Annotated in this window: 60 protein-coding genes and 1 tRNA gene (2 of these 61 only partly in view); 51 read left to right on the top strand and 10 right to left on the bottom strand. The window is 52.1% G+C overall.

The window, feature by feature from the left end; genetic code table 11:
• From NF683_RS20530 to NF683_RS20440, 19 genes are all read left to right on the top strand, one after another.
• Positions 1-654, top strand: partial view of an AEC family transporter gene (locus tag NF683_RS20530; protein ID WP_089037501.1) — the 3' portion only. Its footprint begins 294 nt before the window's first position; the window shows 654 of its 948 coding nt (coding positions 295-948); the start codon falls outside the window, past its left edge; it ends in the stop codon at positions 652-654.
• A 50-nt stretch (positions 655-704) separates the two neighbouring features.
• A tRNA-Arg gene (locus NF683_RS20525) sits at positions 705-781 on the top strand.
• 174 nt (positions 782-955) lie between these two features.
• On the top strand, positions 956-2,191 hold the full coding sequence (locus NF683_RS20520) for a tyrosine-type recombinase/integrase (protein WP_253920844.1): 1,236 nt from the start codon (positions 956-958) through the stop codon (positions 2,189-2,191).
• Positions 2,192-2,454: 263 nt separating this feature from the next.
• Positions 2,455-3,522, top strand: a complete 1,068-nt coding sequence (locus tag NF683_RS20515) for a hypothetical protein (RefSeq protein ID WP_253920843.1) — start codon at positions 2,455-2,457, stop codon at positions 3,520-3,522.
• A gap of 145 nt (positions 3,523-3,667) precedes the next feature.
• A complete protein-coding gene (locus NF683_RS20510) occupies positions 3,668-3,937 on the top strand; it encodes a hypothetical protein (protein WP_253920842.1) in 270 nt (89 codons plus the stop codon).
• Complete coding sequence (locus NF683_RS20505; RefSeq protein ID WP_253920841.1) at positions 3,938-4,597, top strand: KilA-N domain-containing protein; 660 nt, start codon at positions 3,938-3,940, stop codon at positions 4,595-4,597.
• Complete coding sequence (locus NF683_RS20500) at positions 4,594-4,854, top strand: helix-turn-helix domain-containing protein (protein ID WP_253920840.1); 261 nt, start codon at positions 4,594-4,596, stop codon at positions 4,852-4,854. The genes NF683_RS20505 and NF683_RS20500 overlap by 4 nt, the downstream gene beginning before the upstream one ends.
• Before the next feature lie 281 nt (positions 4,855-5,135).
• Positions 5,136-5,372, top strand: a complete 237-nt coding sequence (locus tag NF683_RS20495) for a hypothetical protein (protein WP_253920839.1) — start codon at positions 5,136-5,138, stop codon at positions 5,370-5,372.
• Positions 5,369-5,602: a hypothetical protein gene (locus NF683_RS20490; RefSeq protein ID WP_253920838.1), complete on the top strand. Its 234-nt coding sequence runs from the start codon at positions 5,369-5,371 to the stop codon at positions 5,600-5,602. Before NF683_RS20495 ends, NF683_RS20490 begins: the two co-directional genes overlap by 4 nt.
• Positions 5,599-5,847, top strand: coding sequence for a hypothetical protein (locus NF683_RS20485; RefSeq protein ID WP_253920837.1), 249 nt, complete (start codon positions 5,599-5,601; stop codon positions 5,845-5,847). The genes NF683_RS20490 and NF683_RS20485 overlap by 4 nt, the downstream gene beginning before the upstream one ends.
• On the top strand, positions 5,844-6,020 hold the full coding sequence (locus NF683_RS20480; RefSeq protein ID WP_193053234.1) for a hypothetical protein: 177 nt from the start codon (positions 5,844-5,846) through the stop codon (positions 6,018-6,020). Before NF683_RS20485 ends, NF683_RS20480 begins: the two co-directional genes overlap by 4 nt.
• Positions 6,017-6,247 carry a hypothetical protein gene (locus tag NF683_RS20475; RefSeq protein WP_253920836.1) on the top strand — a complete coding sequence of 77 codons (231 nt, stop codon included), beginning with the start codon at positions 6,017-6,019 and terminating at the stop codon, positions 6,245-6,247. The genes NF683_RS20480 and NF683_RS20475 overlap by 4 nt, the downstream gene beginning before the upstream one ends.
• A complete protein-coding gene (locus NF683_RS20470) occupies positions 6,232-7,170 on the top strand; it encodes a toprim domain-containing protein (RefSeq protein WP_253920835.1) in 939 nt (312 codons plus the stop codon). Before NF683_RS20475 ends, NF683_RS20470 begins: the two co-directional genes overlap by 16 nt.
• Positions 7,167-9,194, top strand: coding sequence for a DUF927 domain-containing protein (locus NF683_RS20465; RefSeq protein ID WP_253920834.1), 2,028 nt, complete (start codon positions 7,167-7,169; stop codon positions 9,192-9,194). Before NF683_RS20470 ends, NF683_RS20465 begins: the two co-directional genes overlap by 4 nt.
• On the top strand, positions 9,191-9,913 hold the full coding sequence (locus tag NF683_RS20460) for a hypothetical protein (protein ID WP_253920833.1): 723 nt from the start codon (positions 9,191-9,193) through the stop codon (positions 9,911-9,913). Before NF683_RS20465 ends, NF683_RS20460 begins: the two co-directional genes overlap by 4 nt.
• Entirely contained in the window at positions 9,903-10,175 is a 273-nt protein-coding gene (locus tag NF683_RS20455) for a hypothetical protein (protein ID WP_253920832.1), read from the top strand. The genes NF683_RS20460 and NF683_RS20455 overlap by 11 nt, the downstream gene beginning before the upstream one ends.
• A 9-nt stretch (positions 10,176-10,184) precedes the next feature.
• Positions 10,185-10,655, top strand: a complete 471-nt coding sequence (locus NF683_RS20450; protein ID WP_253920831.1) for a hypothetical protein — start codon at positions 10,185-10,187, stop codon at positions 10,653-10,655.
• Between the two features lie 12 nt (positions 10,656-10,667).
• Positions 10,668-13,586, top strand: a complete 2,919-nt coding sequence (locus NF683_RS20445) for a tape measure protein (RefSeq protein ID WP_253920830.1) — start codon at positions 10,668-10,670, stop codon at positions 13,584-13,586.
• A complete protein-coding gene (locus NF683_RS20440) occupies positions 13,574-14,275 on the top strand; it encodes a hypothetical protein (protein WP_253920829.1) in 702 nt (233 codons plus the stop codon). The genes NF683_RS20445 and NF683_RS20440 overlap by 13 nt, the downstream gene beginning before the upstream one ends.
• Positions 14,276-15,143: 868 nt before the next feature.
• On the opposite strand, the gene NF683_RS20435 is transcribed toward NF683_RS20440, so the two are convergent.
• Both NF683_RS20435 and NF683_RS20430 read right to left on the bottom strand, forming a co-directional pair.
• The gene (locus tag NF683_RS20435; protein ID WP_253920828.1) at positions 15,144-15,689 is read right to left on the bottom strand and encodes an HNH endonuclease; all 546 of its coding nucleotides are present in this window, start codon (positions 15,687-15,689) and stop codon (positions 15,144-15,146) included.
• An 83-nt stretch (positions 15,690-15,772) separates the two neighbouring features.
• Positions 15,773-15,970, bottom strand: a complete 198-nt coding sequence (locus NF683_RS20430; RefSeq protein ID WP_253920827.1) for a hypothetical protein — start codon at positions 15,968-15,970, stop codon at positions 15,773-15,775.
• A 507-nt stretch (positions 15,971-16,477) separates the two neighbouring features.
• Here NF683_RS20430 and NF683_RS20425 point away from each other — a divergent pair.
• From NF683_RS20425 to NF683_RS20410, 4 genes are all read left to right on the top strand, one after another.
• Positions 16,478-17,614 (top strand): S1 family peptidase, encoded by a 1,137-nt coding sequence (locus NF683_RS20425; protein ID WP_253920826.1) that lies wholly within the window; start codon positions 16,478-16,480, stop codon positions 17,612-17,614.
• 290 nt (positions 17,615-17,904) lie between these two features.
• On the top strand, positions 17,905-18,240 hold the full coding sequence (locus tag NF683_RS20420) for a helix-turn-helix domain-containing protein (protein WP_253920825.1): 336 nt from the start codon (positions 17,905-17,907) through the stop codon (positions 18,238-18,240).
• A gap of 1,243 nt (positions 18,241-19,483) precedes the next feature.
• Positions 19,484-20,101 carry a hypothetical protein gene (locus tag NF683_RS20415; protein WP_253920824.1) on the top strand — a complete coding sequence of 206 codons (618 nt, stop codon included), beginning with the start codon at positions 19,484-19,486 and terminating at the stop codon, positions 20,099-20,101.
• Between the two features lie 370 nt (positions 20,102-20,471).
• A complete protein-coding gene (locus tag NF683_RS20410) occupies positions 20,472-20,756 on the top strand; it encodes a hypothetical protein (RefSeq protein ID WP_253920823.1) in 285 nt (94 codons plus the stop codon).
• A gap of 105 nt (positions 20,757-20,861) precedes the next feature.
• Here NF683_RS20410 and NF683_RS20405 read toward each other — a convergent pair whose 3' ends face one another.
• Positions 20,862-21,047, bottom strand: a complete 186-nt coding sequence (locus tag NF683_RS20405; protein WP_253920822.1) for a hypothetical protein — start codon at positions 21,045-21,047, stop codon at positions 20,862-20,864.
• Positions 21,048-21,080: 33 nt separating this feature from the next.
• Positions 21,081-21,344, bottom strand: coding sequence for a helix-turn-helix domain-containing protein (locus NF683_RS20400; RefSeq protein WP_253920821.1), 264 nt, complete (start codon positions 21,342-21,344; stop codon positions 21,081-21,083).
• A 952-nt stretch (positions 21,345-22,296) separates the two neighbouring features.
• On the opposite strand from NF683_RS20400, the gene NF683_RS20395 reads away from it, so the two are divergent.
• A complete protein-coding gene (locus NF683_RS20395) occupies positions 22,297-22,986 on the top strand; it encodes a VIT1/CCC1 transporter family protein (protein WP_253920820.1) in 690 nt (229 codons plus the stop codon).
• Positions 22,987-23,308: 322 nt separating this feature from the next.
• On the opposite strand, the gene NF683_RS20390 is transcribed toward NF683_RS20395, so the two are convergent.
• Positions 23,309-24,637, bottom strand: a complete 1,329-nt coding sequence (locus NF683_RS20390; protein WP_253920819.1) for a sensor histidine kinase — start codon at positions 24,635-24,637, stop codon at positions 23,309-23,311.
• On the bottom strand, positions 24,627-25,292 hold the full coding sequence (locus NF683_RS20385) for a response regulator (RefSeq protein WP_089037517.1): 666 nt from the start codon (positions 25,290-25,292) through the stop codon (positions 24,627-24,629). The genes NF683_RS20390 and NF683_RS20385 overlap by 11 nt, the downstream gene beginning before the upstream one ends.
• A gap of 212 nt (positions 25,293-25,504) precedes the next feature.
• Here NF683_RS20385 and NF683_RS20380 point away from each other — a divergent pair, with 212 nt between their 5' ends.
• From NF683_RS20380 to NF683_RS20270, 23 genes are all read left to right on the top strand, one after another.
• Positions 25,505-25,903, top strand: coding sequence for a PepSY domain-containing protein (locus NF683_RS20380; RefSeq protein WP_198349199.1), 399 nt, complete (start codon positions 25,505-25,507; stop codon positions 25,901-25,903).
• Between the two features lie 44 nt (positions 25,904-25,947).
• Complete coding sequence (locus NF683_RS20375) at positions 25,948-26,430, top strand: DUF2271 domain-containing protein (RefSeq protein ID WP_089037519.1); 483 nt, start codon at positions 25,948-25,950, stop codon at positions 26,428-26,430.
• 24 nt (positions 26,431-26,454) lie between these two features.
• Complete coding sequence (locus NF683_RS20370; protein WP_253920818.1) at positions 26,455-28,677, top strand: PepSY domain-containing protein; 2,223 nt, start codon at positions 26,455-26,457, stop codon at positions 28,675-28,677.
• A gap of 195 nt (positions 28,678-28,872) precedes the next feature.
• A complete protein-coding gene (locus NF683_RS20365; protein ID WP_253920817.1) occupies positions 28,873-30,321 on the top strand; it encodes a YfcC family protein in 1,449 nt (482 codons plus the stop codon).
• Positions 30,322-30,369: 48 nt separating this feature from the next.
• Entirely contained in the window at positions 30,370-31,599 is a 1,230-nt protein-coding gene (locus NF683_RS20360; protein WP_253920816.1) for an arginine deiminase, read from the top strand.
• 18 nt (positions 31,600-31,617) lie between these two features.
• Positions 31,618-32,619 (top strand): ornithine carbamoyltransferase, encoded by a 1,002-nt coding sequence (locus tag NF683_RS20355; protein WP_198349193.1) that lies wholly within the window; start codon positions 31,618-31,620, stop codon positions 32,617-32,619.
• A gap of 1 nt (position 32,620) precedes the next feature.
• On the top strand, positions 32,621-33,538 hold the full coding sequence (gene arcC, locus NF683_RS20350; RefSeq protein WP_253920815.1) for a carbamate kinase: 918 nt from the start codon (positions 32,621-32,623) through the stop codon (positions 33,536-33,538).
• A gap of 2 nt (positions 33,539-33,540) precedes the next feature.
• Entirely contained in the window at positions 33,541-34,941 is a 1,401-nt protein-coding gene (atpD, locus tag NF683_RS20345; RefSeq protein ID WP_253921911.1) for a F0F1 ATP synthase subunit beta, read from the top strand.
• Positions 34,938-35,351, top strand: a complete 414-nt coding sequence (locus NF683_RS20340; RefSeq protein WP_089037525.1) for a F0F1 ATP synthase subunit epsilon — start codon at positions 34,938-34,940, stop codon at positions 35,349-35,351. The genes atpD and NF683_RS20340 overlap by 4 nt, the downstream gene beginning before the upstream one ends.
• A complete protein-coding gene (locus tag NF683_RS20335; RefSeq protein WP_089037526.1) occupies positions 35,348-35,647 on the top strand; it encodes an AtpZ/AtpI family protein in 300 nt (99 codons plus the stop codon). The genes NF683_RS20340 and NF683_RS20335 overlap by 4 nt, the downstream gene beginning before the upstream one ends.
• The gene (locus NF683_RS20330) at positions 35,628-35,939 is read left to right on the top strand and encodes a hypothetical protein (protein ID WP_198361444.1); all 312 of its coding nucleotides are present in this window, start codon (positions 35,628-35,630) and stop codon (positions 35,937-35,939) included. The genes NF683_RS20335 and NF683_RS20330 overlap by 20 nt, the downstream gene beginning before the upstream one ends.
• Positions 35,930-36,625 (top strand): F0F1 ATP synthase subunit A, encoded by a 696-nt coding sequence (locus NF683_RS20325; RefSeq protein ID WP_125749485.1) that lies wholly within the window; start codon positions 35,930-35,932, stop codon positions 36,623-36,625. The genes NF683_RS20330 and NF683_RS20325 overlap by 10 nt, the downstream gene beginning before the upstream one ends.
• A complete protein-coding gene (locus NF683_RS20320) occupies positions 36,622-36,909 on the top strand; it encodes a F0F1 ATP synthase subunit C (protein ID WP_089037529.1) in 288 nt (95 codons plus the stop codon). Before NF683_RS20325 ends, NF683_RS20320 begins: the two co-directional genes overlap by 4 nt.
• 3 nt (positions 36,910-36,912) lie before the next feature.
• Positions 36,913-37,686, top strand: coding sequence for a F0F1 ATP synthase subunit delta (locus NF683_RS20315; protein ID WP_089037530.1), 774 nt, complete (start codon positions 36,913-36,915; stop codon positions 37,684-37,686).
• Complete coding sequence (locus NF683_RS20310) at positions 37,676-39,208, top strand: F0F1 ATP synthase subunit alpha (RefSeq protein WP_253920814.1); 1,533 nt, start codon at positions 37,676-37,678, stop codon at positions 39,206-39,208. Before NF683_RS20315 ends, NF683_RS20310 begins: the two co-directional genes overlap by 11 nt.
• Complete coding sequence (locus NF683_RS20305; RefSeq protein ID WP_253920813.1) at positions 39,192-40,082, top strand: F0F1 ATP synthase subunit gamma; 891 nt, start codon at positions 39,192-39,194, stop codon at positions 40,080-40,082. Before NF683_RS20310 ends, NF683_RS20305 begins: the two co-directional genes overlap by 17 nt.
• A 103-nt stretch (positions 40,083-40,185) precedes the next feature.
• Entirely contained in the window at positions 40,186-41,085 is a 900-nt protein-coding gene (locus NF683_RS20300; RefSeq protein WP_253920812.1) for a cation diffusion facilitator family transporter, read from the top strand.
• A 303-nt stretch (positions 41,086-41,388) separates the two neighbouring features.
• A complete protein-coding gene (locus tag NF683_RS20295; protein ID WP_253920811.1) occupies positions 41,389-41,823 on the top strand; it encodes a GNAT family N-acetyltransferase in 435 nt (144 codons plus the stop codon).
• Between the two features lie 161 nt (positions 41,824-41,984).
• Positions 41,985-42,185 carry a hypothetical protein gene (locus NF683_RS20290; RefSeq protein ID WP_253920810.1) on the top strand — a complete coding sequence of 67 codons (201 nt, stop codon included), beginning with the start codon at positions 41,985-41,987 and terminating at the stop codon, positions 42,183-42,185.
• A 516-nt stretch (positions 42,186-42,701) separates the two neighbouring features.
• On the top strand, positions 42,702-43,358 hold the full coding sequence (locus NF683_RS20285) for a DCL family protein (protein WP_253920809.1): 657 nt from the start codon (positions 42,702-42,704) through the stop codon (positions 43,356-43,358).
• A 42-nt stretch (positions 43,359-43,400) separates the two neighbouring features.
• Positions 43,401-44,315, top strand: a complete 915-nt coding sequence (locus NF683_RS20280) for a HamA C-terminal domain-containing protein (RefSeq protein ID WP_253920808.1) — start codon at positions 43,401-43,403, stop codon at positions 44,313-44,315.
• Positions 44,316-44,318: 3 nt separating this feature from the next.
• Complete coding sequence (locus tag NF683_RS20275; RefSeq protein ID WP_253920807.1) at positions 44,319-46,397, top strand: DEAD/DEAH box helicase; 2,079 nt, start codon at positions 44,319-44,321, stop codon at positions 46,395-46,397.
• A gap of 447 nt (positions 46,398-46,844) precedes the next feature.
• Positions 46,845-47,324, top strand: coding sequence for a CreA family protein (locus NF683_RS20270; protein ID WP_253920806.1), 480 nt, complete (start codon positions 46,845-46,847; stop codon positions 47,322-47,324).
• A gap of 6 nt (positions 47,325-47,330) precedes the next feature.
• Here the strand turns inward: NF683_RS20270 and NF683_RS20265 are convergent, their stop codons facing one another.
• A complete protein-coding gene (locus NF683_RS20265; RefSeq protein ID WP_253920805.1) occupies positions 47,331-47,894 on the bottom strand; it encodes a CAP domain-containing protein in 564 nt (187 codons plus the stop codon).
• 387 nt (positions 47,895-48,281) lie between these two features.
• Here NF683_RS20265 and NF683_RS20260 point away from each other — a divergent pair, with 387 nt between their 5' ends.
• From NF683_RS20260 to csiR, 3 genes are all read left to right on the top strand, one after another.
• Positions 48,282-49,727, top strand: a complete 1,446-nt coding sequence (locus NF683_RS20260; RefSeq protein WP_253920804.1) for an NAD-dependent succinate-semialdehyde dehydrogenase — start codon at positions 48,282-48,284, stop codon at positions 49,725-49,727.
• A gap of 40 nt (positions 49,728-49,767) precedes the next feature.
• Complete coding sequence (gene gabT, locus NF683_RS20255; protein WP_253921910.1) at positions 49,768-51,039, top strand: 4-aminobutyrate--2-oxoglutarate transaminase; 1,272 nt, start codon at positions 49,768-49,770, stop codon at positions 51,037-51,039.
• A 225-nt stretch (positions 51,040-51,264) separates the two neighbouring features.
• Positions 51,265-51,975: a DNA-binding transcriptional regulator CsiR gene (gene csiR / locus NF683_RS20250; protein WP_089037543.1), complete on the top strand. Its 711-nt coding sequence runs from the start codon at positions 51,265-51,267 to the stop codon at positions 51,973-51,975.
• 97 nt (positions 51,976-52,072) lie between these two features.
• Here the strand turns inward: csiR and NF683_RS20245 are convergent, their stop codons facing one another.
• From NF683_RS20245 to dctP, 3 genes are all read right to left on the bottom strand, one after another.
• Positions 52,073-53,344, bottom strand: a complete 1,272-nt coding sequence (locus NF683_RS20245; RefSeq protein ID WP_253926877.1) for a TRAP transporter large permease — start codon at positions 53,342-53,344, stop codon at positions 52,073-52,075.
• Between the two features lie 176 nt (positions 53,345-53,520).
• Entirely contained in the window at positions 53,521-54,063 is a 543-nt protein-coding gene (locus tag NF683_RS20240) for a TRAP transporter small permease subunit (RefSeq protein ID WP_038485821.1), read from the bottom strand.
• Positions 54,056-55,075, bottom strand: a complete 1,020-nt coding sequence (gene dctP, locus NF683_RS20235; RefSeq protein ID WP_089037545.1) for a TRAP transporter substrate-binding protein DctP — start codon at positions 55,073-55,075, stop codon at positions 54,056-54,058. The genes NF683_RS20240 and dctP overlap by 8 nt, the downstream gene beginning before the upstream one ends.
• Positions 55,076-55,706: 631 nt before the next feature.
• Here dctP and alr point away from each other — a divergent pair.
• A protein-coding gene (alr, locus tag NF683_RS20230; RefSeq protein WP_253920803.1) for an alanine racemase crosses the window boundary here: on the top strand, positions 55,707-56,674 show its 5' portion. The gene runs 292 nt beyond the window's last position; the window shows 968 of its 1,260 coding nt (coding positions 1-968); it begins with the start codon at positions 55,707-55,709; its stop codon lies beyond the right edge, outside the window.

The raw sequence follows: 56,674 nt of genomic DNA, 5'->3' as shown, positions 1-56,674 counted from the left end.
CGCGGTATTTATGTTCAGGGCGCGTTCCGGGGTAACTGCGGCATCGTAGGGTTAGCACTGGCGGCGGGAATGTACGGTAACTACGGGCTTTCTGCCGGTAGCCTGCTACTTGGCGTGGTGATTGTGATGTATAACGCGCTTTCGGTGGTGGCTCTGGCAGCTTACCAACCTGGGCAATCGACAAATTGGCGCAGCCTGTTAAAGCATATCGTCACTAATCCACTGATTATTTCTGTGATCGCCGCGCTGCCCTTCACAGCGTTCTCAATTCCACTGCCCAGTTGGCTGATTACCTCAGGCGATTACTTCGCCTCGTTAACGTTACCGCTAGCATTGATCTGTGTCGGCGCCACGCTCTCGGTCGCCACCATGCGCAGCGGCAGCCAAATCGCATTAAGCGCCAGTAGCATGAAAATGATTGTGCTACCGCTGCTTTCCACGCTAGCCGCATGGGCGGTGGGGTTCTCTGGAGAGCAGCTAGGATTGTTATTTCTGTTCTTCGCCAGCCCAACCGCCGCCGCCAGCTTTGTAATGGTAAAAGCAATTAACGGCAATGTAGCGCTGGCCGCCAATATCATCGCCATAACCACCTTAATGGCCAGCGTCACCGTCACCAGCGGTATCTTTGTGCTGCGCCTGCTAGGATGGATTTAACTGCGCGGTTGGCTGACACTCTCCAACACGCTATACTATGCGCCCCATAAGTCCCTGTAGCTCAGTAGGATAGAGCAGCCGCCTCCTAAGCGGCAGGTCGCAGGTTCGACTCCTGCCAGGGACGCCATATGACTCCCCCTAGTCGCTCCTAGTTACACCATAAACCTGACAACCATGCGACTCTTTCTCTGATAGCCTGCCTCTAGTCGCCCCACGTTAACCCCTCTCAAACCATGCTTTTATGTATGCGAGAGTGTATGCTGATAGGTAATAACTTTCTTCGCATACATAGAGGCGGGGTATGAAGCGTTCTGAAGTGCGTAGCAAGCCACTCGCTGAAAGAGTTGTGGCTGCCCTTGAGCCGGAAGATAAGGCTTACCGTATTAGCGATGGTGCTGGGCTGTATTTGTACGTTAGAACTGATGCTACCAAGAGCTGGGAGCTTCGATACCGCAAGCCTGACGGTAAGTACAGTTGGCTGGGGCTGGGTAGTTATCCCGACGTTAAACCTAAAGAAGCCCGGCAGCGTGCCACCGAGGCTAAAGAGCTAATAGCCAAGGGAACAACGCCGCGCCAGCATAAGAAAGCTCAGGAGCAGCAAGCTCAAACTGCCAGTCGTGAAACGGTGTCCGCCTTGATGGATGAGTGGCACGTCATGAAGGCCAAGAGCGTTGATGCAAACTCTTTGCGTAAGGTGTGGCTCTCTATTCAACGCCACCTGATTCCCGCCATGGGACATGAACCCATTTCTCGCATACAGCCCGCATACATTCTTGAGTTCTTCCGCCAGTTGGAAGCGCTGGGTATTCACGCCACTAGTGCCAAAATCAGGCGTGCTCTTGCCGAGGCATTTGATATGGCAGCGTTCGCTGGCCGGGTAACCTCTAACCCTGTGCGTGGTGTAGAGAGGTTCATCGAGTCAGGGAAGGGGAGCAATTATGCTCACGTCACACAGCAAGAAGTGCCTGGTCTTTTACGCGCCATTGATCAGTACCCCCGTAGCCCACAAGTAAGGGTTGCCATGCTACTGCTGGCGCTGAACGGATGTCGGCCTGGCGAGTTGAGACAAGCGGCATGGTCTGAGTTTGATCTTGATAATGGTCTGTGGGACTTACCCGCAGAGCGTACCAAGAAGCGCCGAGCTATCTTAATGCCCCTTTCCACGCAAAGTGTGGTACTGCTCAAAGAGCAGCACCAGCGGAGTGGTTCGTTCAATTTGGTTTTCCCCAATCGTAACGATCCGCGTAAGCCAATGAGCAATATGGCAGTTAATAAGGCCATCGAGCATATTGGCTACGCAGGCCGGCAGACCGGGCATGGCTTCCGCCACATCCTATCCACTGCATTGAATGAGCGTGGCTATAACGCTGATCACATAGAAGCGCAGTTAGCTCACGTGACAGGCAATATTCGTAGCACCTATAACAAGGCTCTCTACTTGGAACCGCGGCGCACCATGATGCAGGCATGGGCAGATGAGGTATACGGAATGATAGACGACACCAGCAAGGTAGTGGCATTTAAAGCGCGTGGCTGATGTCAAATGGTTGAACGTGGATAGGCTATGGGGTGGCAGCGAAGCGAGCAAAGTGCTAAATATATGTCATGGATATATAGCCAGTGTTGTTCTGGCTGGTGCTACATTGCACGCCGCACACGTTGTTTTGAAGCGGTGACACTGGTGACAACGGCATATCGGTAATGTGCCTCTTGTTTGGCTGGCTAGGGCGACGGCCTGAAAGCGCGGAGAACTCCACCGCGTGAGCCAGCCACCTATTTTTGGAGTGCGTAGGAGTACGCATGGCAAATAGCAGATGGACGCCTGATGCTTGGAAAAGCAAATATTCAAAAAAGGCTTGGTTTACTTTTCATGAAGCTTGCCGGGTTTTAATGGACGTTGATCCAGAGTCGATCATAGAGGAGGAGTTTGATTGGACTGGGCACCCTTCATATCAGCGTGATCAGGCAGAGAATTTTATTAGGTCTGGAGCATATAACGGGGAAATTGGCATACGTGACGCCCAAGTGGAATACAAGCCAAATGTAGATATAACAATCAATCCTACCTCCATTAACGATACTCAGTGGCTAGTTGAGCACTCAAGCCTTCGAGAAGCTGCTAAAGAAGAAGGGTTTCTATGGGACCTAGATTCAGATGTCGACTTTTCTTATGAGGAAAAGAGCACTGAAAATAGCGAAGAGTATCCGAAGTGGATGAAACTGTATGCTGCTAAAAGTGCTTTACGCATATATGAAGTGGCTTGGATTATGGAGGGCATAGAGCCGCCTTCTACATATCTAAAAAACATCCCTAGAACGTCCAGCCAAGTGCAAAAAAATGAAGGTCATCTTGTAGATCTTGTAATGAATGGTGACATCAAGACAAAAAACACTAGCCATCACATCGATGATCAGCCAAATACTTGGTTGCTTCTTCACGATTCAGTAAGAGGCTGGTGTAAACGCCACAGCCTTGATTGGCTGCTTGATTCTCTCATGCCTCCGCTGGATGGCCAGGCTGGTGAGCCACATTCTCAGCTAGCCAGTGATGAACGCCAAGTTCAGCAGCTTGAAGAACAAATCAAAAGAATGTCTACAGAGCTAGAGCTTCTGAAAGAGAAAAATAAGGCACTTCAAAAGTCATGCGAAGATGAGGAGCCAGCTCCAAGGCGTCGCAGCACTTATCTCAAAGTTATTGACGCCTTGATTATGGAAACAAAAGCGGTGAAAGATTGGGAAGCTGCGTTCAGTCAGAGAAATAATCTGGATGCCATCTTGTCAAAACAAGGCATTGAAATGAATGCTAAGACCGTAGCAGGGGTGATCGAAGAGTTACGTGATATTCGGCAGCAGTGGAGAAAGGCTTAACAAGCAATTCCAAGTGGAATCTTCTTAAAGTACATTGTGTTCCAAATGGAATTGAAATTGACTCCATTTGGAACAAATTCAGCAGCTTATCGACCAGCATTAAAACCGTCCACATGCCACATGGCGTAACTAGGAGACGGCTGCAATGCAAACCAATCGTGATAAAGCTGCTGGTAAAATCCCGCTCGATAACTTCGATCCCAAGTTTGTCCAGATTGATAAGCGACAGGCGTGCGCAATATTGGGCATGCCATCCACATCCTTTGATCGTGCCCGTAAAGAAGACCCTCGCTTCCCTAAGCCCATTCAGCAGGGAACCAGTAAAAACGCCCCGCTAAGATTTGTTCTAGCTGAAATTTACGAGTATTCCGCTCGCCTTATTGCTGATTACCGCAATGATGGGGAGGTGGCTTAAATGTCTGCTTCCAACGTCATCCCTCTGCAGTACGAAGGCCAAGCTTATAGCTTTAACTCTGCTGGCTGGATCAACGCTACTGAGGCAGCAAAGAGCTTTGGTAAGGAGCCAGCTCAGTGGTTGCGGCTACCCGAAACTAAGGCTTACTTGCTTGGGCTTGAGCGTAGATATGGGAAAATCACATATGTAAAAACAAGTCGTGCGCGAATGGATCGTGGCGGTGGTACTTGGCTGCATCCGAAGCTAGCCGTACCGTTCGCCCGCTGGCTGTCAGTTGACTTTGAAATTTGGTGTGACGAGCAGATTGATCGCTTAATTCATGGTGGTGCTGAAGACTGGCAACAGCTACGCGACTCGGCCGCTATTGGTTATCGGGGCATGTGTGATGCTCTCCAGCTCACCCGCGAAGCCCAAGGTAAAGCGTCCGCTCGTCACCACTTCATCAATGAAGCCCGGTTGATCAACATCGCCGTCTTTGGCCAAGCCAAGGGCGTAGATCGTGACAGCCTGACCCTTGCCGAGCTTCGCCTGCTGGCGCTTATCGAACAGCGCGACACCTTCCTACTGGGCCGTGGCCTGGACTATCAGCAACGCAAGCAAGAGCTAACACGGTACGCACAGGAGCAGCTTCTTCCCAAGCTGCAAGGCGGTGCTGCGTGACTATAAACGCTACTGACTCCGCCAGCCAGCGCATACGCATTCTAGCCCGCTTGAAGAATGGGCCAGTAACAACCCTCGAACTGCTACAGGAAGAGAACATCCTGCGTCCTGGCGCTCGTGTCTGTGAGCTTCGAGAAAAAGGCCACGACATACGAACCCACCTGCAAGATGTGATCGACCCATGGGGGCGCAAGCATAGTCGTGTAGCGCTCTACTATCTGCCGACTGGTGCCAATGGCACTAAGGCTGGTGTTTGATGTTGACCACTCTGATGACTAACCGCTATGCTGATCTTGCTGGCGCAAAATCGTCAGCCAGGTTTGGCGACCTGAACTATACGCGGCGCACAGGCGCCCTCCGATACCGAATAGGCGCTTTTTTTGCGTCCATACGGTATGTTATGGACGGGCTGTGTGGGGAGACCTTTGTGTCTGCCGGTTTCCGTGTATGCCGGTTCGCCAACCCTGCTCAGTCCGTCCTCCAATCTGTTTGGCGACAGTGGTTGACGGCTCCATCTTCAATACGCGGAGTCACACCCATGGCATCATTACGCCTATTCCTTACCCCCAATCCCTCTAAACGAGCTGCTGCTCATCGAGCAATGGCTAAAGCTGCCTTGCTTGCTGATGCCAGCGCTAGTACCCGCCTTAAGCGCTACAACCATCATATCGAAAAAGCACGCGCCCTAGAGGCCGAAGAAGCCCACGCTTGCCGCCAACGCTTTATGCGAGCTTTTGATGAAGCACGCCTGAAGTTCTCGGGGGTGCGCAAATGAGCAACGCAAATCGCCACATTGACACCCTTGAAAGCCGTATCGGCCTAATGGCCAGCCTCGCCAACATTATCAACATTGACAGAATTCGTGATGGCAACGAAGGCGAAGCGCCCATTCTCAACGACCACTACTACAGCTCGCTAATAGAGGCCATCAATATAGTGGCTGAGAGCTGCTATGGAGAGCTTGGCCTGCTTGAAGAGAAGATTGAAGGGGAGGCTAAACCATGAGCCTGATCAAGATCACCTTCGCCCGTACTGGTCAAGAAACCTTCATTGAAGCCACCGATTGGCGTGATGCTGTGCGCCAGACTGGCCGTAATGACGCTTGCCATATCACCCACCACGAAAAGGCCATCGTCCCAATAGCTGCTTGGTTTGATGCCGACATGCCGCACGGTATCGGTGCCCACACCGTAGAGAGCGCGCTGGCTGGTGCTGTTGCCTACCTGGATTCTCAGGAGGTGGCCCAATGATGCCCATAGCCATTAACTGCGACCTACGCACCCGAACTATTCGCTTTCAGTTCACTAACCCGGATCGCTTCTTAACAGCCGAGCAGGCGCTTGCTAGCGGTTTAGTCAATCACCTTGAGTTCAAGGAGATGCAGCGCGAAGCCCAGGCGTTTAGCAAGGAGACTGGTCTATGAATCCTCAAAATCAAACCTACCTGCTGAAAGCCGCCCTTACTGGTAACGCTCGCCAAATGGAGCAGGCGTCAAAAATCCTCGCAGGCGTGGCGATGCTACTTAACGACCATGACCTTGATGGGCTGAAACGTGAGGCGCTTATAGAAACGCTGTGGCTGCTGTCTAGCACCTTCGAGGAGCGCCGCGACTGGCTGCAAGAGGAGGGCTATGTATGCGAGGAGCAATAAAAACGCCCGACCGAAGCCAGGCGGAGTACAACAGCATTGTTGAGATGCCCAGCCATTATAGCATTGAGCAGGCTGCTGAACAGGTGGCGACGGACATCTATGGCGCCGTACGCTTCACCGGCAAGGGTAAGTGGCGTCGGTTTATTCCTGATGGTGCCAATAGTCAAAGTGGCTATATCGGCCTTTTAGGAGACGCAACAGCAGTGGTAGGCGACTGGCGCGATGCACAGCAGCTAGTCGTACTGGTAGACGATGATGATGACGATGTAACGCGCACCGAGAAGCGCCAGCAAGCCCGCATGGAAGCACAGCGCCAGCGTGACCAGTGGGAAGCCGAGCGTATCGCTAAACAGGCAGAAACAGCCAAGCAGGCCCGCCAATGGTGGGCGTCTGCTAAACCGGCGGATATCCACCACCCTTATTTAGCTAAAAAGCAGCTTTGCCCATACGGTTTGCGCCAGCGGGGTAATGCTCTGCTGGTACCACTGTATGTCGAAGGCAAGCTAATCAATCTGGAGCGCATCTTTCCCGATGGTGCTAAACGTCCGCTGCCCGGTGGCCGGGTTAAAGGTGCCGCTAGCTTGCTTGGCCGTATTGCTGGCGCTCAAAGGGTAATGGTAACCGAAGGCTGGGCAACAGGGGCTGCGCTATATGCGTCTACTGGCTGCCCGGTGGTGGTTGCTCGCAATGCCGCCAACCTTGAACCGGTCGCCCGCCGTTTGCGCCAGCGCTTACCTGAAGACGTGGCTATCACGATCGCAGCGGATGATGACCGCTTTACCGATGGCAACCCTGGCATGACCAAAGCACGCATCGCCGCGCTGTCCGTCGGTGGCAAGCTGCTCACGCCTGTATTTTGTGAGCAGTGCGATACCTGCACTGACTTTGCGGACGTGGCCTTGTGCCGCAAGGGGGTCGTATGAGCTGGAAGCCAGACGATAATCTGAGCCTGTTTGATGACCCTGTAGAGGAGGACCAAAGCCGCCTGACTACAAAAGCAGTGGGAACAGCGGGAACAGTGGGAACAGATGGCTATAAAAATCCTGAAAACAGCAACTTGGAAGCTGACAGCGACGTTCCCACTAGCGGGAACAGTGTGGGAACAGCGGGAACAGATGTTCTTGTGCCCGTTATCCAAGGCAAAGATGAATCGGAAGGCTCAGAACAGCCAGCAGCGCTTAATAGTGTGGCTCCTCTAGGTAAAGAAGTGTCGCCCGATGAGAGTGAGCCGCTAGATGGCAGCATCAAGCGCCCCGGCTTCACTAGCCACGCTGATTGGTTCTATATCGGGGACAAGCGGCTTCCTCCGGGGCTATGGTGGCACGGTATACGCAACGGCCAGAACGGAACCACCAATGAGGATGTGTACATTTCCGGTCCTATTGAAGTGATTGCCATTAGCCGTGACGAGCATGGTGGTAACTTCGGGCGTCAGGTTCGCTTTATGAATAGTGAGGGCAAATGGTGCCGTCGCGTATTGCCAATGCGGTTGCTCAATGAAGGTGGTTCAGAGCTGCGTCGCGAATTACTGGATATGGGGCACACTCACGTTATAAAACAGCGCCACCGCCTTGCTGACTACATAATGGAAAGTCGCCCAGAGCCCCGGCTGGTGGCGGCGACTACGACCGGCTGGCATGACAACTCGCGTGCCTTTGTTCTGCCTGAGCGCACCATTGGCAACCAGGACTACTGCTTTAGCGCCGATTCTGCACGATCCAGCTACTTTGATATACGTGGCACGCTTGATAGTTGGCGCCAGCAGGTTGCCGGGCGTGCGGTTCACAACCCTATTCTGATGCTGGGTATCTGTATTGCTTTAGCAGGCCCTTTGATATGGCCAGCCAAACAGCAGCCATCCGGGGGATTGGGATTTAACTTGCGGGGAGGCTCCAGTAAGGGCAAAACCACTTGCTTGCAAATGGCTAGTAGCGTCTGGGGCAGCCCTCAATTCATGCGCCAATGGTCTGGTACTGGCAATGGCATCGAAGCCTTGGCCGCATCCCAGAACGATACCTGCATGGTGCTGGATGAGATCAGTCAGGCGAGCCCGTATGAAGCGGGCAATATGGTCTATTTGGTAGCGAATGGCGTGGGTAAGCAGCGGGCTGCTAGAACCGGCGGTATACGTGAAGCTCAGCGCTGGCGCCTAATGCTGCTATCCAGTGGCGAACGTAGCTTGGCCTCGCATATGAGTGAAGCCGGTAAGAAGGCCAAAGCCGGGCAAGATGCTCGCTTGTTGGATATACCCGCCACCAGTCGCCGTTATGGCGCATTCGATGATACCCAAGGCATGACCCCTAGTGATTTTGCTAACGCTATCAAAACGGCAACAGCAGAGCATTATGGGCATGCAGGCGCGGCGTTCATAAAGCACCTGATTATGCAGCCCGACTTACCCGCCCTCTACCGCGACACAATGGAAGATCCCGTCTTTACCTGTGCCCAGGATGGCGTAGCGAGTCGAGCTGCTGGCGCGTTCGGATTGCTTGCTATGGCGGGAGAGCTGGCAACGGATGCCGGTCTAACGGGCTGGGCACCTGGGGCATCTATCGAAGCGATTGGTATGTGCTTCCAGATGTGGCAGAACGAACGCGGGAATCTGCCACCGGAAGATCAAGCCATCTTAGAAGGAGTGTCAAACTTCATTCAGCGCCACGGTGATAGTCGATTTAGCGAAATGGGATCTCCAAGTGGCGAGAACAAGCCCGGAGTTCGAGACCGCGCTGGCTACTGGGCAGATATGGCAGAGAGGCGTGTCTTTTACTTTCATCGGTCGGCTCTGGAAGAAGCGGCCAGCGGGTATGACCCCAAGATGATTGCCAGCGTACTGGATAAGGCTGGCTGGCTCTATGAAAAGGAATCGGGAAGATTTGCGGTCAATAAGCGCACGCCTAATGGGCTTCAACGTCTTTATGCCGTCTCGCCAAAGGAGGGTGACCAATGAGTTATCGCGATCTTCTGCGGCAGCGACGCTTGGCGGCGGGTGTTCCCACTGTTCCCACTGGAGATTCAGCAGCGGGAACAGAAAAAATCCTTGAAGAACAATCGTGTTCCCAGCGTTCTCACTGTTCCCGCACCAATTCTAGTGATGCGGTAAAGAGGGTGGCAGTGCAAGAGGCACCACCCCTGGCGACTCCTGACGACATCAACACCATAGTTGGCAACCTGTACGCCGTTGGTAGGCCGCTGGCGCATATTGAAACCGAACTGCGAGGAGTGATGGCTACCCTTACCCGGCAAGCAGCGGCTGAGCTTGCTGTGGTGCTGGATGATGCTTTTGAAGTAGCCCCCGATACCTACACCGCCCTTAAGCAATGCCGTCGCCTGCTAAGCGATTCCAGCGCGTTGTCAGCCGCTAAAGCGGTATGGCCTAGCCTTCCTGGTGCGCCAGCCTCAGAAGTAGCTGTAAGCGCGCCTGTCGTTGAGCATGCGCCACGCTGGTTGCGGCTTGTCCGTGAGCATTGTGCCGTGCTGCCGGAGGATGAGCGCCTACTAAACAAGATGGTAGGCAACAGGCCACCCCAGTACGCCCTACAAACTGTCCAGCGATATATCACCACATGGCAACACGCCGCCGAGCAGGAGCCTGTCAGCCATAAGCGTGATAACGCGGGTCGCCGTGCTGCCAATCGAGAGCTAACAGGAGGTCGTCATGTTGAATAGCGCCATTCACGAAGCCACGCGCCTGGCATCCAGCTTACGGTCCATCGATCAGAGCGCCAGCCATAGCGCGGAAGCGGTACGGGACACCCTGCAATCATCGCCTGATGACGACGACTTGTTAGCCTGCGCAGCGACCTTGGGAGCGATAAGCGAAGCACTCCCTGCCAGAACACTGGTAGGGCTTATACGCATTCGCCTGACTCGCTTGCAGGGAATAGTAAACGCGCTGATTGATACTGATACCACCCCGCCAGCGGCTTAGGAGAGCACCATGATTAACCACGAAACGATTAAACAAGCCGCTGAAAGTGGCACCGGCCTGGATCACCTCACACCGGGGCAAGCGTGGGCAGCGTATGAAGCCAACGTTAAGCCCAAACACCTGCGCCAGCCAATGCGACACTCTATGGTGCTGCTATTGGCGAGCGTGGAGCAGAAGGCGCGACAGACGTTCTTTGGTGGCGTAGAGCGCGGCGATACGGATGAGATGATCTATCGCGCCTATGACGAACAGCACCCTATGTTCCTACGTGCGCCCATCCTCGAAACGCTACAGGAGGGCATGGAAAAGTTCTTTCCCGATCTCAAGGCAACGGCAGTGGATGACGACGGCAACGCGGTATATCGCCTGGACCAGTTGGCAACAGCGTTAGGCGCAAGTGAGGAGGATTTGCTGATGCTGGCCAAAGAGAAGGGCATAGAGGATCGACTCCAAGCTAAGCCCATTCATAACCTGCACTGAGGAAAAAAAACCATGAGCGTAAATGTCGGATCGATATATTACGAAGTTGATGTCCGCACTGAGGCGCTACTTAAGGCCGAAAAAGACGTTGATAATTCATCACGTCGAATGGAAAAGCGATTCGACCAAACAGATCGCACCTCCCGCCGCATGTCATCCGGTTTCGATCATGCGGGCGGTGCTGCGCTGCGACTGCGCAACATCGTTACAGCCGTCAGCTCGGCCATGGCCACGCGCGCGATTATCAACTATAGCGACGCCTGGGGGCGCGCTCAAAACCAGCTACGTCAGGTGGCGGGTAGCGCCGCCGAGCTGCGTGACATAAACCAGCAGTTAATGGATATATCCAATCGCTCGGCAGTGGCCTTTGAGAACACCGCTGGATTTTATGCACGCGTTGCGCAAGCCACGCGCGGCCTCAACATTGAGCAATCTCAGCTTGTCGAATTTGTCGACTTGACGTCTAAAAGCCTTCGAGCAAATGGCGCTAGTGCTGCGGGAGCATCGGCGCTGATTTTGCAACTATCCCAAGCCTTTAGCGCCGGCATTTTGCAAGGCGAAGAATTCAATAGCATCATCGATCAAGCGCCGCTGCTGCTGGATGCCCTACAGCGAGAAACGGGCAAAGGGACACGCGAACTCAAAAAGATAGGCAGCGATGGAGAGCTGAGCATCCAAATGCTGATCCGCGCGGTTAGCAACTACTCAGACGAGATCAACCGCCGGGCCGCTGAATCCACCAACACGTTCGCCGACAACCTGACTATCGCGCGCAACAACATGATCGAGTTCGTCGGCTCTTCCGATAGCGCCCAGGGCGTTGTGGGCAAGCTTGGCGAGTCAGTCATATATCTCAGCAATAATCTGGAAGCGGTCACCCAAGGCGCAATCGCCTTATCGGCAGTGATTGCCGGTCGGTACGCCACCTCGCTGGGCGCTGCTGCTATCGCCAATATCAGCTTGGCAGGCGCTCATATCCGGCGCATGCAGGCGCTACGCGCGGAAGCTCAAGCATCTAACCAAGCGGCTACTGCGAAGGTCGCTGAGCTTCAAGCTAGCCGAGCCATCATTCAATCCACGATTCGAGAAATCGAGGTCGACCGCGCCGCGCTCGCTGCCACGCTGAACACCAATCAAGCCAAGGGAACGCAGATCGCTATCAAGCGCGAGTTAGTAGCGATGGATAATGCGCTGGCGGCGGCAAAAGGGCGCTTGGTGGCGGCTGAAAACGCAGAGGCAGCAGCTACCATCACAGCTAACGTGGCGCACAAGGCAAACGCTTCAACACTTGCCTCCACCACGCGAGCGACGCAGATTGCCACAAGAGCAGTGGGTGGCTTGAGAACTGTTATGGCCTTTTTAGGAGGTCCAGTAGGAGTCATCGCGCTTGCTGCCTATGGAATCTACAGTTTCCGAGAAGAGCTTGGCCTAGTTCCCAAGCCCGCGAAGGCTGCGTCAGAGATCGTCGATGAGCTGCGCCAAAGGATTGATGGGCTTTCGGAGTCGGCGCTCAAGTTTGAAATGGCGGGCTTTACCGCTGAGCTTTTCCGGCTCCAGCTACAAGCAGAGCGCACGAAGTCGAGGTTAGAAGAGCTACAGCCCGAGACTAGCGCAATTAACGGCAACCAGGGGCCTCGCGAGGCTCTCCGAGCCATCGACCGCCGTCGCGATAACGCCCCTGAAGTGCGACGCCTTGAGCAGGAGCTTGAACAAACCGGCAATGATATTGAGGCCAGGCAGCGCATTCTCGAGCAGATTCAGGAACAACTGAGTAGCTCAAGTGGTAATAAGCCACCCGTCACGCCACCATCCTCCAGCACCTCAAAAGCCGACAGTGAAGCAAAACGCCGCGCAAGCGACTTCGATGCCGTTAAGCGTCAACTCGAAACCGAGCGGGAAGCAATCGCCCGGGAATACGAAGAGCGCAATCGCATCATTCGGGAAAGCACGGCGGCAGGTAGCGCCGAACAGGTCGAGCTTCTGGAGCGTAGTGCAAACGAGCGGGAGAATCGCCAACGCCGAATCACCGAACAGCTCCTGTCAGGGCTGCGCTCCGAAACCGAAGAGATCAAGGCAGAATACGAGCGTCGCCGCCAAGAAATACTAAACGCTACAGCCCCCGGTGCCGAGCAAGATGACTTACTGGAACGCAACCGCCAGGCGCGTGATCGTGAAACGAAAGAGCATATAGGTGCAGGCCCAGACCCGTTAACAGGCGGGCAGTATGATGATCAGTTTGCCCGCTATGAGCGTGACGCAGAGATTGAACGCGAGCGCTACCAGGCTAAGCTTGAGCGTTTACAACAGACGCGCGCGCAAGAGCTGCTTACCCAAGAGGACTACAACAAACGCGAGCAGGAGGCGGCGCAGGTCCACGCCGACCGTTTGATGCAGATCGAGCAGGCTAAGTCGTCAATGATGGTCTCCACGGCCAGCAACATGTTTGGCGATCTATCAGGTCTGGCAAAAGGCTTTGCTGGTGAGCAATCCAGCATTTACCGCGCGATGTTTGCAGCTTCAAAAGCGTTCGCCATTGCCGACGCCGCTGTAAAAATTCAGCAAGGCATCGCTAACGCTGCGGCACTGCCTTGGCCCGCCAATCTTGGCGCTATTGCATCGACCGTAGCCGCGACCACTTCCATTCTTGGTGCTATCCAGTCCACCAGCATGCCTGGCTACGCATCGGGCGGTTATACCGGTTCTGGCTCGCGCAATGAGCCAGCTGGGATCGTGCACCGCGGCGAGTTCGTTATGCCCAAGCGTATCGTTGACCAACCAGGAGTGCGCGCCCAACTGGAGGCTATGCGCTTAGGATTTAATGGTGACTCTATGCGCCCTGCTGACTATCCGATTAACGAGAGCGGCGAGAAAGAATTAATTCTAAATAACGCGCACTTTACCCTTAAAGCGGGGACTTTATGTCATCAGTAATCTTTCAAAATATGGAAACTCACGGCTTTGTAGCGACTGATACGCTGGCAGTTAATGAGCATGGGAATCCAGGACTTTTCCGGTCAAAAGCTTTCTATATTCCCCATCTGAAGACGATCACCTACGCAACTGGGTGGGGGGATGTGCTAGAGGACTGGTTCATCCACATTAATCGCCGCATGGTAGTTGCTGGAATAGAGCATCTGGATTGCTTCGCCACCGAAACACTGCAAAGTATTTGGGAAGAGTTTAACGAGAGAAACAAGGCTCATCTCCAGAAGCACCTTTGTAAAACAGTGACCGTTTACCACATGGGTGTCTCCGAAGTTACTGGAAAAATTGTAGTTTACGCTTACCGATCTAAAGAAGGCTTCGCATCTGAAAAGCTGAAGCCAGGCATCGGCGTTAAACCTGAGTGCACAGTTCCAGATGGTCCTGCTGACCTAATGGAGATGATGAAGGAGCAGCGGCATATACAGCAAAACAGCGGGATACCTTTTAACCAGCAGGTTCATATTGGCGGCGAGATTCAAGTGTATCAACTGGATGCAGAAGCAGGGGAGTGCCGCATTTCTACCCATGCTCGGTTTGATGACTACGAGCAGATGTTCAAACAAATGTGCGGGAAAATAAGAATGGATCATTACCTGGAGGAGTGGGAGCAATCCCTGGGCGACAAGCCTTATTGATCTGAACAGCAGGAGAACTGGCAAGGGGTGCCCAGTAGGTGCGCCTTTGCCGGCACCGTGCAGAAGGTTTTTTTGCAAGTTAGCCAATGGATTTAGGTCATGACTGAACGGCAAAAGGATAGGGTGGAGAGTTATCGATCAATAGCAGCCAGTAAGCTCAAAAGGTCTGGCGTGCTTATTCCTGGTTATTCTTGCGAGTGGCAATGGACAAATCAGAGTGATGAGCGGGTTGCCGCCATATCGCTGCAATGCATTGATCCCAGTAGCGTGCAGTTTTCCTATAACTGTGGTGGCAAACCATACGACTACACGGTTCACATAGAGTGGCTACCGTGCCATCTGGGCGGAGAGCGGGCCTTGTTCCTCTGCCCTGTCTGCAATAAGCGCTGCGCAAAGCTACTAGCGAGTAGTGTATTCGCCTGCCGGGCATGCGTTGGCGTTAATTACGCTTCTCAGCAGAGGGCAAAGCGCGATGCTGCTAATGACCAAGCGTGGAAGCTACGGCGCAGGCTGGCGTGTGATTTTGGTGTCCTGGACGCCCCCGCCCGCCACATCCCAAAGCCTAAGTGGATGCGTTGGCCCACTTATCACAAAATCATCAGACGAATAGACGAGTATGACCAGCGCGCCCTTGAAAGCATGGTACAGCAGCTAAAAATGATGGGCGTCCACCTTTAGTAGATGGCTGGGATTAGCTGGTGAGTGCCCATAATCAACCCCTACAGCCTTTGTGGCAGTCTTGGCCATGTTTCGTAGCCGTGCGTCCTCCAGAAACGGAAAAAGGCCGCCGAATGGCAGACTCATATGAAATTTCAGTAATAAAAATCCCGGATATGTAGTCGGGCGAAGGTTGTTCAGTGGTGAGTTTCTACTTAAGTGCAGAGTTGATTGCGTAAACTATTCTAGCCATTTGCGTTGAAAGACTAACGTTTGCTCCATGTGCGCTCGTCATCGCCCCAGATTCCTTCAATGCGGCATCTAAGCGAGGACCAAAATTCTGAAAAATGGATTCAGCCTTCGCGGGATCTTCTGATGCCAGTGTCTTTATCTGCTCTACGCCATATCTCAGCACGTCGTTCAAGGCTTCAGAGGCTTTACCTGAATTTCCATTAACGAACTGAATAAAGGCCTTTGGATCAAGGAAGTCGGGAGATTGAACGTGGCACTCGTTACAGAGTAAGAACAGATTGGTTGGTGTGCTGCGTCCACCAAGTGAGTGTGGAACTATATGCGCTACCTCTTGATAGCCTCGCGCTCCACAGCACCAGCACAATCTTAGTCCATCGTGGTCATCTTCAATTGCTTCGATGACATATTCACAAAATCCCGCATTTCGAGCGGCCTGTATATTGCTTTGCCAGGCAGTTCGAACCCTGAAGGCTGATATCTGTTTGCGTTTGTTAGCTTTAGCCATGACGTTGCCTTTTTATATCGCTTTCGATGAGCGGGACTATAATAGGTTTTGCAGTTTTTCATTCTGTGGAGCTGGCCGCCAAATCACCATTGGTCTTCATGCTTAACGATACGGTAAATGCCATCAGGCGGCCACGTCACAGCCAGTGTCTCGCTGTCGAATAGCTCGGGCTGCTTCTTAAATTCAGCAATACCATTGCGGATAACACTCACTTGATGAGAAGCAACACGCCTGAACGCAAACTCGTTGTTGACCAGCACCACCATGTATTCGTCGCTCACGCTGCCGTCTTGAAGAACTTCGCCCCTTGTAGGCGCAGCCTATCATATAGCGTCTCGGGTAGCGGGTTGCCGTTATCATCGATCAAAATTGAGCACCCAGAGCATTGGCAGATGAGCGCATTAGGTTAAGTTGGGGCGGGAGGATTTTTCCGAAGTCATTACGCGAGCGGTGGGTTTTAAGTCTGATGATTTTCGGAGCAGTATGGGCAAGTACCTTTTGACCTGGGTTTTGACTGTGGTTATAGGTGGCTGCATGTTGAGCGGCTGTGGTAGGTTTCATATTAGGCTTCTACCGAGAACATTTAGATCAAACATCAGCAAGCAACATGATGCCGACGAATTTAGGTGGGGCATCGAGAATTTAGCAGTGCATATTACTGGCTGGTAGATAACTAAGCAGATTGCTATAGATTATAGATAATAAAAAAGGTGTATATCACCGAGAGATATGAATTAGAGCTGTTGCGACGGTCTGTCTAGAAATAAAAATGAACAAGGGGAGAGGGAATGGATCAAGAAGTTAAATTACCAGTGGTTCAAGACCCACAATATACTGTGAAAGAAGTAGCAAGCGCTATACGTAGATGGGCTGTAAGCAGAAGGCTTCAAGAAATCTTGCCAGACAATATAGAGCAGCAGTTTCTTGAGGGAGACTTGAGCATTGATATAACCCTAGAGGCAGAAAATATAATTCGCCAAAGGGGCTTAAACTCTATTAGCTATGATCCCAATGGCAGAACCATTTTTTTATATACAAAGCGAAAGGTTATACAAAGAGAAATAAAGGTTTTGCCCGGCTACATGTACGGGTGCTCCATATTGTATCCCCAAGGGAAAATAGATGATATCGGCGAGTGCGTGACTCAAGCTCAGTCATCTCCCGCAAGAGTTTTGAGCATGCCGAATGGTAGTAAAATCTATACGTGCGGTTCCTCTATATCACCAGGCAACGAGGCCTCAGCAGGAACACTCGGGTGCTTGGTTAAAGATAGTCAAGGGGTTATTTTTGGTCTGTCGAACAACCATGTGACCGGCGCTTGTAGTCACTCTCCTGCTAACTTACCAATCGTTGCGCCTGGAATACTGGATGTTTCGGCCGGGGGGATCGACCCTTTTACAATAGGCTATCATGTAAGGGTTTTGGAGTTTGTAACTGGCACGGTAGGAAACGCGGATATCTTAAATAACACTGATGCTGCAATATTTAAGATTAGGGATTCTGGAGCTGTTTCTTCGTCTCAAGGAGGTTTTTATGATACACCAGCAATAGTTGCTGCTCCTGCTGAAGGTATGGTGGTTGAGAAGGTAGGAAGAACAACAGGGCGAACGAAAGGAAAGGTAGTTGGCAGGGATTTAATGCCAGTGATAGTTAATGCATCTTCTGAGAGGTGGGGGTTCAAAGCCTGTGTGTTCTTTTTTAATGTGTACACCATACATGGCAGTTTTGATGCATTCTCTGATGCTGGTGATTCGGGGTCGCTAGTGGTGTCTGTGGATGATAAGGGGCAGCGTAAAGCTGTTGGGTTGATTTTTGCTGGCGGTGGTGATTCGTTAGCGCCTGGAGGAAAGAAGAGCTTGATGCTACCCTTGAACACCATACTTGATAAATTTAGCGTCGACTTGGTCAGTAATCACAATGTGTAACATCACGCCATATGAGGCAGCCAATCACCTAATCCAAGCTCTGGGCACTAGCCCCGGAGCGGTGACTGTGCGTACTCACTATGATGGTAGTGATAAGTTGTGCTTGGTTGTTTCGATAAAGCCTTCATTGTCGGCTCAGGTTACTGTCAAGCCTTCTTATATCGATGGCTACAAGGTTATTTACGATGTTCAAAGCTATCCGGTGATGCATAGCCTCCATCAATAGAATCTGTTTTTCTTCCTTTTCTCACCCCGCCATTTAGCGAGTTATTTTCTACAAAAGGATTAAAATGAAAGCCCTGGTAACATATCGTGAAGCTGCCGAAATGCTCAGTGTTTCCCACTGGACTGTTCGCCAGATGGTACGCGATGGGCGACTTAACGCCTCGGGCGAGGGGAAAGGCCGGCGCGTCACTATGGGCAGTATCTTAAGGCTCGGCGAACTCGACGCTCGAGCCTTTGAGGAAACCAGTCACACCGCACCTGATACGCAGAACCGAGGAAAAGCTGCACGTCACCACGTACAAGGTAATCCTCGCAGCGAGAAGCACGCCAAAACGGCAAGCCAGGCATCCAATAGTTTGGATGAGCTGCTGAAGACGCTAACGACTGCTCCAAAAAAATAATTGCTGGTAGCGAAAAGTCACGCTTCATAAGCGAATCGTGGTGCGCTTAGAACCTGTCAAAACCTCACATCGACATAGCTTCTTTCTGCGCCGTTTCCTATGGTTTCCATTGGCAAGTTTCCACTCAGGTTTCCAGCAATCGCCAGTATCCACTGAGGTATCCACCAAATCACTAGTTATCATAGAGCCTGGCTAGGCTAGCCATCCTCTTTGAGAGTCGTCCAAAACTACTCACAAATTCCCACCGGTTGGTGGTATTAAAATACCCCTAATTCCGGGGGGGTGCTCAGACTGAGGAAAAGCGCGGGATTTTGTCGGTTTGAAACCGAGAAAAGGTGAGGATTCCCACCTTTTAATTCTGCCTCGGAGACAGGTTTCAATAAGTGAGGGAATGTCACTTATGCCGATGCTACGGAAATAGCATCGACGATCTTGGCTCAGAAAAGGGGAGGATTCCCCTCTTTTAATTGTGAGCCTGAGTCACTTCTAGCCGTGGTCAAGCTGACCACCCCCAGACGGTCATATTGGCGTTCCCGGCGATATGCAGAAATGCACAGCGCTAATAGGCTTGGAATCTAGCCGATTGCCCCAGACGCTAACAGAGTCGTTTGAAGGCACTCTGTCTTGATGTGGGGAGGTTATTCGATCTAACCCCCTAATGCCGGGTATTACAAAAGTTTTGTAGTACTCGCCAGCACTATGAGAAAAGTAATGAAACGCTAGGTGCCAACCCTCGTAAACCTCCTTTAGCAGATTACAACAAGATCGCAACAAGGCTAGAGGCTGAATCAGGCAGGCACTACAAACTCCGTTATAGCCCGAACAAGTGCATTAATGGGCAAGATTAGGGCAAGGGTGGGTGAGCTGACGCCAAAGCCAAAGCCAAAGCCGTTTCCACTGGCGCGAAGGCACCGTTAAAGGCATGGTTTCGAGGTTTCAAACCTCAAAACCTAATTGTGAGATTCCGTCACATTTACGCCGATGGCGAAAGATGTAGGGGAGAGGGCTGCAGTGAAAGCCTTCCCCCCCCAAGAGCGGCTAAGAAATGCTAAGGTTCAAGACGTGCTTTTCGTGATAGCAGGGCTGTAAACTGCGCCCCCTGCTTGTAAAAACTTGTGCTGAAAACGCGAATGGTGGAGCACCTAGCCACTGAACTAAAGGCAAACTACTCTAGCCAGTAACATTGAGTTAGGCTTAGTTTTATCACCACCTTAGAGCGGTATTCGCCACGCGAGGAATTGAGATGATAAAGTTGGCTATGACGGCAGCCGCTGCGCTGCTACTGACAGGTTGCACATCTACCCAGTCCGTAGATGGGAGTTTTGCCACTCTGCCTGGCGTTACGCTGAGCTCTGATGGCAGCAGTAACCATTTCTTTGAATCTGCCCGCTTCGATTATGACTCTTCCTCTGTGTCCGGTGATGCGCTTGAATACTGCATTGCCTCTACTGTCGAGAATCGTGGCGTCACGCTCTCAGGAGAGACAGCCAGCTATATCAGTCCGTTTACTGGCATGCGCTATAGCAATGAAAGCACACGCGAGACAGCTGGCGGCCAGGTGATTGCTTTCGTGAGTGATGACAAGTCAGAGGTTGTAGCCAATGGCACCACCAACTACCGCGCTACTTTTGGCATGGCGCCTATCGAGCGGGTCGTACAGTACCGCCTGAGCGCGCGCGGATCGGAAAGCGGCCTGTCGCTTATCTTTGACTCATTGAGGCAGGCACAGCTTAATACAGGCGTATCAGCGAACACTGGGTATCATCCCATTGGGGCGTGGAGCGGGGCTGGCGCCAGCCATGCTTATGACTCTCTTCGGTCTGTGGCCAAAGACATTCAGGGTTGTATGGCCAACCGCTGATCATATCAAGGTATAGATGGTTCTTTGGTACTGAGCATGGATTAGGCCATGATAGTGCTGATCCCTGCCATTATGCTAATTAGGGATGGCACGCTATGTTCCCACTGTTCCCACTCATGAAAAAGCAGTGGGAACAAAAAAACATGTTAATAATCAGTGTTGTTCCCGCCGTTCCCACTGTTCCCGGTCAAAATCAACAGGCGCGAGTAAAACGCTTGCTATTGCTAATGGCAACCAGCGCAATTTTGCACCCGTTGCTGGTGCCATTATTGTTGCATGGTTATGAGGCTTGACTGCTAACAATCTAGAGACGTGCTGTGAGTATTCCCGTCTATACTGCGCTGGCACATAATAACTAAAGGGAGTAGTCATGACCGTGCGAGTAATCCTGTTAGTGCTGGCGCTATGCTTCTCTGGAGTCTTGAGTGCTGAACAGCCGCCAGATAGCCATGGCGGCTGGGTTGGACAAGCAGAGCTTCAAGTTGGCGATGAGGAAGCAGAGTGCACCTTATCGTTTGACGCGATCCCCAATGAGTTGGCTATAGCCCAAGGCGGCTGTTGTCGTGTTTGTCGAAAGGGCAAAGCTTGCGGTAACTCCTGCATTAACCGCAACTATACGTGTCGACAGTCCAGAGGGTGCGCTTGTGATGGGTGAGTCTGGCGCCAGCGGTGTATTACGAAAGTTTCGTAGTGCTAGCCTTCCCGCGCTTCCCCGGCTTAAAAAAGAGCGTGCAACGGCAAAGGCAACAAAACGCAACGCCTAGCCATATACTTGCTTATCCTCCCAAGCCTTGGGGTCTCTTTCGCGCCAGCTGGATTCTGCGCCGTGGTCACCCTGGATTAAAGGCTTGGGAAAGCCTTTGCTTTTCTGCCAACGAAGCAAAGTATTGTGGCTGCGGTCATGGCGATTGCAAAGCTCACTAGTCGACACGTAACGTTCTTGCATGCCCCGACTCCTGCTTCTCTTTCTTCTTTTGGTCTAGGAGCGCTTTGATATCTGCTGCAGTGACTTGCTTACAGGATGTTGAGCCTGCTGAAGCCCGACTCGTGCTTCCCACTTACTGTGCTGGTCTGGTAGTGGGCTCCTTTTACAACTTGCAATATATGCCTCAACAGCTTCAACTTCGAAACGGATATTGCCCTCGATTTGGACATAGCCAATAACACTCTTCAGTGAGTAAGCTTTACGCTGGCTGATTGACAGTTTTTTGGCAACATCCTTGGCAGTGAGTAGGTTCGCCATTCTTGCTCCCGTATCAGGGCATAGTGTTGATCGCAATGAAACCTATAGAGCTAGTGCTGCAGTGCTAATGGTAAGGCACTACGCCTGTAACCATTTATTCATAGCCTGCCCGCTTTTCTTCCCATGCATGGATATCACTAGTACGCCACCTTGATTCAGAACCGTGACCACCGCGCATGATAGGCTTAGGGAATCCTTTTTCGTGCTGCCAGTAGTTAAGTGTGCGTGCAGAGCGGCTGTAGCGCTCGCATAACTGTTTAGTGCCTATTAATTCTGGAAGCATAAAACCTACTTATGTTGTGCATTCAAATCTAGCTGAGGAACAGCAATCCCAGAATTGCGATGCTCCAAAATTGTGAAAGTTTCATATTAGGAGATCGGGAAAATACATCTAACCAACTGACAAATGGTATGCGATAAGGTATGCGGTGATTTTTAATAAAAAGGTGATGTTTTGTTAATCAACAACTTGAGATATAGGTTGTGATCCTGCCAGGGACGCCAATAAAATAGTTATGTTTTTCATTCCTTTCTAGAATTCACCTTCTTTGTGTTTCGACCCCACAGACGACACCATAAGAAACGCTTGCTTAAAAGCTCGTATAAGCTGCTTCCATCAGCAGGGCTAACTAAGTACGAGTGCCAGCCAGACGCCCAGCCCTAGCTTATTTTTGGATTGGGCATCATGTGGTTAATCGTTAATAACCGCACTACACTTTGACCCACGTTGGGTTTTGCAATGGGCCTAGTCGCATTAATGGTGTGCTCAGCATCACTTTGGGTACCGCATGACTACTCCCAATTGATCCAATCATACGAAGTCCTTTAACTCCACGCGATTGAAGTCTCCTGTTTTGGCCGTTCTTTCTTGCGATTAGCTCTCTGTTTTTAGCAAGCAGATAACCGGTTTTTCTGAGTATCAAACACATCCATGAGGATAGGAGATACGTCCTTGAGCCATCACGAAATTCATAGAACTAATCGCGTCGGGTGGTTGCGTGCGTCTGTGCTTGGTGCCAATGATGGCATCGTTTCTACAGCGAGCCTTATTATTGGCGTGGCAGCAGCTTCAGCGTCACAAGAGAGTATTCTTTTAGCAGGCGTTGCTGGTTTAGTGGCAGGCGCTATGTCCATGGCAGCGGGTGAGTATGTATCCGTAAGCTCCCAGTCAGATACTGAAAATGCAGACGTAGCACTGGAAAGAAAATCGCTAGAAGATGATTTTGAGTTCGAGCAGCAAGAGCTTGCCGACATCTATGAACAAAGAGGTGTAGAGCCTCGGCTGGCACAACAGGTTGCAGAACAATTAATGAAACACGATGCGCTTGGTGCGCATGCCCGGGATGAAATTGGCATTTCTGTCGATGGCAACGCACGGCCAATTCAGGCTGCTCTTTCGTCAGCAGGGTCTTTTTTAGTAGGTGCGGCGTTGCCGTTAGGGGTCGCATGGTTAGCACCTGTGCATCTACTTATTGTGCTTGTCGCACTTTCATCATTAGTTTTTCTGGCGGCTCTGGGTAGCGTGGCTGCTCGTGCAGGCGGTGCCTCCACTATGATTGGCGCTATCAGGGTAACCTTCTGGGGGGCTTTAGCCATGGCATTAACGGCAGGTGTCGGGCGGATTTTCGGCGTCGTTGCATAACGTTAGTTGGATAAGGCTGGTTTTCGTTCAAGGCAGTGCTTCGTGGTTACGGATAAGCAATTGCCAGCCCTAGACTGAACACCGTTGGCTGATGTCCAGCTCGCTCTGGTAGACCATCGTCGATATATCCAGCAGTTCCAGTACGCTGTGAGCAGGTTGCCATGCGATGCAGGCGTTTCGGCAATCTGGCTTAAACACTCGATATCAATATTCCCGCGTTGAACAAAATCAGATGATAGCTACAGAGTACAAAAATTAACGGATGCTTAACGCAAGAGTTTCCTAGTTAAATTTAGCTGCTGTAGGGTGCTTTATTAATTTTTTATTTTGCATCGGCGATATTAAGGTCAGCCTCGAATCCATCTTGTTTGCCTTTTGCAGGAGACTGCAGGTGTAAATGTATGTTGGCACCTGTGGCAATGGCATCTGCAATAGCGAGGCCGAGGCCAGAGCCAGACGCACCGGTTTTTGAGCGAGTAAAGCGGTTACGTAGCAGGTTGAGCTCATCTGCTGGCACGATATTTCCGCTATTGCGTACCCGAAAGTTACCGTCAGCGGATAGGATGACCTCCACAGGATGTTGGTGTGAGCCATGTTTGATCGCATTCTCGATCAGATTTCGAACCAGAATGGCGAAGGCATCAGGGTCGAGAAAAGAGTTCATTTCTCCCGCGGGCAGTGTCAGTGAAATTCTTCCCGGAGTCTGGCTTTCAAAATCCGCCACTATCAGGGCCAGAATGGGCACCAAGTTGTGCGTACGTTGCGCAATAGCGCCACCGCCTTCGGCTTTGGCCAGTTCGAGTAGCTTCTCCGAGAGTGCTGATAGGCTACGCAGTGCGACCTCCACTTCAGTAACATTATCCCTTAGCGCGTCACTATGGAGCTGGGTTTTTAAACGTTGAACCTTGGCAAGCGCCGTTGCCAAAGGGGTGCGTAATTCATGGGCACTATTAGCCGTAAAGCTGCGCTCAGCCTCAAGCGCACGCTGTAATCGTTCCAGCAAGCGGTTGACTGCGGCGGCGATGGGTTCAAATTCTCTAGGTAACTGATCAGCCGCTAAGGGAGTAAGATCTCCCGCCCCTCGGGATTCTATCGATTGCTTGAATTCAACCACTTGCCGCAACGAGCGCCGGACAATCCACCAGACCCCCAACAGGCTAATCGGAATCAACAATATCAGTGGCAGTAGCAATGCCAAGCCTGCTTCCAGGGCGGCTTCGTGTCGGTGGGTTAGCGGCTCGGCTACTTCTATGAAGAGGGTGCCACTAACAGCGGATGCGCCGTATATCCTGTGTGTAGAGGTATTTGAAAATCCTTCCAGAGGAAATGCGTTAAAAGCGCTGAGGTCGGCATCGTGAGATTGTAATAATAGGTTGCCTTGACTATCTCTCACCAAATAAGTGAGGTATTCGTCGTGCTTTTTTAGGGTGGGCGCTATTCGATTTCTCGAATTGTTTTCTCGGTTCAGAATGTCAGTAACGGCCAATGGCAGAATACGTTGGGCGGTTTCTTCAAGGGCGCTGTCGAAAACTTCATTCATTTCGTGTTGTGCGATAAGTCCAGAGGCCGTCACACCGCACAACCAGAGTAAAGTGACACCCAGGGTGAGGCCAACGCCGAGGCGTTTTTGTAAACTATTTTTATTGGCCATGTATTTCCAGTCGGTAGCCCATACCTCTCACCGTGACAATAGCATCGTGCCCCAGCTTTTTACGCAAACGGCTGACATAAACTTCGATGGTATTACTTTCTATTTCTGCCCCGAATGCGTAGAGGCGATCCTCAAGCTGTGAGCGTGACAATAAAATGCCGGGTCGCTGGATGAAACCTTCGAAAATCGCCCACTCTCTGGCTGTAAGCTCGACAGGCTGACCGTTGCGATGAATGCGGTGATCGTTCAGATCCACCACCAGGTTCCCAACATGGATGATTGGATTGGGATTGCCCCGGTAACGACGAGCTACCGCTGATACCCGAGCAGAAAGTTCAGAAAGATCAAAGGGCTTTATCAAATAGTCGTCGGCACCGGCGTTAAGTCCTTCTACTCGGTCAGAGACTTGGTCTCTGGCCGTTAGAATAATGACAGGTGCTGAATTTCCAGCGGTCCTGAGCTTGCGTAAAAAAGTCAGGCCATGGCCGTCCGGCAGCATAAGGTCGAGCAGGATAAGGTCGTAGGCAGTGGCCTTAACGCTGGCATCGGCAAAGCCCAGGGTTTGTACCCAGTCTACTGCGTGACCGTCATCGGCGATCTGATCGCGAACCGCTTCGCCAAGGCCGACCGTGTCCTCAACCAGTAGTACCCGCATTATTCACCTCTTATCTCACTTTCATATCTTCTTGTGGAAAAGATATTACCGCAAGTACCTGACATTGGCCTGAACAACACGGCTATGTCTGTTCTTTTGTCTGTCTTGCTTACAACCTGAATTTCAGCTTTCTGCGGATTTTTAGCCGCGTTCAGGTCAGTGTCAGGTAAAGCTCATAACGTATGCGTTGTGACCTATCGAGGAGATATCAAATGAAGACGAAAACAGTGGTTTTAAGCCTTGCCTTAGCCTTCATGAGCGCATCGCTGCTGGCAGATGATGACTGTAATGATCCGATGACCAACTGGCAGCCCCAGGAAAATTTACGCCAAAAACTGGAAGCTGAAGGCTGGACGGTATACCGCATCAAGGTGGACGACGGGTGTTATGAAGTGAAGGGGGAAGCACCTGGGGGCTTTCGTGCAGAAGCATCGTTTTCTCCCGCATCACTGATGTTGATGGAATTGGAACGAGAGGATGACGACGAAGATAACGATGATGATCGTTACCGCAATAACAGCGAAAAACGTGAAGGTACGCCGGGCAGTAACCCTTCGGCAGTACCTCGTAATGGCATTGTCAGTGGGCGCCCCAGCGTAACGGTTGAATGACTGGAAAGATTTTTGCTGACCACCCTTTTATCAGGAGAGCGAAGATGAAACAGATTTTATCAGCCGTTGGCTTGGTCATCGCACTCGCCACCGCTTTAGCCATGCCTGCTTTTGCTCAGGCGCGTGAAGTAACTTTTACGATTGAGATGAAGAACTACGGTGGCGATGGTGCGTATCTGGCACTGTACCTTGCTGATGGGGAGGGACAGTATCAAGGGACTCTCTGGGTAGCTGGGGAAAAATCCAAATACTACAGTCACTTGAGTGGCTGGGCGCGTGGGAGTGGGTTGAATGCGGCCGAATATGATGGTCTAACCGGTGCGAGTTTAGCCAGTGGGCGCACTCTGAAAATCAACCTAGATCTAGATGATGCATTGATCGACAGTGGCTACGAGATACGGATTGATACTGCCGTTGAAGATATGCGCGATCATCGTGACGACATCGCCGTGCCGCTAACCAGCGAAAGCGCCGGACAACCGCAGGCAGGGCGTGGTTATATTCAATCGTTTCAATATGACCTTTGACAGGTGTGAGCAGGAGATAGCGCTATGTTACGACGGCTGCATGGACTCCCTGGTCTGCTTGTCGCATTGATTCTTACGGTGCTGACCATTTCGGGAGCAATTCTGGCACTAGCACCTGCGATGGATCGCGCTGCAGTAATGATTCCTGCTGCTGGTGAAGTGAGCGTGGCTGAACTGGCAGGGCGGGTGGTGACCCATTACCCGGGAACCGAGCAGATCGTGCGCGGCGCATCTGGTGAGGTGATCGTCTATTACTACCGCGATGGCCAGCCTGGAGCAGACCTAGTTAGCCCGTTGACCGGAGAGGGCATTGCGCCCTTTGAACCTTCGGTGTTTTTTATCTGGATGAAGGATCTGCATCGTTCGCTTCTGCTTGATAACGCCGGGCGAATGCTGGCTGGAATCATGGCCGCGGTGATGGTACTGCTGTGTATATCGGGAGTTTTGCTACTGGTTCGGCGTAGCGGTGGCTGGAAGGGACTGTTAAAGCCATTAACCGGTTCCGGTGGCACACGTATTCACACTGAACTGGCGCGATTTGTCGTTCTTGGGTTGCTGTTGTCGGCATTGACTGGCAGCTATATGTCAGCACAGCGTTTTGGTCTATTGCCCGAACCTATTGAGGCCGAGCCCATCTTTCCGGCTGAGGTCTCGGGCGGGCAGCCAGCACCGGTGGCAAGCCTGAATGCCCTCAAGAATGTTGATCTCAGTGATCTGCGCGAATTGGTGTTTCCTTATCAGGGTGACATCCAGGATGTCTATTCCCTAACGACCCGAGAGGGAGCTGGGTTTGTCGATCAGGCGAGTGGCGAGCTGCTGAAGTATCAGCCGCGCTCTAAGGGTAGCGTGTTCCAACAATGGATGGTCAGTCTGCATACCGGTGAGGGGCTGTGGTGGTTGGGCCTAATACTGGGTGCGTCGGCGCTTACCGTACCGGTGCTTTCATTGACTGGGGTGAGCATCTGGTGGCAACGGCGGCGGTCATCAGGGCTGATGCCGGATAACGCCGATGTCGCTCAGGCGGATATCATTATTCTCGTTGGCTCTGAAGGTAACACCACCTGGGGCTTTGCCCGTGAGCTTCAGGCGAGCCTGAAAAAAGCAGGTTTTCAGGTGTATTGCAGCGAGATGAACGCATTGGCTGATCACTATCCACAGGCATCCATGCTGTTTGTGCTGACGTCGACCTATGGTGACGGCGATGCACCTGGGACAGCACAGCGGTTTATGACCAAGCTTAATGATTTCGAGGATAAGAAAGCGCTGAAATACGCAGTGTTGGGTTTTGGCGACCGCCAGTTCCCGAAATTTTGTCAGTTTGCTGTGGATGTGGATGTCGCGCTGGATAAAAAAGGGCTGGCACGCTTATATTCCCTCGAACGGATTGATCGATGCAATGCTGCGCAATTCAGTGAATGGGGCGACAGAATCAGTGAGCAGATGGGCGTTCCATTTACGCTTACCTATGAGCCATTGCCACCAGCGACGGTAACGCTGGAATTGCTAGAGCGCGCGGATTATGGGCTGGCTGTTCAGGCGCCGACCAGTATCATGCGTTTCAAAGCGACAGGCGCGAAGCAGGGCCGATGGTCGACGTTTCTCTCGCGAAAAAGCTCGCTACCGCTATTTGAAGCTGGCGATCTGCTGGGCGTTATACCTCCTAATGGGCAGACAGCTCGGTTCTATTCTCTGGCATCTTCTGATTCAGACGGGCTACTGGAGATATGTGTCCGCAAACAGCCCGGCGGCTTGTGTTCTGGTTATCTTCATGGGCTTAAACCGGGGGACTCTATCAATGGCTTTATTCGTCATAATCCCGAATTTCGGCCAGCGATGGGGAGTCATGCGACTATCTTGATTGGGGCGGGGGCTGGGATTGGCCCGCTGGCGGGGTTTATTCGCCGTAATACCGCCCGCAACCCGATGTATCTATATTGGGGTGGGCGCAATGCAGAATCGGATTTTCTCTATCAACCCGAACTGGGTAATTATCTCAACGACCGCCGTTTGACCGGGCTCAGTACGGCATTCTCTCAGTCTGATCAGCGAGTTTACGTTCAGGATAAGCTTAGGCAGGATCAGATAGCGGTGCGTCGCATGGTCGATGCTGGCGCTCAGATTCTGGTTTGTGGTGGCAGAGGGATGGCTGCTGGGGTTAAGCAGGCTCTGGAAGATATTCTCAGGCCGTTAGCTATTGACGTTGCAACGCTAAAGTCCCAAGGACGATACCTTGAAGACGTTTATTGAAATGATGGGGCAACTGATACGCCGATATTGATCTCGATCAACTAACGGTGCTGCGCTGCTTGAAACTCCTCGTACAAGTGCGGTCGGTGAACTATCTTGTCCAAGCAGGTTTGAGCTGGGCAATGCCGCTGACTGCCGAGTTGTTTAGAAGCTCAGAAAGGCTTTGGGTGTGAAGTTGACGACAGGAGACGCACTATGGCTAAGGATGATAAGTCAACGCCTGTATCGGAAAGTGATCTCGCCTCGCGGTTCCCGACCGCCTATACCATCCTTTTCGGCCTGATCATTGTCGTCGCTGCTTTGACCTGGATTATTCCGGCCGGACAATATGATCGTGTCATGAATGAGGAGGTCGGGCGCGAAGTGGCCGTGCCCGGCACTTATCAAACCGTTGACCCCAACCCCCAGGGCGCGGTCGAGGTTATGCTGGCCCCGACCGCCGGGTTCTACGATCCGGACAGTTACGTGGCCAATGCCATTGATGTGGCGCTGTTCGTTTTGTTCCTGGGGGGCTTTCTCGGGGTGATGAACGCAACCGGCGCCATCGATACCGGCATCCGCAGTGCCATGAGACATTTGCAAGGCCACGAAATCTGGGTAATCCCTATCTTGATGACCCTGTTCGCCCTGGGCGGAACGACTTATGGTATGGCGGAGGAAACACTCGCCTTCTACGCCATCCTGATACCGGTGATGCTGGTAGCTGGATACGACACTGTTACTGGTGTTGCCATTATTCTGCTCGGTGCCGGGATCGGCGTACTGGGCTCCACCATCAATCCCTTTGCCACTGTTATCGCGGCTAACGCCGCAGGCATACCGTTTACCGATGGTATCGTGCTGCGTTTTATCCTGCTGATTGGTGGCCTGCTGATCTGCATCGGTTATGTCATGCGCTATGCCCACCGTGTCAAAGCCGACTCCTCACGCTCGGTGGTGGCCAAGCAGTGGGACGCCCACCGTCAACTGTTTCTGCAAGAGCACGATGAAGAGAGTCATAGTGCAAGCCTGACCCGGACTCAGATCATTGCGCTGATTATCTTCGGACTGACTTTTGTCATCATGATTTGGGGCGTCTCCTCCCAGGGCTGGTGGATGGCGCGTATGGGAGCTCTGTTCTTTGGTGCTGCCATTGTGATTGGCCTCATTGCCCGGCTGGGCGAAAAGAAATTGACCGGTAGTTTCGTCGATGGCGCCCGGGATTTACTCGGAGTTGCACTGGTGGTGGGCCTCGCCCGTGGCATCGTGGTGATCATGGAGCAGGGTATGATTGCCGATACCATTCTGCACAGCGCAGAAACCTCGCTGGGTGGTCTGCCGGAGCTGGCGTTTATCAACCTCATGTTCTGGATTGAGGTCGGCATGAGTTTCTTCGTGCCGTCTTCCTCCGGGCTCGCCGTCCTATCCATGCCGATTCTGGCACCGCTGGCGGATTTCGCCAATGTGGGGCGCGATCTGGTAGTGACGGCTTTCCAGGCTGCCAACGGGCTGGTCAATCTGATCAACCCCACCTTTGCGGTGGTGGTTGGCGGACTTGCCATCGGGCGGGTGTCCTACGATCGCTGGCTCGCCTTTATCTGGCCTTTGCTGCTTATTCTGACCGTGTTTATCAGCGTGATTATCAGCATCGGGACACTGTTTTAAACACTATTTTAAACACTGTTTTGAACACTGGTTAAAAGGAATTTTGTCATGTCTGAACAAACTCTTGGAGTGCACTCTGAAACCGGAACTCTGCGCCAGGTGATTGTCTGTCGGCCCGGGCTGGCCCATCGGCGGCTAACGCCGTCAAACTGCGACGCCCTGCTGTTTGATGATGTGTTCTGGGTTAAGCAGGCGCAAAAAGATCACGATGTGTTTGCCAATCTGATGCGCAGCAGGGGGACTGAGGTACTGGATGTCAATGAGCTACTGGCACAAACGCTGGAGATCCCTGAAGGACGGGGCTGGATTCTGGATCATCGGATTAACTGGAATCATATCGGCGTTGGCATGGTGTCGGATCTGCGGGCCTGGATGGACGAGCTGCCCGGTGGTGAGTTGGCGAAGTTTCTGATCGGAGGTCTTGAGGTAACGGATCTGCCTTTTGATTCGGCCGGGCTGTTTGGTAACCATCTCGGACCATTCGGATTTGTATTGCCTCCGCTGCCGAATTTCCTGTTTACCCGGGATAACAGTGCCTGGGTTTATGGCGGGGTAACACTGAACCCGATGCACTGGGCTGCCCGCCAGCCAGAAACCCTGCTGATGACCGCTATTTATAAATTTCACCCGAAATTTGCCGGCAAGGTGACGGTGCATTGGGGGGATCCGTTGCAAGACCATGGCCTAGCCACCCTGGAAGGCGGGGATATCATGCCACTAGGTAATCGCACGGTGCTGGTGGGCATGGGTGAGCGATCTTCGCCCCAGGCCATTGGTCAGCTGTCAAAGGCTCTGTTCGATGGCGGCATGGTCGATCGGGTGATTGCCTGCCAACTGCCCAAATCCCGCTCAGCCATGCACCTGGATACGGTATTCACCTTCTGTGGTGGCAACGTAGTGACGGCCTTCAAGGAGGTGGCGGATGCCGTGGTCTGCTATGACCTGAGGCCCGGCGAGGGTGGCAAAACATTGTCCTTCAAGCAGGATCGCCGCCATCTGTTTGAGGTGGTGGCCGAGATTCTCGGGTTCCCGGCGCTGGAGGTTGTGCCCACGGGGGGGGACAGCCCGGAAGAGCGCGAGCGCGAACAGTGGAACGACGGTAATAACGTACTGGCACTGAGCCCCGGGGTGGTGGTGGGTTATGACCGCAACGACGATACCAATGCTGCGCTTGAAGCAGCGGGCATAGAAGTGCTGGCCATACCCGGCGCCGAGCTGGGCCGGGGCCGAGGCGGAGGGCGCTGCATGAGTTGCCCAACCATCAGGGATGCTGTTTGACAGCTAAGGAGAAGGTCCATGGCGTTTAATCTCAAGAACCGACATTTTCTGACGCTGCGGGATTTTACGCCGCGCGAAATCAGTTTCCTGCTGAAGTTGTCCGCTGATCTTAAAACCGCCAAGTACGCCGGCACGGAGGTGCCAAGGCTGCAGGGCAAGGACATCGCGCTGATCTTCGAGAAGAATTCCACGCGAACCCGAGTCGGGTTCGAGGTGGCCGCCTATGACCAGGGTGCGCGAGTGACTTATTTGGGGCCCACAGGCACCCACATAGGCCACAAAGAATCGGTGAAAGACACCGCGCGGGTGCTTGGACGGGTCTACGATGCCATTGAGTATCGAGGTTTCGGGCAGTCGGTTGTGGAGGAGCTGGCCCAGTATGCTGGTGTGCCGATCTACAACGGTCTGACCAACGAGTTCCATCCGACCCAGATTTTGGCAGATTTACTAACCATGCAGGAGCAGGTGGAAAAACCGTTGCGCGAGGTAGCCTTTGTGTTTATCGGCGATGCCGCCAACAACATGGGCGATAGCCTGCTGATCGGCGGCGCCAAAATGGGTATGGACGTGCGGCTGTGCGCGCCTCAGGCCTGTTGGCCGAAACAGGCGGTGCAAGACGAGGCAAAGGCGCTGGCGGCGGAAACCGGAGCTCGCATCACCATCACCGATGATATTGACGCCGCCGTTGCCGGTGTCGACTTTGTTTATACCGATGTCTGGGTCTCGATGGGTGAACCACAAGAAAAGTGGGCCGAACGCATCAAGCTGCTGATGCCTTACCAAGTCAATGCGGCCCTGATGGCGAAAACCGGCAATCCCCGGGTGCGATTCATGCACTGTTTGCCAGCTTTCCACAACACCGAAACAGTGGTTGGCAAAGAGATTCAGGAGGCTCATGGCATTGATGCCATGGAGGTGACTGACGAAGTATTTGAAAGTCCGGCCTCCATTGTTTTTGATCAGGCCGAGAACCGGATGCATACCATCAAAGCCGTCCTCGTGGCGACCCTGGGAGACTGACATGTTGGTGGTCGCAGCTTTGGGCGGTAACGCTCTTCTGAAACGCAGCGAGCCGCTGACTGCGGTGGTTCAGCGCAACAATGTGAAAACGGCGGCACTGTCGCTGGCGGATATCGTTCGAGCCGGACACGACCTGGTGATTACCCATGGCAATGGGCCGCAAGTGGGGTTGCTGGCGTTGCAGGGCGCGTCCTACAAGCCGGATGAAGCCTACCCGCTGGATGTTCTGGGCGCGGAAACCGAAGGTATGATCGGCTATATGATCGAACAGGAACTGGAGAATGCACTGGAGCATGACCGGCCCGTCGCGACGCTGCTGACGCAAGTGGTGGTAGACCCTAAAGATCCGGCTTTTGCCAAACCGACCAAGTTTGTCGGGCCTGTCTATGAGCGCGAGGAAGCTGAGCGCCGGGCGGCTGGTGCGGGCTGGAGTATTGCGCCGGACGGTGACAAGTGGCGGCGTGTGGTGCCCTCTCCCAAACCCCTCGAAATACCCGATCTGCGCGTGCTGCAACTATTGCTGGAGCAGGGCGTGGTCGTGGTCTGCACCGGCGGTGGCGGAATACCGGTGCTGCGGCAGGAGGACGGCAGCCTGATGGGCGTTGAAGCGGTCATCGATAAGGATGCCGCCAGCGCATTGTTGGCCAGAAAACTGGGGGCGGATGCGTTGCTCCTGTTGACCGATGTGGATGCAGTCTACCGAGACTTTGGCACCGATCAGGCGACACCGGTTTCCGCATTGACGGTGGCTGAGGCGCGAGCATTGGAATTACCTGCTGGCTCCATGGGCCCCAAGCTGCGTGCCGCCTGTGAATTTGCTGAAGCGGGGGGCTCAGCGGCATTGGCCGGCTGCAGGATGCCATTGCCATTCTTGACGGATCGGCAGGCACGCGGGTGTCTACCGATGCATAGTACGTGATGATGACTCAACATGACGCCCACGATCGGGTCGAACCAGACAATGACACTGGGACTATTGTCGCCATTCGTGGGGGAGTCGTCGATGTCAAGTTCGCGAAGCTGGTACCTGCTATCCGAGAGCTCTTGTATGTCGGGAAAACAGCCCTGGAGGTTGCCGGCCTTGAGGATAAGGGCATCGTTCGTTGCATGGCGTTGGGGCCGGTCAGGGGGCTAGGGCTAGGTATGTCGGTTCGGGCCACCGGCGCTCCGATCAGCGTGCCGGTCGGCGACGCTGTCCTGGGCCGCATGCTTAACGTGTTTGGTACGCCTATCGACCGCAAGCCCGCACCAGTGACGGTGGAGCGCCGCGCCATTCACCAAGCACCGCCACGGCTGGAAGATCGTGTCGTTCGCAGTAAAGTACTGGAGACCGGCATCAAGGCCATCGACCTACTGTCTCCCATCGAACGAGGCGGTAAGACTGGCCTGTTCGGTGGTGCTGGTGTGGGCAAGACCGTGCTGATCACCGAACTAATCAACAATACGGTGCAGCAATACAAAGGGGTGAGCCTATTTTGCGGCATCGGCGAACGTTCCCGTGAGGCGGAAGAACTCTACCGTGAAATGGGCGAGGCTGGCGTACTTGATAACACTGTCATGCTATTCGGGCAGATGAACGAGGCGCCAGGTGTGCGGTTTCTGATTGGCAAAACTGCTCTCACTATGGCGGAGTATTTCCGCGATGAGCAGCACCGAGATGTGTTGCTGCTCATCGACAATATTTTTCGCTTTGTCCAGGCCGGCTCTGAAGTATCCGGGCTGCTGGGTCGTATGCCCTCGCGGGTGGGCTATCAGCCGACCTTGGCGACCGAACTGGCGGAGCTGGAAGAAAGAATCACCTCCACTCGCAGCGCAGCGATCACCTCGATCCAGGCCGTTTATGTGCCCGCCGACGATTTCACCGACCCAGCCGCTGCCCATATCTTCTCTCATCTTTCGGGCTCGGTCGTGCTGTCCCGCAAACGCGCCAGTGAAGGCTTGTATCCGGCCATTGATCCCCTGGCCTCGTCCTCAGTAATGCTCACGCCGTCGGTGGTGGGGCAGCGTCATTATGATATCGCTCGGGGCGTGCGCCGAACCTTGGCCGAATATGAGGAACTGCGCGATATCATCGCCATGCTGGGCATTGAAGAACTGTCAGCCGCTGACCGGGCAACCGTTGCTCGCGCTCGTCGGCTGGAGCGGTTCCTGACCCAACCCTTCTTCACCACGGCGGCCTTTACCGGTACCGAGGGACGACGCGTGACCACCGTTGAGACCCTAGAGGGTTGTGAAACCATCCTGAACCAGACCCATTTTGAGCGTAACGAAAGCGACTATTACATGATCGGCGCACTCTCCGATCTGGAGACGGTGGTATGAGCCAGTCAACGATGATGCAGGTGACCTTGAGACTGCCAGCCATGACCCTGCATCAGGGCCCGGCAAGTCGGCTGTTTGCCGTGGCGGAAAACGGTGCTTTCGGGATGCTGCCAAACCATATCGATTTCGTCACCGCCCTGGTGCCTTCGGTGTTAATCCTGACTCTAGCCGATGGTGAGGAGCAGATATTTGGCATCGACGAGGGAATACTGGTGAAAAAGGGCCATCAGGTCGAGATTGCTATCCGGCGAGGTGTCCAGGGAACGGATTTGGCCTCGCTGAAGGAAACCGTGCAAAGAAACTTTATTGAGGTAGATGAAGATGAGCGCGTGGCACGTTCCGCCCTGGCGCGTTTGGAGGCGGGCATGGTGCGGCGGTTTGCCGATCTGCAGCGACCCAAAACGCCATGACCAAGCCGCGAAAATCTCCGGTGGATGACATCGGCCGTCGTGCGAGACGTCTGAGAAAGGCACGGGAGGAGCCCGGTACGAGTCCCCTGCGGGGCCTGGGTGTATTCGGCATGATCGGCTGGTCGATCGCGGTACCCACCGTGGCAGGCGCTTTTTTCGGCCTGTGGCTTGATCGCAATATGCCGCAGGATTTTCAGTGGACCATTGCCTTGATTCTGGGTGGCGTAGCCCTCGGCGGCTTCATTGCCTGGGCCTGGGTCAGCAAGGAAAGCGGGAGTGACCGTAATGATGATTGATTGGCATGCTGTGATCATCGGCTTTGGCACCGGTGTTACCGTCAGTATCCTGTATTTCTTGGGCTTGGCACTGAGTGTCCGTCTTGCGCTGCGCCTGACACGCCCCGTCTCTTTGCTGCTGCCTAGCGCCGCGCTACGGATCGGCCTGCTGCTGTTGGCAGGGTGGCTGGTGACCGATGGAGGAACCCTGGGCTGGGCGTTCGCTGGTTATGTGTTGGCCTTCTTCATCGTGCGTTTCAGCGCCACCCTAATGGCCCGGTTACCCCGGGTGAAGGAGGCCAAATGCAACTGACACCCGACGAAACGACGGTCTTCACTCTCTGGGGCCTCGGTATTAATGAAACCATCGTCAACACTTGGATTCTCATGGCCTTGCTGACCGGCGCTTCGATCCTCGTGACCCGGAGACTACGGCCGGATGTACCGCCAAATCGCTGGCGAACCACCCTGGAAGTGATCGTCACCGGGATCCAGAGGCAGATCGAGGAAATCTCGCCGCAGTCGTCTCGCCATGTCTTGTACTTTTCAGGCACGCTGTTTCTGTTCATTGCATTATCAAATTTACTACTCGTAGTGCCTGGCTTCACGCCGCCTACGGCTTCGCTCTCTACTACCGCCGCTCTGGCCTTGGCGGTATTGATTGCTGTCCCGCTGTTTGGCATCACTCAACAGGGCATTCGCGGTTACCTGAAAACCTACATCCAACCATCGGTCATCATGCTGCCCTTCAACATCATCAGTGAGTTCTCTCGGGGCATTTCGCTGGCCATCCGCCTCTACGGCAACGTGATGAGCGGCGCGGTCATCGCCGGCATACTGCTCGGCGTGGCGCCGTTCTTCTTTCCCGTAGTGATGGACGTGCTGGGCCTGCTGACCGGTCTGATCCAGGCTTACATCTTCGCCATCCTGGCGACCGTCTATATCTCGTCGGCAACGGCCATTGTTAAGAAACCGGAAAACAAGGAGGAAGATCAATGACAGATGCAGCCTTTATTGCGGCCATTTCTATCTTCACTGCGGGACTGACGGTGTCGTTCGGCGCCCTTGGCCCGGCGCTGGGTGAAGGCCGCGCCGCAGCGGCCGCTCTTAACGCCATCGCTCAGCAGCCGGACTCGGCCTCCATGCTGTCGCGAACCCTGTTCGTGAGCCTAGCAATGATCGAATCTACCGCGATCTACTGTTTTGTGGTGGCGATGATCGTGCTGTTCGCCAACCCGTTCCTGGATCAGTTTATGCAAGCCACCCAAACGACAGCAGGCTAGGCCATGTCGATTGACTGGGTTACGGTTCTCGCTCAGATCGCCAATTTTCTGGTGTTGGTCTGGCTGCTCAAGCGTTTTCTTTACAAGCCTATTTTGAATGGCATCGATTCCCGCGAGGCCGAGATCGCGGAGCAGATGGGGGAGGCGGCACGCGCCCAGCAGAAGGCGGAAGCTGCTGAGGTGGATTTCGTAACACAGAAACAGCAGCTACTGGCCGATCAAACCGCTCTGGAGGCACAGGTTCGCCAGGAAGCCGAACAAAAGCGGAACGCCCTGTTGGTTGAGGCCCGGGAGACACTGGAGCAGGAACGGCTGGATTTGCAGGCGCACCTGGCGCGTGAGCAGGAACGCTTCACGACGGAGTTGTACAAGGCGAGTGCCGAAACGCTTTACCAACTGGCTAGCCGAGCGCTGCACGACTTGGCCGACGAACGTCTGGAGGCGCGCATTGCCCTACACGTCATCAGCCAGCTGGCGCCGCCGCTGTCGGAAGAGTTGGCCGCCGCGGCTAGCAATGCCCAAGGCGCGGTTGTCACCACCCATGCCCCGCTGCCGGAGGGCGCACGGCAAGAGGTGGAAGCCGCTCTCCAGGGGCTAGTGCCCGGGCTTTCCTTGCGTTTTGCCACAGATGACAGTCAGTCCCCCGGGATGGTCCTGCGAATCGGCAGCATCCAGCTCGACTGGACGGTGGACAGCTATACCGACGAGCTGGTGGGTCTGCTGGAAGAGCGCCTAGCAAGTGGCGAGTCGGGCAGGGTGCACAATTATGGCGGATGAATCGCGGCTGCCTGGCGTGCAGGGGTTTATCGACCTTCTGCTGGCCAGCTCGGCACCTTCGCCGGTACTGGACGAAGTAGGCACGGTGGCTGCAGTGGGGGATGGCATTGCGGTGGTAGCCGGGTTGGGGCGTGCCTTGGCGGATGAGCTGCTGGTGTTTGCCTCTGGGGTTCGCGGCGTGGTGCTGGATCTTGAGCCGGATCGGTTAGGGGTCGTTTTGTTAGGCCCTTCCGAGCAGGTGAGGGCCGGAGAGGATGTCTGGCGTACCCGCAAGGTAATCAGTGTGCCGGTGGGGCCGGGACTAATGGGACGTGTTGTCGATGCCACGGGCCAGCCCCTGGATGGCAAGGGCAAGGTGACCGCCGTGGCCGAACGACCAGTGGAAGCCCGGGCACCCGATATTCTCAGCCGCGCTGCTGTTAGCCGTCCCCTGGCGACCGGTCTCAAGGCGATCGATGCTGCGGTGCCTGTTGGTCTAGGGCAGCGAGAATTGATCATCGGTGATCGGCAGACAGGCAAGACGTCTATTGCTGTGGATACTATCCTTAATCAGGCCCGTTCAGAGGTCCTGAGTATCTATTGCGCCATCGGCCAGCGTGGGGATGCGGTCGCCAGAGTCATCGAAACGTTGAGGGCGAGCGGACAGATGGCGAAGACGATCGTGGTAGTTGCCGGTGATGAGAGTGCGCCAGGCCTTGCCTACATTGCCCCTTATGCGGCGATGACGATGGCGGAGTACTTCGCCGATCAAGCCCAGGATGTATTGGTCGTCTTCGATGACCTCACGCACCATGCACGGTCCTACCGTGAACTCTCGCTGCTGCTGCGGCGCCCGCCGGGACGCGAGGCATTTCCGGGGGACATCTTCTATGTGCATGCCCGGCTGCTCGAACGCGCCGGACAGTTCACCCCGGAGGCCGGAGGAGGTTCCATTACCGCCTTGCCCGTGGTGGAAACCCAGGCGGAAAACCTGTCGGCCTATATCCCGACCAACCTCATCTCGATCACCGACGGCCAGATCTATCTGTCACCGCAGCTGGTGCGCAAAAACCAGTTCCCGGCAGTCGATCTCGGGGTGTCAGTGTCGCGGGTAGGCGGCAAGGCGCAGCACCGTGCGTTTCGGGAAGTTGCCGGTAACTTACGCGTCACCCTCTCCCAGTTCGAGGAGTTGGAAGACTTTGCCCGCTTTGGCACCCGGCTGGATGACGCCACCCGGGCGCGTCTGGTCCGAGGTGCTGCGGTTCGGGCGGCTTTGCGTCAGCCTGAGCGGGACCCGATACCGGCGGTGGAGCAGCTAATGGTGTTGCTAGCGGCGATAGACGGCATGTTCGACGGGCTGTCGGAAGCCGAGGTGGTAGCTGCTATGGAAAGCGTTAGGGCGTCGGTGGGGGACACCTTGACAAGGATCGCAACGCGAATCGCTGATAACCAGCCTCTGGATGAGGATGACCGCGCCTCTCTGTTGAAGGTGGCACGTACCGCCCTGAGTGTACCGGAGCACGGCCGTGACGCAGACACTTGAAGCCCTGACCCGCCGTGATGAGACGCTCACCAGCATTCGCGGGATCGTTCACACCATGAAGACCATCTCCGCCATCAATGCCATGCCCTATGAGCGTGCCGCCAGATCTATCGAGGCCTATCATCGGACGGTGCGAAGTGGGCTCAGAGCCTTTGTCGCCAGAACCGGCTCCATCGCCTTGCCACAAGCGGAACCTGTCGACACCATCGTGGTGGTGTTCGGTTCTGACCATGGTCTGTGCGGTAACTACAACGAGGTACTTGCCGAAAAAGTTCAGGCCGAAATCGCGCCGCTAAAAGCAGCAACCTCGGGTGTTCGGATATTGTGTGTTGGCGCCCAGATGAATGATGCCCTGGCGGGGCAGGGTCTCAGTCCAGAAAGTGTTTTTTTACCACCGGCCTCGGCGGATGGCATCGGACGCCTGGCGAGCAGCATCGTAACCCGGCTGGATGACATCGGGCACGGCGAGCCTCACAACCGGAAAGTCACGCTGGCCTTTACCCAGCGAGCCGGTCGCGGGCAGCACGAGCCGGTGCTGGTGCCGCTGTTACCCCTGGGGCAGGCGTTCCTGGCGGGGCTCGCCGACCGACCCTGGGAATCCCGCTCCCTGCCCGACTATTCAATGCCGCCACCCGAGCTGTTTGCCGCCTTGTTGCGCAGTCATATCTTCGCCAGTGTCTTTCGCGCCTCGGCGGAGGCCATGGTCACCGAAAATGCCGCACGGCTTGCCCTGATGCAGCAGGCAGAACAATCGGTAGACGACCGGCTGGACGAGGTCAAAGGGCAACTGAGGTCGGTTCGTCAGGATGACATCACCACTGAGCTGCTGGATGTCATCATTGGCTTCGAGGCGTTGCGCAGCAAGACGCGCTGAACCCAAGGCCATGAGTGCGGAGACAGATGCTACTGATGCTCAATAAGACTGCCACTGACGCATAAAGCCCCACACCCTTTACCCGCAGCAAGGAAAAGAACTGATGGCTCACCATCACGATCATGCTCCCCGTAATTTCGGCCGGGCGTTTACCATCGGGGTAACACTGAACCTGGCATTTGTGATAATCGAAGCTTTTTATGGCTGGAAAACTGGCTCCCTGGCCTTGCTGGCCGATGCGGCTCATAACCTGAGTGATGTAGGAGGGCTGCTGCTGGCCTGGGCTGCCTTTGGTGCGGCGCAACTGCAGCCTAATATGCGCCACAGCTATGGTTGGCGCAAAGGCTCCATCCTGGCCAGCTTTGTGAATGCGGTGGTCCTGCTGGTCGCTATGGGTTACTTAGCTTGGGAGGCCATTGATCGCTTGCAAATGCCGTCGCCAGTGGCCGCGGGTACCGTGATGGTGGTGGCCGGCATTGGGGTAGTGATCAATTCGGTGACCGCCTGGTTATTTCTGGCTGGCAGCAAAGGCGATCTGAATATACGAGGGGCCTTTCTGCATATGGCAGCCGATGCCCTGGTGTCCCTGGGTGTGGTGGTCGCTGGTGCCGCTTATCTTTGGCAGGGCTGGGGCTGGATTGATCCAGTCATGAGTTTGGTCATTGCACTGGTGGTCGTCGTCGGCACCTGGTCGCTGTTCCGCCGATCGCTGCATCTGCTCTTTGATGGTGTTCCCGAAGAAATTGATTTGGAGAAAGTACAAACGGAGCTGCTGGCATTACCCAGCGTGGTGTCCGTTCACGATCTCCACGTGTGGGCTATGAGCACAAGTGACAACGCCATCACCGCTCACTTGGTCATGGCAGACGGTGGGGGTGACCATGACCAGCTGCTGACGCTGGCGACAGAGATGTTGCACGAATGTTTTGAAATCCGTCACACGGTGCTGCAACTGGAGGGCGAGGCCTATGCCGCAAATTGTCCCACCGCTTGCGGCTGTTAAGGCCAAAATGGCTTAACGGTTTTGACAAGAAGTGGTGGCAATGAAGCCGTGGCCGCGATGGCCTATCGACTGAATGAAACCATCTGCCAGTGATTCAAGTACAGAGTTACCGACGCCCCCAGCCTTGATGACCTCGATAACGCCTAAGTATGACCTAGCTAGTGTATGACCAACGCCTCGCCTTTGTGCGGGGCGTTGGCATGTTAGGGCTAAGAATCCAAGCTCTGGCTGACGCCCACCCATTCAAGCGGGAGAAACCCATGTGCTAAGTTATAGCTATTATTTTTTGGAGAAAAAACAGCAATGGAAGTCACTATCGGAAATGATTCTGAATTGATCAGGCAGGCTCAAGGTATTCGTTATCAGGTGTTTACACGTGAACAGCAGATTCCTGCAGAGCTGGAGCTGGATGGGCTGGATGAGGAATCATTCCACGCGCTGGTAACGGACAACGGTGAACCCATTGCAACGGCCCGGCTAACCGTGAAAGAAGACGGCTCTTCTACCATGGCCAGGATAGCGGTCAGTGAGGTATGTCGAGGAATGGGCGTCGCTTCGAAAGTTGTCCAGGCAATGATGCAATATGCCCAGGAGTTAGGTGTCAATTCTATTGAGATCCATGCTCACACTTACCTTAGAGATTACTACGAAAGGTTTGGATTTGAGTTCATCAAGGAAGTAGAAGTCGTTGGCGAACATCAACTGATTGAAATGCGGTATCAGACAGCGCATTCATAACCAAACATGCAAGGTCGCTCTAGCGGCAGTTTTGTCAGTCATAGGCATTCACCCTAACCGCGACTTACGGCGCGCTATCGCTTCGCAGCTCTGAAGAGAAGATCCGTGGCCGCCAGCACACCGTGCTAAGTAAGGACGCTGCATCGTCGAAAGAAGCTGGTATGTGGCCAACTAATCGCCCCACACCGACCGCGACCCACGCCGCGCACTCGACACCCCGCCCCGCCCGCGCGCTAAATGTAGAGTTTTTTATGCACCCCTGCGATCGCCGCCAAGCCACGCCACTGCTGGGCTGGCTGGTGGAAAATGGGTGCATGAAAAACATGCGTTTTCATGCGGATTTATGCGCTTTTAACGGATGAGTAGGCATGCTAGTACTTAAAACTAAGTCCTCAGCCGAATGAAAATTAGTAGAGGCATTCCTGGTAAGTCCTGGTAGAGACGAGGCTTTCCAGAAAGAAACGACGTAGGGTGGTCTAAAGTAGCAAGTGATCGGGTTGTAAAGATGCAGAGGAATGGTCAATACTGCTCAAAACTAATTAAAGTATGGATCTAAGGTCTCATGTGGCCGAGCTATACTAAATGTTTCAATATTTCAGTACCTTAAGTGCTCTGTGTGCTTGCGAAATAACCTGTTTCACGGCGGCAAGTATGGCGATCAAGATTTGGACAGCAAGCGGCGCAATTTAGAGCTTCTCCGCTGCGCAAAAATCGTACTCGATCAACTGGCACATGGTGCGGATTTTAGCAATGACTATGAACGCCGCTATTGAACAAAAAGATAACAATCGCATGCACTCGGATGTTAAAAGCAGCTCTCCTTCATCGCTATGCTTTTTGACGCTGATGCGATTCATGAGATTTTTAAGGAATCTAAATTGGCAAATCCGATAGCATTTGGAACTTATCAATTCAAGACTCAACAAAGCGCCAAGGAAGAAGCTCGGCGTAGAATCAACCAGTACGAAGCTGGCGAACGTCTCCAATTTGAAGATGAGTTATTTTTCACCTCATTATTCACACTACATTCTGAATATACAAAGAAGAAAGGCGCAGGTATCGATTACATACAAGTAAAAAGGGATTTTCATAAAAATCGATGTTTGTATATCCATAGAGTGGATGGAACTAGTACGGACTGTAGTTGGCGTCACTGTATACAACCTGCCTCTACAAAGACGCTTGTTGCTATCGCGTTTCGTAGAGGTGTGAAAGATATTGTTATGAGGTATAAGAACGCGAAACTGATCGATGTAGGTTTGTGTCCGGTTCTCGGAATAGAGTTGACTGTTGATAACAGCCATGTCTCCTATCTAAGTCCTTCATTTGATGAACTGTTAACTGCTTTTCTGAAACAACAACAGATAGATATAAAGTCGGTAGCCATAACAAACCCTGAGTCAAGTGACCCTGATCAGAGAGGTATGGTATCTGATCTAAAATTACTTGAAAAATGGCGGTACTACCATAAAAAAAATGCCTATTTACAGCTGCTCAGTGCCGAAGCAAATTTGCGCAGGTTAAAAGAATTGTAGGATGTTAATTTTTCGAGCTATTGAACGAAAGAAGGAATAAGTATGGACTTTGAAGTGCTAATTAATGATTCTTTCGTCAATATATCTGATGATGGGGCTTTACATCCTGTTGAAAATAAAAGAGTTCTTAGTTTAATAAATGACTTTGAAGATGGCCGGTGGCGATATAAGAAATTCCAAAACTTTATATGGGACAATATTGCAGAGACAGCATTGTCGCTTAAAGAGCGAAGATGTCTTGTAGATCAATCTCACTCTGTTTTGACTGCTGCGGCTCAGAATCTCAGACTTACAGATAAAGAAAGTGATATTGGGAAAGGTAGTGAGTTGGCAGAAATTGTTCTTTATGGTGTTATGAAACACCACTACAATGCTCTTCCAGTAGTCCCAAAAATATTTTATAAACAGAACTCTCAGGACAATGCAAAGGGTGCAGATGGAGTTCATATCGTAATTGAGAATGGTGATTTCTCTTTATGGTTTGGGGAAGCTAAATTTTACACTTCGATTGAGGACGCTCGATTAAGCAGTATTGTAGAGTCAGTTGGGAATTCTCTTAAAACAGATAAATTAAAAAAAGAGAATAGTATAATTACAAATATCTCAGATATCGATAGCTTGATAGAAGATGAAGGGTTAAGAGGGGAGATAAAGAATGCTTTATCCAATAAGAACTCTATAGACGATCTCAAACCAAAAATACATATCCCTATATTTATACTGCACGAATGTGATTTTACTGCTCAATGCGACAAGATGTCGGACGATTATCGTAATTCAGTAATTGATTATCATAAAGCTAGGGCTAATTCTTATTTTAAGAAGCAGATAAAGACTATTGGAAATACTTTTGGATATGGTGACGTAAAGTTCCATATTATCCTTTTTCCCGTGCCAAGAAAAGATGAGATAGTCAATAAGTTTGTTAAGCATGTAGAGCATTATAAAGGGGAATAGATCATGGACGTTTTTTACGAATGCCAGTTGATTAACAGCTTTATCGAAGAAGATAATGAACCTAAGGCAAGGGATGAATTGATAAAGCTCTTAGATTACCACAAGCAAGAACACGTTCCATATGAGCCTTTAATAAATAACCTTATTAGGCAAGTGGGTTTGTATCCATATATAGATGTTGAAACCTCTAGCTGGCAAGATAGGTTTGTTTATGAATCTTTTAAATCTGATATCGGCGGTGATACAGAGGTTACTCTTCACAGAGAACAATCTCTTATATTAAAAAAGTTAACCGAAGGTAGAAGCTTGGCTGTCAGTGCGCCCACAAGCTTTGAAAAAAGCTTTATAATTGATGCGTTTATATCAATTAAAAAGCCAAAAAATATTGTTATTATTGTGCCTACTATTGCTTTAACAGACGAAACTCGGCGTAGGCTTCAAAGGAAATTCTCAAACTACTATAAGATAATAACAACATCTGATGTCAAAATCGCCGAAAAGAATATATTTATATTTCCTCAAGAAAGGGCTGCTCATTATGTAGATGAGCTGGATAATATTGATATGTTGGTTATAGACGAATTTTACAAGGCTAGTGAGAAGTTCGATAAAGAAAGGTCTTCATCATTAATAAATATAATTCTCAAGCTGGGCCGTAAAGCAAGTCAAAAATATTTTTTAGCTCCTAATATTTCAAAAATTAACGAAAATGTTTTTACCAGAGATATGGAGTTTGTTCATATCGATTTTAATACTGTGTATCTTGAAAAGCATGATTTGTTTAATGAGATAAAAGGCGATGATAATCTGAAAAGCGAAATGCTTCTTAGAATACTAGAGTCAAGTGTAGGGAAAACTTTAATCTATGCTGGAACCTATTCAAATATTGATAAGGTTGCAAATCTCCTGATTGATAATCATGAACCAGTAGAAAGTGAAATTTTGAGAAATTTCGAGCACTGGCTGGTTAATAATTATGATAGAAATTGGCATTTAACAAATTTGATAAAAAGAGGGTGTGGAATACATAATGGGCAGTTACATAGATCTCTTAGTCAAATTCAAGTGCGTCTTTTTGAAGAAAAGGAAGGCTTGAAAAATATAGTATCTACGTCTTCAATAATTGAAGGTGTTAACACCTCCGCCGAAAACGTCGTTGTATGGCGAAATCGTAATGGTCAATCAAAGCTTAATGACTTTACTTATAAAAATATAATTGGGCGCGGCGGAAGAATGTTTAAACACTTTGTCGGAAAGATATATATTCTAGAGGAGCCTCCAGTATCTACTGAAACGCATTTAGACTTAAGTTTTCCAGATGAACTTATAGGCAGTATCGACGAAGAAGAGTTCAAACAGGAGTTAACCAAAGAGCAAATCGCAAAGATTATTAACTACAAAGAAGAAATGTCAGAAATATTAGGTGATGACCTTTTTAAGGCCATGAAAAATGAAAGTATTTTTGAGTCCACTAACTCTTATCTCATTAGAGATATCGCAAGGGATCTTGCTTACAATTCAGATGAATGGAATGGTCTCGGTTATCTTAATTCAGACAACACTAATGATTGGGGGAGGCTCCTCTATAAGGTGATAAAAATGCATCCAGGTGGTTGGGGTGTTGAATATAATAAATTTGTTGGCTTTATAAAGATCCTTTCAAAAAACTGGACTCAATCCATACCAGAACTGCTACACGAACTTGATCAATACGATATTGGTGTCGATGAATTTTTTAAATTAGAAAGAAATATTACATTTAAGCTTGCAGCCACACTAAGTGACATAAATATTTTGCAGAAAAAAATATTGGATAACCCAGTGGATATTTCTCCATTTATATCCAAGGCTGCTCATGCTTTCTTGCCGCCAGTAGTTTTTCAACTTGAGGAATATGGCCTGCCTAGAATGATTACAAAAAAAATACATAACGAAAATATAATTAACTTTGAGGGTGATGATGATCTACATCAAATAATTGAAAAATTTAACGAGCTTACAATGGATTGTTTAGTTGACTCTGTTCAGAGTTTTGATGAATTTGACAAGTATATAATCAAATATTTTTACGAAGGAATTTAGTCGAGCAAAACTGCTTGGTTTTGTAGGAATTTAACAAATAGCTGCTTTCTGACTGATGAAAGCTCAAACTGTGTCTACATTTGTACCAGCCGCAGATCCGAGCATTATATGGAGCTGGTCAAAGAACCGCTCCTGACCGTAGCACTCCATATGTGCTACAAAAAACAGTCAGAGCTTAATTGTACCCGATGCTTACGTTAGCGGAGTGCATATGATGGTGCTGGTATATGTGTTGGTATATTTTCCATTATTTTTATTCTAAATAATTTAAAATCATGATCTTAAGTGCTTTGTTAGACTCCTGCCGGGGTCATGGCCCCGACTCCATTCTTCCTTTACCATCTATTTCCCATTTCGACAGTTAGCCTCTCTTGGCTGCCCCGTCTCTGCCGGTATCAGGTATGCTCATGGTTTGCCGTTTCTGCTGCACCTGCTAAGGATATTTCCATGCGTTTTTCTACACCGGTTGCCATTACGTCGCTTGTGATGATCTCTTCGTTGCTGCTGCCTACTGCGCTTCTGGCGCAGGATGCCCATATTGGCAGCGTGCGAACGGAGTTTAGGTTGATCGGCCCGAACAGTACGATTGAAGTGGAGCGCTTTGACGACCCAAAAGTACAGGGGATTTCCTGCTATCTCTCTTACTCTCAGGTGGGCGGGATTTCAGGTGCGGTAGGGCTTGCTGAGGAAGCTAGCGAGGCGAGCGTGGCTTGTCGGCAAACGGGAGAGATCGTCTTCGACCCTGATGAGGTAGACGAGCAAGAGGTCGTTTTTAACCAGCGCCGCTCGGCGTTGTTTAAGAATATGCGCGTGGTGCGCATGCACGATGCTGAAACCGAAACCTTTGTGTACTTAACTTACAGCACCAAGCTGGTGGATGGTTCTCCAAAGAATGCGATTTCGGCGGTCCATTACGGTGGATTTTAATAGTGCTTAGCGGGGCTTCCCCAGCATCTGTGTCCAGAAGGTGGTATAGCGCGAATCAGCATTGCTGGCCTTGGCCATGCCCATTTCGGTGAAGGTGCCATTCATCATATTGCGGCAATGGCCGGGGCTCTCTAGCCAGCCGTTTACCACGGCGGCGACAGATGTATGCCCAGCGGCAATATTTTCACCCACGGCTTGCCACGTGTAGCCATGTTGATTGGCGCGTTGCTCAATTCCTGCGCCGTTAGCATCGGTATGGCTAACGTAGTCGTTGTTAGCCATATCGCTGGCGTGCATATCGGCAGCGGCTTCCAGTTTGCAGCTCCAGGTCAACGGGCTGGCTGCTGAAAATGCTTGATCGCCACATTGACGAGCGTTGTTTCGTGCCTCGTTCACCAGTCTTAGCATTTCCTGTTGCTGCTCCGTCAGGCCACACGCGCTGTTGGTGCTGTCGCCGTGGGAGTCACCCACGGCCCACGTGCCGCTGCCTATCAATATCAGTGCTATCACGCTGAATAGTGCCCAGTGGGTAGGGCGCTTTAAGGTGGAGTTAGCCGTTAAGTTGTTCATTTTCGCCGATCTAGGGGCGGCCTCTTTTTCAGATTGATTTTATCCGAAAGCGATACCCGATAAAGGCCTGCTTGCGGGTCGGAAAAGCTGAGGCACACGCCTTGATCGCTTTTTGTATCAATCCTGCCCGCAGCCTAGTCATCATTTTCGATGTCATCCAACACCACCGTCCAGTTTTTAGTGTATATGCTAAAAATATATTTTGACGTTTTTTGTAAATGTAGATATTTTTGTTAGTCATTACGGTTGATGCTGCCTATCTGAAAATGAAGAAGCTGGCTCGCTAGTGCTTTCGGAAGTACAGGCAATGGCGTTGTAGCGAGTTCGTGAGAGGCGCGGCCAGCGTTTGAGAGCACGCTCTAATGTCATGGCAAAAAGGAAAACAAGATGAGTGAGTTACCCGATATTTTGATACCTGACGCATTTATTGGCGGAGAGTGGTGCGGTGCTGAAAAGCGCTTTGCGGTCACTAACCCGGCAAATGGCGAGCTATTAGCAGAAGTCCCTGACCTGGATGCTGATGGTGCACGAGCAGCGGTTGCCGCAGCGGAGGCAGCAGGGCCGGGCTGGAAAAAGCGTACTGCGAAAGAGCGTGCAACGCTGTTGCGCGCCTGGTTCGACGCCATCATGGCGCACCAGGAAGACCTGGCTCGGCTAATGACGTTGGAGCAGGGCAAACCACTGGCAGAGTCCCGCGGTGAAGTGGCGTATGGCGCGTCATTTGTCGAGTTTTATGCCGAAGAGACCAAGCGTATGGCCGGTGAAACCTTGCCGGGCCATGGTGTCGATAAGCGCATTCTGGTGTTTCGCGAACCGATTGGCGTTGTGGCTGCCGTTACGCCCTGGAACTTTCCGCTGGCAATGATCACCCGTAAGTGCGCCCCCGCTTTAGCGGCAGGCTGTACGGTGGTTATCAAACCTGCAGAAGCAACGCCACTCACGGCGTTGGCGGTGGCGCGCTTGGCTGAGCTAGCTGGCCTGCCCGCTGGGGTAATCAATGTGGTCACGGCCAGCCAGCCTGCACCCATTGGCGAGGTGTTAACCACCGATCCGCGCGTGCGTAAGTTCTCTTTCACGGGCTCTACGCCAGTGGGTAAAAAGCTGCTTGCTCAGTGTGCCGGTACGGTCAAAAAAGTATCGTTGGAGTTAGGCGGTAACGCCCCCTTCATCGTGTTTGATGACGCCGACCTAGACGCCGCCGTTGAAGGGGCTGTTGCCTCCAAGTATCGCAACTCTGGCCAGACCTGCGTGTGTACCAACCGTTTCTTGGTTCAAAGCGGCGTTTACGAGGAATTTGTTGAAAAGTTTGCCAAGCGGGTAGCGCAACTGAACGTGGGCAATGGGCTGGATGATGGCGTTATGCAAGGCCCGTTGATCAATCAGGCTGCGGTCGAAAAGGTCGAGTCCCACATTGCTGATGCGCTGGAAAAGGGTGGGCGGTTGGTCTGTGGTGGCAAGCCCCACACGTTGGGCGGTACTTTCTTCGAACCGACGATTATTGCTGATGTGACCGACAACATGCGGGTTGCCCGTGAAGAGACGTTTGGTCCCTTGGCGCCTGTGTTCCGTTTCGAGACGGATGAAGAAGCCATTGCCATGGCGAATGCGACTGAGTTCGGGCTGGCAGCTTACTTCTATGCCCGTGACTACCGCAGAATTTGGCATGTAATGGAAGGGCTGGAGTACGGCATGGTGGCGGTTAACGAAGGCATTCTGTCTACCGAGTTAGCGCCCTTTGGTGGGGTGAAAGAGTCTGGGCTGGGCCGTGAAGGCTCACGTCATGGGCTTGATGAATTTACCGAGTTGAAATACGTCTGTGTTGGCGGCCTGTAAGCGATTTTCACTAATTAACTGAGGAATGCAGTAAATGAAGATGAGCAATGCACAGCTGAATGAGCTTAAACAGAAATATGTCGCTAATGGTGCCGCCAGCCCTGCAACGCAATTTGCGGACCGTGCTGAGAACGCGATTATCTGGGATGCGGATGGTAACCGTATTATTGATTTCGCGGGTGGTATTGGCGTGCTTAATATCGGCCATTGCCATCCTAAGGTAGTCGAAGCGGTTAGGGAGCAGTTAGGTCGGGTGATGCACACTTGCCAAACCGTTATTCCTTACGAAGGCTACGTGAAAGTCGCTGAAAAACTCAGCCAGCTCACGCCTGTGCGCGGCCATGGCAAAGTCATGCTGGTTAACTCCGGGGCTGAAGCGCTAGAGAATGCCGTTAAGATTGCGCGTGCCGCCACCGGCAAGAATAACGTGATCTGCTTCGATGGTGGCTACCATGGCCGTACCTTTATGACCATGGCAATGAACGGCAAAGTGGCGCCTTACTCGGCTGATTTCGGCAGCATGCCTGGGAATGTTTTCCGTGCGCCTTACCCCGTTCCGTTCCATGGGGTCAGCGAAGAAGACGCTATCCGCGGTCTTAAAATGACGCTGAAGACCGATGCTAACCCAAGAGACACCGCGGCTATCGTGATCGAGCCTGTGTTGGGTGAAGGTGGGTTCTATCCTGCACCGGCCAGCTTCCTTAAAGCGGTGCGTGAAATTTGCGACGAGCACGGCATGCTGATGATCGTCGATGAAGTTCAGTCTGGCTTTGGCCGTACCGGCAAGCTGTTTGCCATTGAACACAGTGGTGTTGAGCCTGACCTCATGACCATGGCTAAGAGTATGGCCGGTGGCATGCCGATTTCAGCCGTCGTGGGAACGGCTGAGCATATGGATGCGTGTGGCCCTAACTCGCTGGGTGGCACCTACTCAGGCAGCCCGGTTTCTTGTGCTGCCGTTTTAGCGGTGCTTGAAGTATTCGAAGAAGAAAAAATTCTTGAGAAGAGCCAAGCCTTAGGAGAAGTGCTGGGGCAGCGCTTTACCCAGTGGCAGCAACGCTTTGCCTGTGTCGAAAACGTGCGTCACTTAGGTTCGATGGCGGCACTGGATCTTGTTGCAGCTGATCAAACCCCCGACCCAGAGCTTGCAGCAGCCATGTGTAAACGTGCCCGGGAGAAGGGGCTTATCCTGCTGTCGTGTGGGCTTTACGGTAATACGCTCCGCTTCTTGATGCCGGTCACTATTGAAGACAGCATCCTTGAAGAAGGGTTAGCGATTGTTGAAGAATTGCTCGAAGAGCTTACAGCGTAGTATCTAGCGTCTCATTGGTTAGTTAAGCGCCAATTGAAGCGTTTGTAGAGAGCGCTGATAAGTGTGCTGATATATAGAGAGTGTTGATAGAAGCCGGTGCAGCTAGTCTGCATCGGCTTTTTTTATTGCTTGTTGCCGTTGTTATTGAGTGCGAGGGCAGAACACGTTCAAACAGCTGTTACAAGGTGTGCTATTATTTTGACCCACTTTGCAAAATGCATACTCATGAATTCATCTTTCTTCCCAGACGAAAAGGCGGATGCCAAGGAAAACTTGGGTATTCGTGCCTACAAGCTACTTAAAATAGATATTATTAAAGGCACTTTTCAGCCTGACGAAAAATTACGGATGAGTGTGCTTAAAGCGCGCTATGACCTGGGTATTGGTCCTCTGCGAGAAGCACTTTCCCAGCTTGTTGCTGAGCATCTAGTGGTGGCTATTAGCCAGCGTGGCTATCGTGTGGCACCCATGTCGCTCGCTGAGCTTAACGATATATACGATGCCCGGGCGCAGGTTGAAGCGATGATGTTGGGGCTTGCGATAGAGCGTGGCGATGATGCCTGGGAAGCTAATATCTTGGCAAAGTCTTATCAATTAGCAAAGCTGACGGAAATGAGTTCGTCAGAAGGGCTGTTAGATATTTGGGATAGACGGCATAGTGATTTTCACACCGCGATGGTGGTTGGCTGCAACTCTCCGCATTTGATGAAAGTGCGCGCTGGGCTGTTTGATAAAGTTCAGCGCTACCGCTTTTTGTGGCTTAAGGAAACCGTGTTTTCTGCTCAAGCCCTTGAAGCAAAGCGCCAAGAGCATGCCGCCTTAGTAGATGCCACGCTTGAGCGCCGAAAGGATGAAGCAGTGGCATTGATGCACGAACACTTGATGTCCCCTGTGCCGATTATTGCACAGGTAATGCGCCAACAAAGTGTCGCATAGGGTAACAGAAGGCAGCGAAGAAACGCTAAAAGAAAAGGCCCTAATCATTAGGGCCTTTTTAGTTGGGTTTCTGTCGATAGCCGTTTGATACGCTTGTTTAGAACAGCAGGTTGGGCAACCACAGCGCAATACTTGGGAATAGTACGATAATTGCTAACCCCACTATCTGTAGAGCAACATACGGCAGAGCTGAACGATAGATATCGACGATAGTAATGGATTTTGGTGCGACTGATCGCATATAGAACAGGTTATACCCAAAGGGCGGTGTCAGATAAGCGGACTGCATACTGATAATAAACAGCACCGCAAACCAGGTAGTATCGAACCCTAAGTCACGTACGATTGGCACATAAAGCGGAATCGTGATGAACAGGATCGCAAAGTCATCGAGGAACATGCCCAGTGCAAAAAAGCTAATCAGCATGATGATGATGACGGTATAGGGCGACAGCGAGAAGTCATTAATAAAATCACTGACGATCATACCGGCGCCTAAGCCCATATAGATACGGCTAAAGAATACCGCGGCAATGGCAATCCAGAGCAACATACCGGTTATTTTGGCCGTGCTGAGCATCGCGTAGCGCAGCAGGCTCCAGTTAAGCCGGCCTCTCAGCGCTGCAATCAGCATGGCACCGCCAGCCCCGACTGCAGAGGCTTCCGAAGGCGAGGTTACCCCTCCGATAATGCAGCCCAATACGGCCGTGACCAAAAGGCCTGGGGCAATCACATGGCGCAAAGACATCAGCTTTTCTTTGGCACTAAAGCGTTCTTCTACTGGCGCAGCGGGACCTAGAGAAGGGTTTATGCGGCAGCGTATCAATATATAGGCCATGTAAATAGCGGCAAGCATTAGGCCAGGCACTAAGCCAGCAGCAAATAGCTTTCCTACCGATTCACGGGCCAGAAACGCATAGACAATCATTAAGATGCTAGGTGGGATGAGAAAACCCAATGCACCACCCGCCATGATAGTGCCGGTGACTAGCCGCTTGTGATAGCCCCGCTTGAGCATTGCCGGTAATGCAATGATCCCTAGGCTGACGGTAGCTGCCCCTGAGACTCCCGCCATGGCAGCGATAAGGGCGCAGATCAGAATGGTGCCAATCCCGAGCCCGCCAGGAAGGCTGCCCATCAGCTTATGCATCATCTCGAAAAGATCATCGGTAATACCGGAACGTTCCAGTACCAATCCCATAAAGATGAACAGCGGGAGGGCCACCAGGAGAAAGTTGTCCATGGTGCTGTATGCCGATGAGAGCAAGAAGTCCAAGCCACCAGGGCCAAACATCATGTAGGCACTTCCCATGCCCGATATCATCAACGCCCACGCTAGCGGAGCGCCTATTGCCATTAGGACGATCATGGAGAGAAACATGATCGCCGTAATTATCATGGGGTCTAAATTTAACATAGGGATACCCTTTGCATGGCATATCCACAAGGACGTGCCGGGGTGTGTCTCTTATTTTTCACGGTAAAACCACGTTGAAATAGAGCGAGGGTTAAGCAGCACGCTGTTTAAACAGAGTCGGGCTGTATTTAATCAGCGTCGCTAATGTCGTCTCGCGGATCATCATAGGGAATGCCAAGTAAACGCACGATGGCCCTCACTAGCTCTGCTACGCTCTGCAGAATTAGCAATCCAACGGCAATTGGAATGGTCGCTTTTATCGGCCAAAGTGCTGGACGCCAAATGCTTCGGTTGGAATACTCACCAATTAGCCAGGAGCGGTGGGCAAATTCCACGGCCATGGTGAAAAATACACTCAGCACCAAGATACCCAGTGAGAACACAATCACGTCACACAACGCCTGCATGCGGAAGGGCAGCAGGCGATAGATGACATCACTGCGCACGTGGCTTTGGTGGCGTAAGGTATAGCTGCCAGCCAGGATACTCAGCGCACCGAAGAACATCGTCGCTAGTTCGTGCCCCCACACAGTGGGGGCATTGAGTACATAGCGAGCGACTACTTCATAGAGCAGTACACCGATAATACCTAGCGTCAGCCAAGCGGTGACTCGTCCGACCCAGTCGGAAAGCCCATCCTGAAAGCGTAGATATCGGTTGATCTTACTCACTCAATCTTCCTTGCGCTTTGGCGTTATTAATCAAGATTTCAACGGCTTGGGCATTTCGCTCAGAGCGTGCCGCTTCCTCTTCCCAAATCGGCAAAGATGCTTCGGCTAGGCGTTGTGAATCTTCTGCTGGCAAGGTGGCGAATTCAAACAGCTCACCTTCATCGATGATGCGTTGGTTGCCTTCTTCCAGCCAGTTGTGAACGTCTTCCAGGTACTGAGCCAGCTCATCTACCAAGATCTGCTGCTGCTCTTCGCTCATCCGTTCCCAGGTGCGGGGGTTGATGAATGCGTTTTCTGTCCAGCCTGGGTTGAGTAAGTTGATATCGGTGTAGTAGCCCGCCACTTCATTAATGCGTAGCTGTTCGTACTCAACAGGGCCACCGTAAATGGCACCGTCGATAACGCCTGTCGAAAGCGCGACGTAGAGTTCTTCACCTGGAATAAAGGCTGTTGGAATATCAAATTTTTCCAGCACCGTTGCAATGGAGCTGGTTGCGCGGATGCGCATGCTGGAAAGATCTTCCAGGCTGGAAACAGGCTCTCGGGTGACTAAGCCATAATCGCTACCAAAGCCGCGGCCAATCAGCTTAACGCCTTGCTCTTCGTAAGCTTCTGCGATGAGCTCATCAAGGCCTTGGTTGGCAAATATATCGTGTGCTTCTTCAGCGCTTACCCATGCTCCAGGTAGGCCCCCTTCGATCGTGCCGATACCCACCGTGCCAGGCCAGTAACTACCTACACCATGGCCGATATCGATGCTCCCACGGGCAACGGCTTCGACAAACTGGTCGCTGCTGACTAGTTCGCCGCCACGGAAAAATTGAATGTTGATAGTGCCATCACTCGCTTCACTTACCCGTTCCCGCAAATCAGCTGCAATCTGATCCACTTCGGTGCCATAAAACGTGTGCATGCGTAAACGAACGGTATCGGCATAGAGCGCTTGGCTAGCCATGATGGAAGCGGCGATGGACGTCGCTAGGGCGCATTTCACGGATGTTGAGAGCTTCATAAAACCTCTTTGTTGGTAGCGATTAGAGTTATAGAGGGCATCCATGCTTCAGTTTCGAAACCATGTTGCGCCCCCAGTTTAATCACACGCATGGTGCTCAGGCTATAAAAAATTTCTATAAAATCGTCTAACATCAACATTTTTGCATTACGTTGACTGATGTCAAACCAAACTGAAACTGTATCTATAAATTAATTTTTTATTAATTTTCATTGAGTTACTGTGTTTTTTAGCGATAGATTGCCGATCAGGTGTATTAGGTAAGCGTTGATAAACGGTGTAGCCAACAGATCGTCGAGTCTGTTATTGGCCTAAGCTCTCTTTGGAATAGGGCTTGAGACAGCACTTGAAACAGCACTTGAAACAGCGCTTGTGAAACAGCACTTGAAACAGGGCTTGGAATATTGGCGGGTTTTAATGAGTTTTGGCGCTTGAATACATGCCGAGCAGAAGAGTTGCTCCACGCCTTCAGTCAGAGCAATCAGCGAAAGATCTTTCCTTCTCTTCGGGTTATTGCGTCCTAGTGCTGCTTTTTTTAATAAACGCGGCACGCGCTATCGTTAAGAATTGTTTAGTAGGGGTAGTGTGAGCAGTGGGGTCTTAACAATGAAAACGAATCAAGGACTTGATAATGAAATATCCACTAACCCTGTTAGCTGCCGCTGTTGCTGCCACCGTTACCACAACCAGCTATGCGGCGCCGTTGCTGAGCGACCAAGCATTGCTCGTTGATAGCCCGGAACACTTGAGTGCCAATGCCTGGGTAGAAATCTCGCAATCGGCTTTTGAAGGGAACGTGCGCGGTGTTCTGGAATTATTGGGCGAAGAAGCGGAGCTTTGCGCCATTATGAAAGCCGATGCCTATGGTCACGGCATTGCTAATTTAATGCCTTCCGTGATTGCGCTAGGTATTCCTTGTATTGGTGTGGCGAGTAACGAAGAAGCGCGGGTTGTTCGGGCATCTGGTTTCGATGGGCGTTTAATGCGCGTGCGCAGTGCGACACCAGAAGAAGTGCGCGGTGCCTTTGATTACGGCATGGAAGAGTTATTCGGCGATATAACAGCCGCCCGCCAAGCATCCAGCGATGCCGCTGAGGCAGGGGTAACACTGCGCTATCATTTGGGTCTGAATGCTGGCGGTATGGGGCGCAATGGCATGGCGCTTGATAGTGAAGCAGGGCGCCAGGAAGCGTTAGAGCTTCAAGACTTAGCGTCGTTAGAGCTGGTGGGCATCATGACCCACTTTGCCTTTGAGGATGAAGATTTTGTTCGCCAGGGGCTGGAGGCGTTTCATGAGCAAAGTGATTGGTTAATCGAGACGGCTAACCTGGATCGCGAGGCGCTAACGCTTCACGCCGCCAACTCATTTACCACCATGGAAGTGCCTGAAGCACGCCTTGATATGGTGCGCCCGGGTGGCTTGCTGTATGGCGATCTACCCCATTATGAGCAGTTCAAACCGGTGATGTCGTTTCGCACGCGGGTAGCGTCGGTCAACGATTACGCGCAAGGCAGTGGCGTTGGCTACGATAACGTCAGGGTGTTGGAGCGCGATAGCTTATTGGCCAACTTACCTGTTGGCTATTCTGACGGCTACCG

Origin of the sequence: Halomonas sp. MS1 (assembly GCF_024182575.1) — a bacterium.
Classification (GTDB): Bacteria; Pseudomonadota; Gammaproteobacteria; order Pseudomonadales; family Halomonadaceae; genus Vreelandella.
This window is presented reverse-complemented; position numbering and strand designations above follow the sequence as displayed.

What these genes read in the sequence shown, in the direction of transcription:
- NF683_RS20520 (WP_253920844.1), top strand. Translation starts at nt 956, where the DNA reads ATGAAGCGTTCTGAAGTGCGTAGCAAGCCACTCGCTGAAAGAGTTGTG.
- NF683_RS20515 (WP_253920843.1), top strand. Translation starts at nt 2,455, where the DNA reads ATGGCAAATAGCAGATGGACGCCTGATGCTTGGAAAAGCAAATATTCA.
- NF683_RS20510 (WP_253920842.1), top strand. Translation starts at nt 3,668, where the DNA reads ATGCAAACCAATCGTGATAAAGCTGCTGGTAAAATCCCGCTCGATAAC.
- NF683_RS20505 (WP_253920841.1), top strand. Translation starts at nt 3,938, where the DNA reads ATGTCTGCTTCCAACGTCATCCCTCTGCAGTACGAAGGCCAAGCTTAT.
- NF683_RS20495 (WP_253920839.1), top strand. Translation starts at nt 5,136, where the DNA reads ATGGCATCATTACGCCTATTCCTTACCCCCAATCCCTCTAAACGAGCT.
- NF683_RS20490 (WP_253920838.1), top strand. Translation starts at nt 5,369, where the DNA reads ATGAGCAACGCAAATCGCCACATTGACACCCTTGAAAGCCGTATCGGC.
- NF683_RS20485 (WP_253920837.1), top strand. Translation starts at nt 5,599, where the DNA reads ATGAGCCTGATCAAGATCACCTTCGCCCGTACTGGTCAAGAAACCTTC.
- NF683_RS20480 (WP_193053234.1), top strand. Translation starts at nt 5,844, where the DNA reads ATGATGCCCATAGCCATTAACTGCGACCTACGCACCCGAACTATTCGC.
- NF683_RS20475 (WP_253920836.1), top strand. Translation starts at nt 6,017, where the DNA reads ATGAATCCTCAAAATCAAACCTACCTGCTGAAAGCCGCCCTTACTGGT.
- NF683_RS20470 (WP_253920835.1), top strand. Translation starts at nt 6,232, where the DNA reads ATGCGAGGAGCAATAAAAACGCCCGACCGAAGCCAGGCGGAGTACAAC.
- NF683_RS20465 (WP_253920834.1), top strand. Translation starts at nt 7,167, where the DNA reads ATGAGCTGGAAGCCAGACGATAATCTGAGCCTGTTTGATGACCCTGTA.
- NF683_RS20460 (WP_253920833.1), top strand. Translation starts at nt 9,191, where the DNA reads ATGAGTTATCGCGATCTTCTGCGGCAGCGACGCTTGGCGGCGGGTGTT.
- NF683_RS20455 (WP_253920832.1), top strand. Translation starts at nt 9,903, where the DNA reads ATGTTGAATAGCGCCATTCACGAAGCCACGCGCCTGGCATCCAGCTTA.
- NF683_RS20450 (WP_253920831.1), top strand. Translation starts at nt 10,185, where the DNA reads ATGATTAACCACGAAACGATTAAACAAGCCGCTGAAAGTGGCACCGGC.
- NF683_RS20445 (WP_253920830.1), top strand. Translation starts at nt 10,668, where the DNA reads ATGAGCGTAAATGTCGGATCGATATATTACGAAGTTGATGTCCGCACT.
- NF683_RS20440 (WP_253920829.1), top strand. Translation starts at nt 13,574, where the DNA reads ATGTCATCAGTAATCTTTCAAAATATGGAAACTCACGGCTTTGTAGCG.
- NF683_RS20435 (WP_253920828.1), bottom strand. Translation starts at nt 15,689, where the DNA reads ATGGCTAAAGCTAACAAACGCAAACAGATATCAGCCTTCAGGGTTCGA.
- NF683_RS20425 (WP_253920826.1), top strand. Translation starts at nt 16,478, where the DNA reads ATGGATCAAGAAGTTAAATTACCAGTGGTTCAAGACCCACAATATACT.
- NF683_RS20420 (WP_253920825.1), top strand. Translation starts at nt 17,905, where the DNA reads ATGAAAGCCCTGGTAACATATCGTGAAGCTGCCGAAATGCTCAGTGTT.
- NF683_RS20415 (WP_253920824.1), top strand. Translation starts at nt 19,484, where the DNA reads ATGATAAAGTTGGCTATGACGGCAGCCGCTGCGCTGCTACTGACAGGT.
- NF683_RS20410 (WP_253920823.1), top strand. Translation starts at nt 20,472, where the DNA reads ATGACCGTGCGAGTAATCCTGTTAGTGCTGGCGCTATGCTTCTCTGGA.
- NF683_RS20405 (WP_253920822.1), bottom strand. Translation starts at nt 21,047, where the DNA reads ATGCAAGAACGTTACGTGTCGACTAGTGAGCTTTGCAATCGCCATGAC.
- NF683_RS20400 (WP_253920821.1), bottom strand. Translation starts at nt 21,344, where the DNA reads ATGGCGAACCTACTCACTGCCAAGGATGTTGCCAAAAAACTGTCAATC.
- NF683_RS20390 (WP_253920819.1), bottom strand. Translation starts at nt 24,637, where the DNA reads ATGGCCAATAAAAATAGTTTACAAAAACGCCTCGGCGTTGGCCTCACC.
- NF683_RS20385 (WP_089037517.1), bottom strand. Translation starts at nt 25,292, where the DNA reads ATGCGGGTACTACTGGTTGAGGACACGGTCGGCCTTGGCGAAGCGGTT.
- NF683_RS20380 (WP_198349199.1), top strand. Translation starts at nt 25,505, where the DNA reads ATGAAGACGAAAACAGTGGTTTTAAGCCTTGCCTTAGCCTTCATGAGC.
- NF683_RS20375 (WP_089037519.1), top strand. Translation starts at nt 25,948, where the DNA reads ATGAAACAGATTTTATCAGCCGTTGGCTTGGTCATCGCACTCGCCACC.
- NF683_RS20370 (WP_253920818.1), top strand. Translation starts at nt 26,455, where the DNA reads ATGTTACGACGGCTGCATGGACTCCCTGGTCTGCTTGTCGCATTGATT.
- NF683_RS20365 (WP_253920817.1), top strand. Translation starts at nt 28,873, where the DNA reads ATGGCTAAGGATGATAAGTCAACGCCTGTATCGGAAAGTGATCTCGCC.
- NF683_RS20360 (WP_253920816.1), top strand. Translation starts at nt 30,370, where the DNA reads ATGTCTGAACAAACTCTTGGAGTGCACTCTGAAACCGGAACTCTGCGC.
- NF683_RS20355 (WP_198349193.1), top strand. Translation starts at nt 31,618, where the DNA reads ATGGCGTTTAATCTCAAGAACCGACATTTTCTGACGCTGCGGGATTTT.
- arcC (WP_253920815.1), top strand. Translation starts at nt 32,621, where the DNA reads ATGTTGGTGGTCGCAGCTTTGGGCGGTAACGCTCTTCTGAAACGCAGC.
- atpD (WP_253921911.1), top strand. Translation starts at nt 33,541, where the DNA reads ATGACTCAACATGACGCCCACGATCGGGTCGAACCAGACAATGACACT.
- NF683_RS20340 (WP_089037525.1), top strand. Translation starts at nt 34,938, where the DNA reads ATGAGCCAGTCAACGATGATGCAGGTGACCTTGAGACTGCCAGCCATG.
- NF683_RS20335 (WP_089037526.1), top strand. Translation starts at nt 35,348, where the DNA reads ATGACCAAGCCGCGAAAATCTCCGGTGGATGACATCGGCCGTCGTGCG.
- NF683_RS20325 (WP_125749485.1), top strand. Translation starts at nt 35,930, where the DNA reads ATGCAACTGACACCCGACGAAACGACGGTCTTCACTCTCTGGGGCCTC.
- NF683_RS20320 (WP_089037529.1), top strand. Translation starts at nt 36,622, where the DNA reads ATGACAGATGCAGCCTTTATTGCGGCCATTTCTATCTTCACTGCGGGA.
- NF683_RS20315 (WP_089037530.1), top strand. Translation starts at nt 36,913, where the DNA reads ATGTCGATTGACTGGGTTACGGTTCTCGCTCAGATCGCCAATTTTCTG.
- NF683_RS20310 (WP_253920814.1), top strand. Translation starts at nt 37,676, where the DNA reads ATGGCGGATGAATCGCGGCTGCCTGGCGTGCAGGGGTTTATCGACCTT.
- NF683_RS20300 (WP_253920812.1), top strand. Translation starts at nt 40,186, where the DNA reads ATGGCTCACCATCACGATCATGCTCCCCGTAATTTCGGCCGGGCGTTT.
- NF683_RS20295 (WP_253920811.1), top strand. Translation starts at nt 41,389, where the DNA reads ATGGAAGTCACTATCGGAAATGATTCTGAATTGATCAGGCAGGCTCAA.
- NF683_RS20290 (WP_253920810.1), top strand. Translation starts at nt 41,985, where the DNA reads ATGTGGCCAACTAATCGCCCCACACCGACCGCGACCCACGCCGCGCAC.
- NF683_RS20280 (WP_253920808.1), top strand. Translation starts at nt 43,401, where the DNA reads ATGGACTTTGAAGTGCTAATTAATGATTCTTTCGTCAATATATCTGAT.
- NF683_RS20275 (WP_253920807.1), top strand. Translation starts at nt 44,319, where the DNA reads ATGGACGTTTTTTACGAATGCCAGTTGATTAACAGCTTTATCGAAGAA.
- NF683_RS20270 (WP_253920806.1), top strand. Translation starts at nt 46,845, where the DNA reads ATGCGTTTTTCTACACCGGTTGCCATTACGTCGCTTGTGATGATCTCT.
- NF683_RS20265 (WP_253920805.1), bottom strand. Translation starts at nt 47,894, where the DNA reads ATGAACAACTTAACGGCTAACTCCACCTTAAAGCGCCCTACCCACTGG.
- NF683_RS20260 (WP_253920804.1), top strand. Translation starts at nt 48,282, where the DNA reads ATGAGTGAGTTACCCGATATTTTGATACCTGACGCATTTATTGGCGGA.
- gabT (WP_253921910.1), top strand. Translation starts at nt 49,768, where the DNA reads ATGAGCAATGCACAGCTGAATGAGCTTAAACAGAAATATGTCGCTAAT.
- csiR (WP_089037543.1), top strand. Translation starts at nt 51,265, where the DNA reads ATGAATTCATCTTTCTTCCCAGACGAAAAGGCGGATGCCAAGGAAAAC.
- NF683_RS20245 (WP_253926877.1), bottom strand. Translation starts at nt 53,344, where the DNA reads ATGATCGTCCTAATGGCAATAGGCGCTCCGCTAGCGTGGGCGTTGATG.
- dctP (WP_089037545.1), bottom strand. Translation starts at nt 55,075, where the DNA reads ATGAAGCTCTCAACATCCGTGAAATGCGCCCTAGCGACGTCCATCGCC.